The organism is Vibrio sp. Vb2131 (assembly GCF_033338535.1).
GTDB lineage: Bacteria > Pseudomonadota > Gammaproteobacteria > Enterobacterales > Vibrionaceae > Vibrio > Vibrio alginolyticus.
On sequence record NZ_JAWOSW010000003.1, the window covers coordinates 255,905 to 313,575 of the forward strand.

Annotated in this window: 53 protein-coding genes (2 of these 53 running past the window's edge); 31 read left to right on the forward strand and 22 right to left on the reverse strand. The window is 45.0% G+C overall.

The window, feature by feature from the left end; genetic code table 11:
• Window positions 1-646: the start of a DUF3413 domain-containing protein gene (locus R7E38_RS05195; RefSeq protein ID WP_042521370.1), read on the reverse strand. Its footprint begins 1,178 nt before the window's first position; the window shows 646 of its 1,824 coding nt (coding positions 1-646); it begins with the start codon at window positions 644-646; its stop codon lies off the left edge, out of view.
• Window positions 647-898: 252 nt separating this feature from the next.
• Here R7E38_RS05195 and recC point away from each other — a divergent pair, with 252 nt between their 5' ends.
• The 5 genes from recC (at window position 899) to R7E38_RS05220 (ending at window position 11,468) form a co-directional block, all read left to right on the forward strand.
• A complete protein-coding gene (gene recC / locus R7E38_RS05200; RefSeq protein ID WP_226083489.1) occupies window positions 899-4,390 on the forward strand; it encodes an exodeoxyribonuclease V subunit gamma in 3,492 nt (1,163 codons plus the stop codon).
• A 327-nt stretch (window positions 4,391-4,717) separates the two neighbouring features.
• A complete protein-coding gene (gene recB / locus R7E38_RS05205; protein WP_226083545.1) occupies window positions 4,718-8,392 on the forward strand; it encodes an exodeoxyribonuclease V subunit beta in 3,675 nt (1,224 codons plus the stop codon).
• Window positions 8,392-10,539 carry an exodeoxyribonuclease V subunit alpha gene (gene recD, locus R7E38_RS05210; RefSeq protein ID WP_213908242.1) on the forward strand — a complete coding sequence of 716 codons (2,148 nt, stop codon included), beginning with the start codon at window positions 8,392-8,394 and terminating at the stop codon, window positions 10,537-10,539. Before recB ends, recD begins: the two co-directional genes overlap by 1 nt.
• Window positions 10,540-10,695: 156 nt before the next feature.
• On the forward strand, window positions 10,696-11,070 hold the full coding sequence (locus R7E38_RS05215; RefSeq protein WP_170890496.1) for a hypothetical protein: 375 nt from the start codon (window positions 10,696-10,698) through the stop codon (window positions 11,068-11,070).
• A gap of 26 nt (window positions 11,071-11,096) precedes the next feature.
• Window positions 11,097-11,468 carry a hypothetical protein gene (locus R7E38_RS05220; RefSeq protein ID WP_031780957.1) on the forward strand — a complete coding sequence of 124 codons (372 nt, stop codon included), beginning with the start codon at window positions 11,097-11,099 and terminating at the stop codon, window positions 11,466-11,468.
• Window positions 11,469-11,516: 48 nt separating this feature from the next.
• Here R7E38_RS05220 and R7E38_RS05225 read toward each other — a convergent pair whose 3' ends face one another.
• Together R7E38_RS05225 and argA are read right to left on the reverse strand one after the other, a co-directional pair.
• Window positions 11,517-11,705 (reverse strand): hypothetical protein, encoded by a 189-nt coding sequence (locus R7E38_RS05225; RefSeq protein WP_005380230.1) that lies wholly within the window; start codon window positions 11,703-11,705, stop codon window positions 11,517-11,519.
• A 416-nt stretch (window positions 11,706-12,121) separates the two neighbouring features.
• A complete protein-coding gene (gene argA / locus R7E38_RS05230; protein WP_136976875.1) occupies window positions 12,122-13,459 on the reverse strand; it encodes an amino-acid N-acetyltransferase in 1,338 nt (445 codons plus the stop codon).
• A gap of 162 nt (window positions 13,460-13,621) precedes the next feature.
• On the opposite strand from argA, the gene R7E38_RS05235 reads away from it, so the two are divergent.
• From R7E38_RS05235 to R7E38_RS05255, 5 genes are all read left to right on the forward strand, one after another.
• Window positions 13,622-14,077, forward strand: a complete 456-nt coding sequence (locus tag R7E38_RS05235) for a DUF2850 domain-containing protein (protein WP_213908243.1) — start codon at window positions 13,622-13,624, stop codon at window positions 14,075-14,077.
• Window positions 14,078-14,350: 273 nt separating this feature from the next.
• Window positions 14,351-15,454, forward strand: a complete 1,104-nt coding sequence (gene mltA / locus R7E38_RS05240) for a murein transglycosylase A (protein WP_012841480.1) — start codon at window positions 14,351-14,353, stop codon at window positions 15,452-15,454.
• Between the two features lie 99 nt (window positions 15,455-15,553).
• Complete coding sequence (tcdA, locus tag R7E38_RS05245) at window positions 15,554-16,363, forward strand: tRNA cyclic N6-threonylcarbamoyladenosine(37) synthase TcdA (protein WP_005380241.1); 810 nt, start codon at window positions 15,554-15,556, stop codon at window positions 16,361-16,363.
• 19 nt (window positions 16,364-16,382) lie between these two features.
• On the forward strand, window positions 16,383-16,811 hold the full coding sequence (csdE, locus tag R7E38_RS05250) for a cysteine desulfurase sulfur acceptor subunit CsdE (RefSeq protein WP_213898557.1): 429 nt from the start codon (window positions 16,383-16,385) through the stop codon (window positions 16,809-16,811).
• A 309-nt stretch (window positions 16,812-17,120) separates the two neighbouring features.
• A complete protein-coding gene (locus tag R7E38_RS05255) occupies window positions 17,121-18,041 on the forward strand; it encodes a GGDEF domain-containing protein (RefSeq protein ID WP_046874992.1) in 921 nt (306 codons plus the stop codon).
• A gap of 33 nt (window positions 18,042-18,074) precedes the next feature.
• Here R7E38_RS05255 and csdA read toward each other — a convergent pair whose 3' ends face one another.
• From csdA to R7E38_RS05275, 4 genes are all read right to left on the reverse strand, one after another.
• Window positions 18,075-19,286 carry a cysteine desulfurase CsdA gene (csdA, locus tag R7E38_RS05260; RefSeq protein WP_213906524.1) on the reverse strand — a complete coding sequence of 404 codons (1,212 nt, stop codon included), beginning with the start codon at window positions 19,284-19,286 and terminating at the stop codon, window positions 18,075-18,077.
• On the reverse strand, window positions 19,286-19,885 hold the full coding sequence (locus tag R7E38_RS05265; RefSeq protein WP_170890494.1) for a DJ-1 family glyoxalase III: 600 nt from the start codon (window positions 19,883-19,885) through the stop codon (window positions 19,286-19,288). The genes csdA and R7E38_RS05265 overlap by 1 nt, the downstream gene beginning before the upstream one ends.
• Entirely contained in the window at window positions 19,882-20,772 is an 891-nt protein-coding gene (panE, locus tag R7E38_RS05270) for a 2-dehydropantoate 2-reductase (protein WP_054865702.1), read from the reverse strand. Before panE ends, R7E38_RS05265 begins: the two co-directional genes overlap by 4 nt.
• Before the next feature lie 108 nt (window positions 20,773-20,880).
• The gene (locus R7E38_RS05275; RefSeq protein ID WP_005391741.1) at window positions 20,881-21,726 is read right to left on the reverse strand and encodes an outer membrane protein OmpK; all 846 of its coding nucleotides are present in this window, start codon (window positions 21,724-21,726) and stop codon (window positions 20,881-20,883) included.
• Between the two features lie 323 nt (window positions 21,727-22,049).
• On the opposite strand from R7E38_RS05275, the gene R7E38_RS05280 reads away from it, so the two are divergent.
• Genes R7E38_RS05280 through R7E38_RS05295 form a run of 4 tightly spaced genes read left to right on the forward strand, consistent with a single transcriptional unit; the run spans window position 22,050 to window position 25,286 of the window.
• Complete coding sequence (locus tag R7E38_RS05280) at window positions 22,050-22,646, forward strand: LON peptidase substrate-binding domain-containing protein (protein ID WP_017636020.1); 597 nt, start codon at window positions 22,050-22,052, stop codon at window positions 22,644-22,646.
• Window positions 22,643-24,001: a DUF4397 domain-containing protein gene (locus R7E38_RS05285; RefSeq protein WP_213905848.1), complete on the forward strand. Its 1,359-nt coding sequence runs from the start codon at window positions 22,643-22,645 to the stop codon at window positions 23,999-24,001. The genes R7E38_RS05280 and R7E38_RS05285 overlap by 4 nt, the downstream gene beginning before the upstream one ends.
• Window positions 24,002-24,045: 44 nt before the next feature.
• Complete coding sequence (locus R7E38_RS05290; protein WP_017636022.1) at window positions 24,046-24,630, forward strand: RNA polymerase sigma factor; 585 nt, start codon at window positions 24,046-24,048, stop codon at window positions 24,628-24,630.
• Window positions 24,627-25,286 (forward strand): ChrR family anti-sigma-E factor, encoded by a 660-nt coding sequence (locus tag R7E38_RS05295; protein WP_005380256.1) that lies wholly within the window; start codon window positions 24,627-24,629, stop codon window positions 25,284-25,286. The genes R7E38_RS05290 and R7E38_RS05295 overlap by 4 nt, the downstream gene beginning before the upstream one ends.
• A 63-nt stretch (window positions 25,287-25,349) precedes the next feature.
• On the opposite strand, the gene R7E38_RS05300 is transcribed toward R7E38_RS05295, so the two are convergent.
• The 4 genes from R7E38_RS05300 to R7E38_RS05315 form a co-directional block, all read right to left on the reverse strand.
• Window positions 25,350-26,702, reverse strand: a complete 1,353-nt coding sequence (locus R7E38_RS05300) for an AmpG family muropeptide MFS transporter (RefSeq protein ID WP_005380257.1) — start codon at window positions 26,700-26,702, stop codon at window positions 25,350-25,352.
• Between the two features lie 71 nt (window positions 26,703-26,773).
• Window positions 26,774-27,319: a peptidylprolyl isomerase gene (locus R7E38_RS05305; RefSeq protein ID WP_005380258.1), complete on the reverse strand. Its 546-nt coding sequence runs from the start codon at window positions 27,317-27,319 to the stop codon at window positions 26,774-26,776.
• A complete protein-coding gene (locus tag R7E38_RS05310; RefSeq protein WP_005380259.1) occupies window positions 27,319-27,888 on the reverse strand; it encodes a YajG family lipoprotein in 570 nt (189 codons plus the stop codon). Before R7E38_RS05310 ends, R7E38_RS05305 begins: the two co-directional genes overlap by 1 nt.
• Before the next feature lie 32 nt (window positions 27,889-27,920).
• Window positions 27,921-29,075 (reverse strand): methyltransferase, encoded by a 1,155-nt coding sequence (locus tag R7E38_RS05315; protein ID WP_005385302.1) that lies wholly within the window; start codon window positions 29,073-29,075, stop codon window positions 27,921-27,923.
• A gap of 243 nt (window positions 29,076-29,318) precedes the next feature.
• On the opposite strand from R7E38_RS05315, the gene bolA reads away from it, so the two are divergent.
• The 9 genes from bolA to nqrM all read left to right on the forward strand — a co-directional run bounded on the left by bolA (window position 29,319) and on the right by nqrM (window position 37,361).
• A complete protein-coding gene (gene bolA / locus R7E38_RS05320) occupies window positions 29,319-29,627 on the forward strand; it encodes a transcriptional regulator BolA (RefSeq protein WP_005380262.1) in 309 nt (102 codons plus the stop codon).
• A gap of 474 nt (window positions 29,628-30,101) precedes the next feature.
• On the forward strand, window positions 30,102-31,442 hold the full coding sequence (locus tag R7E38_RS05325) for a Na(+)-translocating NADH-quinone reductase subunit A (protein ID WP_005380264.1): 1,341 nt from the start codon (window positions 30,102-30,104) through the stop codon (window positions 31,440-31,442).
• A 5-nt stretch (window positions 31,443-31,447) separates the two neighbouring features.
• Window positions 31,448-32,692, forward strand: a complete 1,245-nt coding sequence (locus R7E38_RS05330; RefSeq protein ID WP_005380265.1) for an NADH:ubiquinone reductase (Na(+)-transporting) subunit B — start codon at window positions 31,448-31,450, stop codon at window positions 32,690-32,692.
• Window positions 32,682-33,452, forward strand: coding sequence for a Na(+)-translocating NADH-quinone reductase subunit C (locus R7E38_RS05335; RefSeq protein ID WP_005380267.1), 771 nt, complete (start codon window positions 32,682-32,684; stop codon window positions 33,450-33,452). The genes R7E38_RS05330 and R7E38_RS05335 overlap by 11 nt, the downstream gene beginning before the upstream one ends.
• Window positions 33,452-34,084: an NADH:ubiquinone reductase (Na(+)-transporting) subunit D gene (locus R7E38_RS05340; protein ID WP_005380269.1), complete on the forward strand. Its 633-nt coding sequence runs from the start codon at window positions 33,452-33,454 to the stop codon at window positions 34,082-34,084. The genes R7E38_RS05335 and R7E38_RS05340 overlap by 1 nt, the downstream gene beginning before the upstream one ends.
• 7 nt (window positions 34,085-34,091) lie before the next feature.
• Window positions 34,092-34,688, forward strand: coding sequence for an NADH:ubiquinone reductase (Na(+)-transporting) subunit E (gene nqrE / locus R7E38_RS05345; protein ID WP_005380270.1), 597 nt, complete (start codon window positions 34,092-34,094; stop codon window positions 34,686-34,688).
• Between the two features lie 33 nt (window positions 34,689-34,721).
• Window positions 34,722-35,945 carry an NADH:ubiquinone reductase (Na(+)-transporting) subunit F gene (gene nqrF, locus R7E38_RS05350; RefSeq protein ID WP_005380271.1) on the forward strand — a complete coding sequence of 408 codons (1,224 nt, stop codon included), beginning with the start codon at window positions 34,722-34,724 and terminating at the stop codon, window positions 35,943-35,945.
• A 155-nt stretch (window positions 35,946-36,100) separates the two neighbouring features.
• Complete coding sequence (locus R7E38_RS05355; RefSeq protein ID WP_005380272.1) at window positions 36,101-37,105, forward strand: FAD:protein FMN transferase; 1,005 nt, start codon at window positions 36,101-36,103, stop codon at window positions 37,103-37,105.
• 22 nt (window positions 37,106-37,127) lie between these two features.
• Window positions 37,128-37,361, forward strand: a complete 234-nt coding sequence (gene nqrM / locus R7E38_RS05360; protein WP_005380273.1) for a (Na+)-NQR maturation NqrM — start codon at window positions 37,128-37,130, stop codon at window positions 37,359-37,361.
• Between the two features lie 158 nt (window positions 37,362-37,519).
• On the opposite strand, the gene R7E38_RS05365 is transcribed toward nqrM, so the two are convergent.
• Window positions 37,520-38,737, reverse strand: a complete 1,218-nt coding sequence (locus R7E38_RS05365) for a response regulator (protein WP_226083485.1) — start codon at window positions 38,735-38,737, stop codon at window positions 37,520-37,522.
• Window positions 38,738-38,924: 187 nt separating this feature from the next.
• On the opposite strand from R7E38_RS05365, the gene R7E38_RS05370 reads away from it, so the two are divergent.
• Both R7E38_RS05370 and dinB read left to right on the forward strand, forming a co-directional pair.
• Window positions 38,925-39,158 (forward strand): DUF2789 domain-containing protein, encoded by a 234-nt coding sequence (locus R7E38_RS05370; RefSeq protein WP_005380277.1) that lies wholly within the window; start codon window positions 38,925-38,927, stop codon window positions 39,156-39,158.
• Window positions 39,159-39,234: 76 nt separating this feature from the next.
• Window positions 39,235-40,299 (forward strand): DNA polymerase IV, encoded by a 1,065-nt coding sequence (gene dinB, locus R7E38_RS05375; protein WP_025998728.1) that lies wholly within the window; start codon window positions 39,235-39,237, stop codon window positions 40,297-40,299.
• On the opposite strand, the gene R7E38_RS05380 is transcribed toward dinB, so the two are convergent.
• The gene (locus R7E38_RS05380) at window positions 40,296-42,221 is read right to left on the reverse strand and encodes an ATP-dependent DNA helicase RecQ (RefSeq protein ID WP_226083484.1); all 1,926 of its coding nucleotides are present in this window, start codon (window positions 42,219-42,221) and stop codon (window positions 40,296-40,298) included. The genes dinB and R7E38_RS05380 overlap by 4 nt on opposite strands.
• A gap of 76 nt (window positions 42,222-42,297) precedes the next feature.
• Between R7E38_RS05380 and R7E38_RS05385 the strand changes: the two genes are divergently transcribed.
• Complete coding sequence (locus R7E38_RS05385) at window positions 42,298-42,777, forward strand: GreA/GreB family elongation factor (RefSeq protein ID WP_005380280.1); 480 nt, start codon at window positions 42,298-42,300, stop codon at window positions 42,775-42,777.
• A 61-nt stretch (window positions 42,778-42,838) separates the two neighbouring features.
• Window positions 42,839-43,582: a YggN family protein gene (locus R7E38_RS05390; protein ID WP_213898546.1), complete on the forward strand. Its 744-nt coding sequence runs from the start codon at window positions 42,839-42,841 to the stop codon at window positions 43,580-43,582.
• A 137-nt stretch (window positions 43,583-43,719) separates the two neighbouring features.
• Here R7E38_RS05390 and R7E38_RS05395 read toward each other — a convergent pair whose 3' ends face one another.
• On the reverse strand, window positions 43,720-46,266 hold the full coding sequence (locus tag R7E38_RS05395; protein ID WP_226083483.1) for an Ig-like domain-containing protein: 2,547 nt from the start codon (window positions 46,264-46,266) through the stop codon (window positions 43,720-43,722).
• Between the two features lie 378 nt (window positions 46,267-46,644).
• On the opposite strand from R7E38_RS05395, the gene R7E38_RS05400 reads away from it, so the two are divergent.
• Window positions 46,645-48,009: a sodium-dependent transporter gene (locus R7E38_RS05400; protein ID WP_033905531.1), complete on the forward strand. Its 1,365-nt coding sequence runs from the start codon at window positions 46,645-46,647 to the stop codon at window positions 48,007-48,009.
• A gap of 104 nt (window positions 48,010-48,113) precedes the next feature.
• Here the strand turns inward: R7E38_RS05400 and R7E38_RS05405 are convergent, their stop codons facing one another.
• From R7E38_RS05405 to tsaA, 5 genes are all read right to left on the reverse strand, one after another.
• Window positions 48,114-48,305 (reverse strand): DUF4250 domain-containing protein, encoded by a 192-nt coding sequence (locus tag R7E38_RS05405; protein ID WP_005380289.1) that lies wholly within the window; start codon window positions 48,303-48,305, stop codon window positions 48,114-48,116.
• On the reverse strand, window positions 48,305-48,511 hold the full coding sequence (locus R7E38_RS05410) for a YaeP family protein (RefSeq protein ID WP_005391765.1): 207 nt from the start codon (window positions 48,509-48,511) through the stop codon (window positions 48,305-48,307). Before R7E38_RS05410 ends, R7E38_RS05405 begins: the two co-directional genes overlap by 1 nt.
• Window positions 48,512-48,622: 111 nt before the next feature.
• Window positions 48,623-49,291, reverse strand: a complete 669-nt coding sequence (locus R7E38_RS05415) for a tellurite resistance TerB family protein (protein WP_017820764.1) — start codon at window positions 49,289-49,291, stop codon at window positions 48,623-48,625.
• A gap of 178 nt (window positions 49,292-49,469) precedes the next feature.
• Window positions 49,470-51,185 carry a proline--tRNA ligase gene (locus R7E38_RS05420; protein WP_017820763.1) on the reverse strand — a complete coding sequence of 572 codons (1,716 nt, stop codon included), beginning with the start codon at window positions 51,183-51,185 and terminating at the stop codon, window positions 49,470-49,472.
• Window positions 51,186-51,296: 111 nt separating this feature from the next.
• Window positions 51,297-51,992, reverse strand: a complete 696-nt coding sequence (gene tsaA / locus R7E38_RS05425; protein WP_005380294.1) for a tRNA (N6-threonylcarbamoyladenosine(37)-N6)-methyltransferase TrmO — start codon at window positions 51,990-51,992, stop codon at window positions 51,297-51,299.
• Window positions 51,993-52,116: 124 nt separating this feature from the next.
• Between tsaA and R7E38_RS05430 the strand changes: the two genes are divergently transcribed.
• The 3 genes from R7E38_RS05430 to R7E38_RS05440 all read left to right on the forward strand — a co-directional run bounded on the left by R7E38_RS05430 (window position 52,117) and on the right by R7E38_RS05440 (window position 54,322).
• Complete coding sequence (locus R7E38_RS05430) at window positions 52,117-52,377, forward strand: type B 50S ribosomal protein L31 (protein ID WP_005380295.1); 261 nt, start codon at window positions 52,117-52,119, stop codon at window positions 52,375-52,377.
• 3 nt (window positions 52,378-52,380) lie between these two features.
• Window positions 52,381-52,506: a type B 50S ribosomal protein L36 gene (gene ykgO, locus R7E38_RS05435; RefSeq protein WP_005380299.1), complete on the forward strand. Its 126-nt coding sequence runs from the start codon at window positions 52,381-52,383 to the stop codon at window positions 52,504-52,506.
• 229 nt (window positions 52,507-52,735) lie between these two features.
• Window positions 52,736-54,322 (forward strand): AbgT family transporter, encoded by a 1,587-nt coding sequence (locus R7E38_RS05440; protein WP_005380301.1) that lies wholly within the window; start codon window positions 52,736-52,738, stop codon window positions 54,320-54,322.
• 106 nt (window positions 54,323-54,428) lie between these two features.
• On the opposite strand, the gene R7E38_RS05445 is transcribed toward R7E38_RS05440, so the two are convergent.
• The 3 genes in view from R7E38_RS05445 to R7E38_RS05455 are tightly spaced (each overlapping or abutting the next) and all read right to left on the reverse strand, a layout consistent with a single transcriptional unit that may run on beyond the window.
• Window positions 54,429-55,502 carry a hypothetical protein gene (locus tag R7E38_RS05445; RefSeq protein WP_226083475.1) on the reverse strand — a complete coding sequence of 358 codons (1,074 nt, stop codon included), beginning with the start codon at window positions 55,500-55,502 and terminating at the stop codon, window positions 54,429-54,431.
• The gene (locus tag R7E38_RS05450) at window positions 55,499-56,611 is read right to left on the reverse strand and encodes an ATP-grasp domain-containing protein (RefSeq protein ID WP_226083473.1); all 1,113 of its coding nucleotides are present in this window, start codon (window positions 56,609-56,611) and stop codon (window positions 55,499-55,501) included. The genes R7E38_RS05445 and R7E38_RS05450 overlap by 4 nt, the downstream gene beginning before the upstream one ends.
• Window positions 56,599-57,671: the 3' portion of a F390 synthetase-related protein gene (locus R7E38_RS05455; protein ID WP_411978670.1), read on the reverse strand. The gene runs 196 nt beyond the window's last position; the window shows 1,073 of its 1,269 coding nt (coding positions 197-1,269); its start codon lies beyond the right edge, outside the window; its stop codon occupies window positions 56,599-56,601. Before R7E38_RS05455 ends, R7E38_RS05450 begins: the two co-directional genes overlap by 13 nt.

The following is a 57,671-nucleotide window of genomic DNA, read 5'->3' on the forward strand; positions in this document are numbered from 1 at the left end:
CATCCACTAGGTCGTGTTTGTAAATAAATTTACGAGCCGTCAGCGGGTAGTAAAGTGGCCAGTTATTCGAAAACTGACTGACTTCATCGTCGTAAAGTGCGTTTTTGTACGCATGAATCATCTGCGTGCTAAGCAATACAGCAAACCAGACGCTGATCAAAACGAACTTAGCTCGGCTTTGTGCCAGTTGATTACTTACCCAAACGGTACAAGCGAGCCCGATCACCAGAACGGAAATTTCACTGATGAAGATTAGCCAACTCATCCACGAAATATCGAAGACATCACCGCCACCTTCGAAAAACATACGGATTAATAGGGCGTTGATGTGAAGTTTGTATTGCTGAAAAACGAGGATATCGACTTTAAACATGATCAATAGACAGATCGCGATAGCGATCACGATACCTTTGAATGCTCGAGTCGGTAGAAAAGAGAGCAATAAACTCAACAACATAAATGGAAGAGCGATCAAGCCCAGCCAGCCATATTGAGTCGAAACCAAATAGTAACCTTGCAACAAGGTTAGCGGTTCATTCTGATTGTTAGACAACACAAAAGGATAACAAGCGATCGACAGGTACACTGCAAAGCAAGCAAAAAAAGCAATCAGCCAAGCGCTGTTGGAAGACAGTTTGCGAAACATACTTTTTGTTTGTTTATAAATTATGGGTAGAGGGAGTATAAAACAGTGTTTTTTATTATGGAATAGTTGCGACGAATGTCACATTTTGTATGGAAGTGTCAGACTTGATTGACATGTGAAAATTCAGAAGATTCATACTCTATTTGAGTGATATATAACCTTTTGTTTTTTCCGAACGCGAGATCACTGCGGGTTTAAATGGGGCTGTGCTAAGCTAGCTAACAGTTTCAATCGGCGCTCGGTATTCCCAATTTGTTTACTGTTTATCACTCCAACCAAGTTGACGTTCTTAAATCACTCCTTGTCGAACTGATTCGAATCAGTCCGCTGGAAAACCCGTTCGAAAAAGAACAAATTCTGGTTCAAAGTCCGGGCATGTCCCAGTGGCTAAAAATGGAATTGGCCAAAGAGTTTGGTGTTGCCGCGAACATTGATTTTCCGCTCCCTGCTACTTTCATTTGGGAAATGTTTACGCAGGTGTTGCCAGACGTGCCAAAACGCAGTGCGTTTAACAAAGAAGCGATGACGTGGAAGTTGATGCATCTGCTGCCGGGGCTTCTCAACCAAGAGGTGTTTTCGCCGTTAGCGCAGTACCTCAAAGATGACATTGACCACTCTAAGCTGTATCAGCTGGCTGAGAAAATTGCCGATATTTTCGATGGTTACTTGGTGTATCGTCCGGAATGGATCGCAAGTTGGGAAGCTGGGCAGAGTGTGCCAGAGCTGGAAGATGAGCATCCGTGGCAGCCGATCTTATGGCAAGCGTTGTATGATCACACTGTGTCATTAGGGCAGTCTCCTTATCACCGTGCCAACCTTTATGAGCACTTTATCGACACGTTAGAGAGTTTTAACTGCAATTTTGACCATTTACCCAAGCGTTTGTTTGTTTTTGGCATTTCTTCGTTGCCGCCTCGCTATATGGATGCGCTAAAAGCAATTGGTGAACACATCGACGTGCATCTGATGTTCACTAACCCTTGTCGTTATTATTGGGGTGAAGTTCGAGATCGCAAATATCTGGCTCGTTTGGCGGCGAAACATCGTCAGCACGTTGTGTGGCAGGACGATCACTCGGAAGTGCAAGGTGAAACTGAGCAACTGAAAGGTTCATTGGAAGATAATGTGATCGATGAGCTGCACACCGATGTGGTCGGAAACAGTCTGTTGGCATCCATGGGTAAACTCGGGCGCGACAATATGTATCTGTTGTCTCAGCTGGAATCTCATGAAATCGAAGCCTTTGTTGATGTTGAGCGCGACAGTCTGCTCCATCAATTGCAAGCGGATATTCTCAATCTTGAAGAACATCAAGATGATCAACAGATTGAAAACAGTCATCACAAACAAGTGGTTAGCTTGGGTGATAAATCACTGAGCCTACACGCTTGTCACAGCCCGATGCGCGAAGTTGAAGTGCTGCATGATCAACTGTTGGCGATGTTCGATGCTGACCCAACGTTAAAACCGCGCGATATTATCGTGATGGTCGCGGACATCAACGCTTACAGCCCTGCGATTCAGGCGGTCTTTGGTAACGCGCCGGGTGAGCGTTTTATTCCATATTCGATTTCTGACCGAACCGCCGATCAAGAGAGCCCAATTCTGGCTGCATTTATGCAGTTGGTGAACTTACCCAATACGCGCTGTTTGGCATCAGAACTACTCGAACTTCTGGAAACTCCAGCGATATTAAAGCGTTTTGAACTCAGCGAAGATGATTTCTTACAAGCCAAACAATGGGTTGAGGAATCGGGAATTCGCTGGGGGTTGGATGCCAATACCGGACGCGAATTTGAACTGCCGGAAACTCGTCAAAACACATGGCAATTTGGTATTCAACGCATGTTGCTTGGCTACGCGATGCCAGAATCCGCTGGTTTGTTTGAAACCGAGCAAGGCAGTTTGTCTCCGTACAACGAAGTGCAAGGCATGGGCGCAGAGCTGGCGGGCAAGTTGGCACACTTTATCCAACAAATTAGCACTTATCGAAGCAAACTTTCTCATGTTCAGACTATTGATGGTTGGCGAGAGACTTTAGTTTTACTGCTGGATGACTTCTTCTCAGTTGAGTTAGAAGGCGAAATGGCGCTCAAATCCATTCGCGATACGCTCAGCCAACTCAAAGAGCAATTAGCTGATGCCGCATTTGATGATGCGTTATCGCCGTCGATCATCAGCCAATACCTTCAAAACAAATTATCTGGCACACGAGTCAGCCAGCGCTTCCTGGCTGGTCAAGTGAACTTTTGTACCCTGATGCCGATGCGCTCTATTCCGTTTAGAACCGTTTGTCTACTGGGGATGAATGACGGCGTGTACCCACGCTCCATGCCGCCAGAAGGCTTTGACTTGATGACCGGAAGAACCAAACCGGGCGACCGTTCGCGTCGAGATGATGACCGTTACCTATTCCTCGAAGCAATGCTATCGGCACAGCAAACGCTCTACATCAGTTATGTTGGCCGTTCAATCCAAGACAATACCGAGCGAGTACCTTCGGTTCTGGTTTCTGAGCTGATGGAATACTGCCACCAAAACTATTGTTTAAGTGGTGATGAAGCGTTGCCCGTTGATGAGTCTGGCGACAACTTATTAAATGCGTTGGTGAATACCCACGCCATGGTGCCGTTTAGCCCAAGTGCGTTCCAAGGCATGCACGCCAGCTACGCGAAAGAGTGGATTCCAGCGGCATTAACTCAAAGTAGTCAATCGCAAGGCTATGTTCGTCGTGATTTTAATCGGGCATTAGACGACTATCTGTTAGGAGCGACGTTCCCACTTGAGCTCGACTTAGTCGAGTTGCAACGTTTCTGGCGCTTACCTGTGCAGTATTTTTTCAATCGTCGTTTAAAAGTAATCTTTGAACCGCCACTACCGGTGATGGAGGACGACGAACCCTTTGTTTTAGGTGGTTTGGAGAGCTATCAAATGCGTGATGAGCTGTTAGAAACCTTGCTTGAAACGACATTGATGCAGCCAGAGAAAAAAACAGAGGTACTTAAACACTTTATGAGTCAACAGCGCGCGCAAGGCAAACTGCCGGTGGGGGCGTTTGGTGATATCGAATTTGAAACTAACCGAGTTCAGGCGGAAGAGCTGGTGGATAAACTGGCGTTTTTATCTGGTGCGCCTCAAGACGATTTGGAAATCGACCTGACGTTTGATTCCTTGTTTGAGCGAAATGAAGGCGAAGAGAAAAACGTTCGCCTAACAGGTTGGCTGACTCAATGCTACCAATCCGGTTTGATTCGCTATAGAAGCGGTAAGATTCGCTCGCAGGATTACCTTGCTGCGTGGATCGATCACCTTGCCATGTCGGCGTCGGGTCATGCTAAGAAAACTCACATCATTGGTTACGATCGTAAAGAAGGCGCGCTGCATTTGATCTACCCAGAAATTGCCGATGCGCAGTATGCCAAACAGCTACTGACTGAATTAGTTCGCTTATTTTTCGAAGGCATGACTAAGCCTTTGCCTTATTTCCCGAAAACGGCGTTGGCTTGTGTTGAAGCGGGCTTTAGCCGCGGTCAGTGGGTAGATTACGAAGAGAAATCTTTGAAGAAAATGGCTGACGCATTCAATGATGGCTTCATGAGCCCGGGCGAAGGCAGTAATGCGTACATCTCTCGAATTTGGCCTGCTTGGAATGATGAGTTGGCCTCAGAAGTTCGTTTGCTGACAGCATTAGTACTGCAAGGTGCGCGCTTAGCGGTTCAAGACGCTGATGATGTAAAAGCGTAATAAAGACAGCTGGATAAAGAGAAGGAAGAGTAGGGTGGCCGCCAGAAAATCATTATTTTTTGTAGGGCGTTCGCTGTACGGCCACAAGGTCAGAGGGACCATGATACTTTTGTTTAATTCATTTGAGTTGTGCCGCCAAAAAGGTTTGGCTTATCTCGTGGGGCGCATACTAACGGTACGTCTTATGGATAACCGTGAGAAAGATCTCACAAAGCTCTAAATTATCCAACTTGTTAAACATATTAATAGAATTTTTAACTATAGATCACATTTATTAGGTGATACGTCCTAGTAAATAATCCGGAGAGATTCAGCGTTATGGATCAAATGTCAGGTGCAGAGTGTCCTCTACATACGTTAGACCGCACAGAGCAACCTCAACCAACGCCACTAGAACCGATGACGTTTCCTCTGCACGGTGCGAGGTTAATCGAGGCATCAGCAGGTACAGGTAAAACCTTCACTATTGCAGGTTTATATCTGCGTCTTTTGCTTGGTCATGGCAGCGCGGAAACTCGACATCGCGTACCGCTTGCGGTCGACCAAATTCTGGTTGTAACCTTTACCGAAGCGGCAACTGCGGAATTACGCGATCGTATCAGGGCAAGAATCCATGATGCGCGAATCGCGTTTGCGCGTGGACAGAGTTCCGACCCGGTGATCCAACCTTTGCTTAATGAGTTTGACGATCACAAGCAAGCCGCAGAAATTTTATTGCAGGCAGAGCGTCAGATGGACGAGGCGGCGGTCTACACCATTCACGGTTTTTGCCAACGTATGCTAACGCAAAATGCGTTTGAATCTGGCAGCCGATTTAATAACGAGTTTGTGACCGATGAAAGTCACCTAAAAGCGCAAGTTGTAGCCGATTACTGGCGCCGCAATTTCTACCCGTTGCCATTTACCTTGGCTGGAGAAATTCGCCAGCTATGGGGCTCTCCATCTGCGTTGTTGTCTGACATCAGCAATTACTTAACTGGTGCGCCGTTAAGCCTTTCTGTTCCAGCAATGAAAGGCAGTTTGGCTGATCTTCATACTGAAAATTTGAAAAAAATTGATGAATTAAAAGCACAGTGGCGAGAAAGCCAAGATGACTTCTTAACGCTGATTTCGTCTTCAGATGTAAATCCGAGAAGTTACAACAAAAAGTCTCTGCCGACGTGGTTGGAGGCGGTAAGCGCTTGGGCTGCAACGGAAACTACAGGTTACGATTATCCAGACAAGCTGGAGAAATTCGCGCAAAACGTCTTGTTGGAAAAAACACCGAAAGGCAGTGCGCCGCAGCATGCGGTATTTGAAGCCATTGAAACATTTCTTGCCAATCCAATCAGCTTAAAAGCGCCACTGCTTGCTCATGCGATTGAGCATTGTCGTGCAATGCTGGCCAACGCGAAAAATCAAAAACAGTGGCTCTCTTTCGATGATTTGCTGACGCAACTTTCTGCTTCTATCGATACGGACGAAAGCGAGCTTTTAGCGGCGCGTATTCGTACTTTGTATCCCGTCGCAATGATTGACGAGTTCCAAGATACCGACCCGCTTCAATACAGTATTTTCAGCCGTATTTATCTGAATAATCCGGAATGTGGTTTGTTTATGATCGGTGATCCCAAGCAGGCGATTTATGGCTTTCGTGGCGCAGACATTTTCACTTATATCAAAGCGCGTAACCAAGTAAGTGCCCACTATACGTTAGGAACCAACTGGCGTTCTAGCGCAGATATGGTGCAGGCGGTAAACCAAGTATTTGCTTTGCCAGACAGTCCATTTATCTATGATTCAGATATTCCGTTCTTACCCGTTAAGTACAGTCCCAATGCCGAAAAACGCATTTGGACTATGGGTGGCCAAAAGCAACCGGCGCTGACTTATTGGTTGCAAGAAGCGGACGATAAACCGCTACCAAAAGGCGAGTATTTGACTCGAATGGCAGAGGCGACTGCAAGCCAAATCCAAACTATTTTGACGCAGGCTCAACAGGGGCAAGCGTGTCTGGTGAATGGCGAAAAACAGAAAGCGGTTCAAGCGGGCGATATCGCGGTGTTGGTTCGAACAGGTAGTGAAGGTCGAATGATCAAACAAGCGCTGGCTGAACAAGGCATTGCCAGCGTGTACCTGTCTAACCGAGACAGTGTGTTTACCAGTTCAGTGGCGCAGGATCTACAGCGTTTGCTGCAAGCGGTGCTGACTCCAGAAAATGACCGTGCGCTGCGTGCAAGTCTTGCCTCTGAGCTGTTTGCCCTTGATGCAGCAAGTTTGGATGCACTTAATAACGATGAAATTGTGTGGGAAAACGCCGTAAACGAATTCAAAGAATATCGCAAACTTTGGGTTCAGCGTGGTGTGCTGCCGATGCTGCGGGCGGTGATCAGCAAACGCCATATTGCCGAGCGATTACTAGAAGAAGGCGCGAGTTCACAGGGTGAAAATGGTGAGCGAGTGCTTACCGATTTAATGCACATCGGTGAACTGCTTCAACAAGCCAGTAATGAACTGGACAGCGATCACGGTCTACTGCGTTGGCTCGCTCAGTCTATCAGTGATGCGGAAAACGGTTTGGGTGGCAGTGATGACCAAATCCAACGTTTAGAATCGGAACGTAACTTAGTGCAGATCGTAACTATTCACAAATCAAAAGGCTTGGAGTATGACCTCGTATTTCTGCCGTTTGTGTTCAGCTATCGAGAAGCCAGTGAAGCCAAATATTACGATGCAGCCAATGACCGCACGGTACTGGATATTACTGGCAACGATGCGTCCATGAAGCAAGCGGATAAAGAGCGTTTGGCGGAAGACTTACGCTTGATATACGTAGCACTAACGCGAGCTGTGTATGCGTGTTTTATCGGTGCCTCACCTTTGCGCAATGGCCGTTCGACCAAAGAGCCAACTGGTGTACACCGCAGTGCGATTGGCTATTTGATTCAAAATGGTCAAGAAGGTGGCATTAACGATTTGCAACAAGGTTTAACAAAGCAACAAGACGAGCTTGATTGTGTCGTTGTGGCCGATCCGCCGCAGCAACTCGAAGAGAAGTACGTAGCGCCACAAGAAGAAATACACGATCTTAGCGCGAAAGAGCTGCAAAACCCTATCGATAGAAACTGGCGCATCACCAGTTATTCTGGCTTGGTCAAGCAAGGCTCTCATCACGCCGAGCATGATGCCACGATTGAGATTACGGGTTTTGATATCGACTCATCTGAAGAGCAAGACGAAGCGGATTTGGTGGAGCCAGAGCGCTCTATTTTTACCTTCCCTCGTGGTGCGCGTCCGGGTACGTTCCTGCACAGCTTGTTTGAGGAAGTTGAATTTACTCAGCCAGCCACTACGGAAGAGAATACACAAATCATCCTTGGCTTGATGGAAAGCGAACAGCTCGATGAAGAGTGGCTACCTATTTTACAGCAATTGATTGATACCGTACTCGCAACGCCGTTGGATGGTAAGTCTTTGCTGCTGAATCAAAAAGCACCGTCGCAACGTTTGGTGGAGATGGAATTTTTGCTGCCGATTGAAGTTTTGTCTGCACCGGCGTTAAACCGAGTCATTCAACGTCACGATCCGTTGTCGGCGAAAGCGGGGGATTTAGGTTTCCAAACCGTGCAAGGCATGCTCAAAGGTTTTATCGACTTGGTGTTTGAACATCAAGGTAAATACTACGTGCTTGACTGGAAATCGAATCATCTTGGCGACGATGTGACGCACTATCATGGTGAGGCTCTGAAATCGGCGATGGCAGATCACCGCTACGATTTGCAGTACCAGATTTATGCGTTAGCCCTGCATCGTTTCCTACGCAGCCGATTGGCCAATTATGATTATGAACAGCACTTTGGTGGCGTGTATTACTTGTTCTTGCGCGGCATGGATGGGCAGAGTGACCACGGCATTTTTGCCGCGAAACCAACTTTCGAGTTCTTACAAGAGATGGATCGTTTGATTGATGGTCAAGTACTTGAAACGCGCTCAACTCAAGCCGGGCAGATGGAGCTACTTTAATGACGACAAATCACAATCTTCATTCTGACCAAGATAGCCTATTGGTAGTGTTGGAACGCTTGGCGCACAAAGGTGCTATTCGTCAGCTCGACTACCAATTCGCCTGTTTTATTGATTCTCAAACGCATGATGAACAGTCGGACAGCCAAGCACTGGCGTTTATCGCTGGTGTTGTCAGTAGTGAGCTTGGTAAAGGACATATCTGTCTGTCTCTGTGCGATGCACAAGGGCAAACTACGGATTTAGCCAGTAAGCTAGGGCTGTTTGGTGAGTCGGCATTGGCGCTTAACACACAGTTGCAAGGCATAGACTGGATTCAAGTATTACAAAATTCCAGCGTGGTCGGCGCGCAAGGAGAAGCCTTGCCTTTAATGTTCGATGGTGAGCGTCTGTATCTGCATCGCTATTGGCATTATGAAGTGACACTGGCGGAAAAGCTCAATCAGCTGGGCGCCGCAGTTAACTTGCAACCACAAGAGTTTGCGCGATTATCGGAGTTGCTCAACCATCTGTTCGCACGCCAATACCATTTTCTGTTTAACGCGTTGGGCAAAGCAGTAGAAGCGGGAAGCAGCAACCAAGTGTTGCGTCAGCAATTGGTGTGTGACCACCTTGATGTGGTCGCAAGCGAATCGTTGGATTGGCACGCCATTGATTCCGTGCTTAGCAATGCGCGCAAGGTTCAAGATTTGCAAATACTGGATGAACTCGTGCCACTCTCAGCTTGTGTGAACTGGCAAAAAGTCGCGGCGGCGGTTGCGTTAACTCGTCGATTTGCTGTGATTTCTGGTGGCCCTGGTACGGGTAAAACGACGACAGTAACCAAATTGCTTGCTGCTTTGATTGAACAGGCGACGCAAGAGAAAAATCTAACCATCAAGCTGGTGGCCCCGACGGGGAAAGCGGCGGCGCGATTAACCGAGTCCATTGGTAAAGCGGTGCAAGAGCTGCCAGTTTCTCCGGAGCTAAAAGCCAAAATTCCGACTGAATCGAGTACCTTACATCGGTTGCTGGGTGCGATTCCTAATAGCGCAGAATTTCGTCACAACAAGCAAAATCCACTGCATTTGGATATTTTGGTTATCGACGAAGCGTCGATGGTCGATTTACCAATGATGTATAAAGTGGTCGATGCCTTACCGAAACATGCGCGGCTGATTTTGCTAGGTGATAAAGATCAACTTGCCTCAGTTGAAGCAGGGGCAGTGTTGGGTGATATCTGTTCGTTCCATGCGTTGGGTTATGGCAAAGAGCAGGCGTCAGCCATCGCAAAACTGACGGGCTTCGATACTTTAGCCCATACGGGTAACAGTGCATCTAGCATTGCCGATAGTTTATGTATGCTGCAAAAGAGTTACCGATTTGACGCTCGCTCAGGCATTGGTCAGTTGGCAAAAGCGGTTAACTCAGGTTCTGCTGCGAGCGTAGATAACGTCTGGGCGCGTGACTTTTCTGACATCGAACATTTCGCGCTAAGTAGTCAACATTACAACCAACTGATGCAGACGTTGGTGCAGGAATACGGTCGTTACCTCAAACGCATTGGACAACAGGAAACTGATCCTAAAACCGGAGAGCCAGAGTCGCTAACGCACAAAGCCAAAGCGGTGTTAGATACCTTCAACCAATGCCGATTGCTGTGCGCGATCCGTGAAGGTGACTTCGGTGTGGCTGGGCTAAACCAACGCATCGAGAAAGCGCTCGCGGCGCGCAAGTTCATTCAAGTTCAGGATGAAATTTGGTATCACGGCAGACCCGTCATGGTTACGCGTAATGATCACGGTTTAGGTTTGTATAACGGTGATATTGGTATTTGCATGCGAGATGACACTGAAGAAGAACCGCGTTTGAAAGTCTTTTTTGAGTTACCTGACGGCAGTGTGAAATCGGTCTTACCGAGCCGAGTACCTGAACATGAAACGGCTTACGCCATGACCATCCATAAATCGCAAGGCAGTGAATTTGATTACACCCTGATGATTTTGCCACCAGACTTTAGCCCGATATTAACCCGTGAGTTGATTTACACAGGCATTACCCGCGCGAAAAAGCGTTTAGCTCTTTACGCCGAACTTAATGTTCTGAAGCGAGGCATTAAGGTGAAAACCACTCGTGCGAGTGGGTTAGTAAAGCGGCTTACGAATTAATTTTTACTTGTGATTGTGACATTTTCGAAGATGATTCTTTGTGGCGGGTCTTATATTTGCCATTTCGTTTTCATGCAAAATGGATTGTTATTGAGTAAGGCTCTTTCTTAGCGATATATTTCTCCTTTCTCATTCACATATCAAAGGCAGCTGAATATGGGATTGCTCGACTCGTCTTTTCTAACCTTCTTTATCGCCGGAGGAGGTACGTTTTTATGGTTCGTTATTATCGGAGCAATTTTTATATTTTTTATACCACTAAAGGTGAAGCGGTTTGCTTTTTATCCGAAACATTATTCAGAAGTAGAGTTAGCTTTAGTCTCGGGTTTTCACTTTGGTGCTTTAGTACATGGTGTAGGCTTAGTTGCGGCGGTCGCTTTACCAACTTTAGCGAGGAGAAGGGGCTTTGCTGATATTCATCAAGTTTGCTCCGGTCTATTCATCGGAATTTGCCGTATTTATATAAGCGTTTTATTGCTTCTAGCTATGATCACTTTAGGCTCAATGGTGGTTTGGATGTCTATTACTTGAGAGCTGGAATAGAAGGTCGGTGAAGTTTGCAGTTATTAGAAGTTTCTTTTATTACATTTTTTGTTGCAGGTGCTTTGTTAGTTTTTTGGTACCTGATAGTAGGTATTTTGCTTATTGTTATCACGCCGCAAAAAGTAAAGCACTATGCGTATACTAGTGAGCACTATACAGATATTGAGCTTGCTTTAGTTTCTGGATTTCACTTTGGGGCCTTAATACATGGATTAGCTCTTGTTGCCGCAGTTGCATTTCCTAAGTTGGCCAAAAAAAGAAAGCTAACAGATATTCGTAGAGTTTGCCCAAAGTGGTTCATAAGTATTGGGCTAGTGTACTGGACTATTTTAATCTTTATCGTAGTCACTATTTTTGCATCTTTGTTAGCTATGATTTTGTTTTGAATTAATTACGTACGTAAAAGAAGACCGAGCTTATGGCTCGGTCTTCTTTTATGCATGTTTTGCAAACGCATTGGTAAAAGACACGCTGCGTATTTTGTATTGCTGTTGATAAGCAAGAATAAAATCTCGGATAGCGTCATTTACGGGGAAAACACAGTGGACGTCTAGGCCTTCTAAAAACTGATTGTCAGCCATATCCCAGAAGCTTTGAAGCGAATTACAAATGATTGTTCTCATAACAGTGCTCGTCTCGGCTTATTTAAAGTCAGATTAACAACTGTCCTTGGTGTGCAATACGGAGCTAACTAGTTTTTCAATTGCCCAGTATTTTAGGGTGAAGGCTACATTACATCACCTAGATCCATTTCGTATTGGTTAAAAACCAATCACTAGCGAGCAGAGTATAGCCAACCAAATGTATATTTAAAAGATAAAATTGGAACAAAAATCAAGCAATGGTTTGCGCATTTCTAAGTTGGGTTTACATGATGACCCGCTAGTCCGGAGTAGGGTTTATGTGTGGCCTTATTCCTCAACAAACTCGTTCCTAAACAAGCTCGATGTGCAGGGTTGAGCGTGAATGAACTGAATCCCGCACCTTGAGGTTTTGGTATAGCGGAACGTTAAGTTTCGCTCCCTGATTTAAGGTTAAGCTATAAATCTAACGCTAAGATTTTTGACTTACGCTGGAAGTTATATAACCCTTGTTTGGCTCCAGGCAAATAGTCGACACTGACTTCGTAAAAACCTTGCTCTCTAAACCAATGCAAACTGTGTGTCGTGAGGACAAAAATCTGATCAATGGTTTCGGATTTAGAACGATGTTTCATGTAGTTGAGCAGTAACAAACCTCGGTTTCCATCACGATAGTCAGGGTGAATCGCTACGCAAGCCATCTCAGCTTTACGCTCTTCTGGGTATGGATAAAGGGCAGCACAGCCAATAATCAAGCCGTCTTTTTCGATGATGGTAAATTTTCCAATCTCTTGCTCTAGCTGTTCTCGAGAGCGCCTAACCAGTACACCTTGTTCTTCTAACGGGCGAATGAGGTCTAAGATACCGCCAATATCGTCAATATTAGCTTGCCTCACTTGTTCAGCACTCGCCATAACAACTTGGGTACCGATACCGTCGAAAGAGAACAACTCCTGAATTAAGGCGCCATCTACTTTATAACTGATCAAGTGGCTACGAGGTACTCCGGCACGGCAAGCGGCAATAGAGCCTTTAAGAAAGCGCAGTGTTCCAGTGTTGTAATCTAGGTCAGGAGACGTATTTTCAGAGAGCGTTTTGATGACATGCTCCGCCTCAATTGGTAGTAACTCGGCGACAGCATTGCCGTTGTCATCAATGACACCTTGTTCGGAGCAAAAACCAATCAGCTTATCCGCACCCAGCTTTATCGCTAGTTGGGTGGCGACTTCTTCCGATAATAAATTGAAGCACTCGCCAGTCACAGAGCTAGCAATGGGACCTAGCAGAACAATTGAACCTTGATCAAGAGTGCGGTTGATAGCATCGGTGTCAATGCGGCGAATGCGTCCACTATGGCAATAGTCCACACCATCATCAACGCCGAGTGGCTGAGCAATGATGTAGTTTCCGCTAACGACATTGAGCTGGGTGCCTGCCATCGGAGTGTTGTTGAGGCTCATTGATAGGCGCGCAGTAATCGCAAGTTGAAGTTGTCCGGCAGCTTGCATAACAAAAGATAAAGCCGATTCATCCGTAATGCGGATATTTTTGTGGTAAGGCGTAGTGAGGTCTTGTTTTTCTAGCAGCTGATTAATTTGAGGACGTGCACCATACACCACCACGACTTTGATTCCGAGGCTGTGCATGAGTGCGATATCATTAATAATATTGCCAAAATTTTTGTGTGCGACGGCTTCTCCGCCCAGCATGATCACCATGGTTTTTCCGCGGTGAGCATTGACATAAGGTGTTGATTGACGGAATCCTTTTACGAGAGCAGTACTACGAATTTTCACTACAGCCATTCCTTTGTTTAATTATGTTAAAATGATGCCTTTTTATTCACTCGGTGGCAAGGTGAAATTTTGGAATAAAGCACAAACATATTGAGGTAGGTTCTTGGTCCCGTTAAGAGGGAAGGTTACAATGGTGGCGTCTTTCCTCAATACGTGAACCTCATGTCTTCTGCTGTTAATAAGAATGCTGCGATCACTGCTTCAAATCTGTCAAAAACGTCATCTAAATCAATGCTTCGTAAGTGGCTAGAGCGTTCTCTCATGCTTATAGCGATAGTTGGAACCGTTGTCGTGTGCATGCTGTATAGTGATTTGATTACTCGAACCATTAATCCGCCCATTCCCAAATCGACAATTTATGGTCGCTGGGTTGAGCAAGATGTTGCGCCTTATGCTCGTGAAGAATTTGTGTTGAGTGAGCGCGGTGTTACCGTAAATGGTTCTACAGTGGCGACCAGTTTTGAATTCGATGGGGATTCGTTTTCGTATCGAGTGGGTTCAAATGAGCGGAACTTCAATTTTGTGGGTAAGCAGCATGCAGAAATGAAGCTGGATGCCAATGCACATTATCTACCTGTATTCCGTTTAGAGGGGCGTGCAAGGATTGCGGTAAGATAGTCGTTTTTATCTTTGTCTGTTAAGCAGAGATCTCTTGCGTCTGTGAGTCACATGGATGATCACAATTTCATCTCTCAATCAGTAAATCTTACTTTCAAACATAATCCGGACAATTCCGTAATTCTTCCGCTGCTATCATGTTGTATTAACTGAATGAATTCACAACGAGTAAACGGATTGGCTTAGCGTTGAAACATTTTGTCGTTGCTTTTCAATTGCACCGTATGCATTTGTTTGCCATCCTTTTGCTATTCTCTTTTACGGAAAAGACACGTGTTAAAAAAACTCCTTCCTATTATCTCTTTGAGCCTACTCTTTGGCTGTGCTCAACAAAATGATCGTGCTCAGCAATATCTTGATGGTGAGTTTCCTCAGATCCTCAATCAAGTGGATGTGGTTGAGTCTAACAAACCACGCGATTTTACTGAATTTAACAAGCAAGCTGAGCAAGTGGTGATAAAGTCACCATCCATGGCGAAGATGTACCAACCGCTATATCAACGATTAAGTGAGTGGGCGCAACAGAGCGGAGATACCAGTGCGTTGAGTGCGTTTGGCATTCAAGCCGCGCAATTGGGTGGTGGTGATAAAAAAGGTAATGTGTTGTTTACCGGATACTTCTCTCCCGTGATGGAACTGCGTCATACACCAAACGACATTTTTAAGTACCCAGTTTATGGCAAGCCAAACTGCTCATCAGATTGTCCGACTCGCGCGGAGATCTACAATGGAGCACTAGATGGACAAGGTTTAGTGCTAGGTTATGCGCCTAATCGTATTGACCCGTTTATGATGGAAGTGCAGGGCAGTGGCTATGTGCATTTTGAAGATGATGATACGTTGGAGTACTTCGCGTACGCAGGGAAAAATAATAAAGCTTACGTTAGTATTGGCCGCATTTTGATTGAACGTGGTGAAGTGCCGCGTGAAAAAATGTCTCTCAAAGCGATTAAAGAGTGGGTGATGGACAACGACGACGCAACAGTACGCGAGTTGTTGGAGCAAAACCCTTCTTACGTTTTCTTTGCGCCAAAAGCGGAAGCGCCAGTAACGGGATCGGCTGGTATTCCTTTGTTGCCAATGGCCGCGGTCGCGGGTGACCGTTCTATCTTACCAATGGGCACACCAATCTTGGCGGAAGTACCATTGCTGAATGCGGATGGTACGTGGAGCGGTGCGCATCAACTGCGAATGCTGATCGTTTTAGACACTGGTGGTGCGGTAAAACAGAACCATTTGGATCTGTATCATGGTATTGGTGCGAGAGCGGGAACGGAAGCAGGGCACTACAAGCATTTTGGTCGAGTGTGGAAACTTGGGCTGGAAAACTCACCAACTCAAGCGCCTTGGGCTTTACCGCCAGAAAAGCTACAATAGCGACCCAAGAAAGAGGAACCGCCTCTTATCTAGACATTTCATCAAAGAGTGCGTATAAATCGCACTCTTTGTTTTTCTATCGATCATCTGGACTTCAATATGCGTGAACTCGATACCCCAGCATCTGACAGCTACAATCAACGCTTTGGCGGCACTCGTCGTCTTTATGGCAACAGTGAAGTGGACATTCTTCGCGCTGCACACGTTTGTGTTATTGGTATTGGTGGCGTGGGTTCATGGGCGGTCGAAGCGCTGGCCCGTACCGGGATCGGTGAGCTGACTCTGATTGATATGGACGATGTTTGTGTCACGAATATTAACCGCCAAATTCATGCGATGACGGGCACCGTTGGCCAAAGCAAAATTGAAGTGATGGCCGAGCGTGTCAAATTGATCAACCCAGAGTGTAAAGTCAATCTGATTGATGATTTCATCACGCCAGACAATCAACATGAGTACTTAAGCAAAGAGTTTGATTACGTGCTAGATGCGATTGACAGCGTAAAAGCGAAGGCGTCTTTGTTGGCGTATTGCCGCAGCAACAAGATCAAAGTGATCACTACGGGGGGCGCTGGTGGTCAGGTTGACCCAACGCAGATCATGGTCGCTGACTTAACGAAAACGATCCAAGATCCTCTAGCGAAGAAAATCAAAGACACCTTGCGTCGTCATCATAACTTCCCTAAGAATCCGGCTCGTAAGTTTGGTATTGATTGCGTGTTTTCAACCGAGCAGCTGAAGTATCCTCAAGCAGACGGTTCAGTGTGTGGTGTGAAGTCGACAGCGGAAGGCCCAAAACGTATGGATTGCGCTAGCGGTTTTGGTGCGGCGACTGTCGTAACTGCAACGTTTGGCTTTGTCGCGGTATCGCGAATCGTTGAGAAGTTGATTTCAAAATATAAGAAGTAAACTAGAAGAAGAGCGCGTCATGACAGATTTTCCCGTTTCTCCATTTGGTACAGATATCACCAGCGAAGACATTGTAGCGACTATGCAGCAATTTCAAGGCTGGGAAGATCGCTACCGTCAGGTTATTCAGTGGGGTAAAAAGCTGCCACAAATGCCAGAAGAGCTGAAATCAGAACAAGTTACCGTTTCGGGTTGTGAAAGCTTGGTGTGGTTAGTGAGCCAAGAGCAAGATGGCGTTTGGCATTTTTGTGGGGACTCCGATGCGCGTATCGTCCGTGGATTGATTGCCTTGGTAATGGCAGCTTATGACGGTAAAACGGCCGATCAAATTCAAGCATTTGATATTGATGCTTATTTTGATCAACTGGGGCTTGTCTCCCATTTAAGCCCGTCACGTGGTAATGGCTTGAAAGCTATTGTAGAGCAGATTAAGCAAACCGCCGTGTAACGAGTCATTTTCCCAATTCTTAAAAAACGCCGAATAGCCTAGCTGTTTGGCGTTTTTTGTATCTGAGTTGAGATATTTTTTGCAAATGGATAAAAAATATGCAAATGGTCGACTATTTTAGCGTTAATTAACCATTCTATTGATCCTGGTTCATTATATTGCCCACTTGGTTTTTATAAACTCAATTGTATTTAAAATTTGTCTATATTAGATAATAGACATATGCCCCACTCGCTCCTATTCCCCAATGTGGAAACACACTTGGAAGCGATTGGGTTACTTAGATACAAATGCTAGGAACCTCCCTATATGCAATTCACCTTGGAACATGCGCAAGACGTGTTATCCGGAATGCCAGACCCCACTTTTATTCTGAGTGAAGATGGTATCTATATTGATGTTTTTGGAGGAACAGATAAAAAAGCCTATCACGATGGAAGTAATTTGATAGGTGAGACGCTGCACAGCGTACTTGAGAAAGATAAAGCTGACTGGTTTATCGAACAGATAAATCGTTCACTGAAACAAGACAGTATTGTGACGATCGAGTACAAGATGTGCGCCGACAGCATTCAGGGAATAGATGCTAACAGTGGGCCAAGAGGCGACCTATACTACGAAGGCAAGATCTGCCCACTCGCTATAAAATACCGAGGTCGTCGCGTTGTCCTTATTCTTACACGCAACATCTCCAATCGCCACCGAGTTGAAACCCTTCTTCGCCATCAAAGCCAAATTGATGCTCTTACCAACATCTACAACCGACGTGTCTTTTTCGAAAAGCTCACAGAAGAAGTTATTAAATCCCAAGCTCCGGATTATCACTCCGCGTTGTTATTATTTGATTTGGATTTTTTTAAAGTCATCAATGATAAACGTGGTCATGATGCGGGGGATTATGTCTTAGAGACGTTAGCTGATTTGGTTTCTCACTTACTCGTCAAAGACGAAATTTTTGCAAGAGTCGGAGGGGAGGAGTTTGCGATTATTTTGCCAGAAACTTCTCTGTCGGCGGCGAAAGAGGTAGGAGAGGAAGTACGTTCCCACATTCAAAATTGTCAGTTCGAATTTGAAAAGATTGAAATTCCGGTCACGGTGAGTGTAGGCGTGGTGGAAATAGGCAGAAATGAAACCACCAAACGTTTGTATGCGCATGCAGATAAAGCGCTTTATGCTGCGAAAAGAAATGGCAGAAATTGCGTGGCGACTCTGGATAGGCAGATGGAGTAACCTTGTTGGTTACTCCAAATCAAACCGTTGGCGTTATAGCATGTCGACGGCTTTTTCTACGGCGGCGATGAGTCTTTCCACATCGTTCGTCGTGTTATAAATACCAAAAGAGACGCGTACCGTGCCTTTCACATTTAGCGCATCCATCAATGGGTGAGCGCAGTGGTGTCCTGCTCGTATCGCAATGCCTTGTTGATCGAGCAGCGTCGCAATATCTTGGTGATGAACGCCGTCCATGACGAACGTCAGTACAGAGGCATTCGGTTGATAGCCTAGAATATGAATGTCATCCAAAGCGCTTAGTGCTTGGTAGGCCTTATCCTGAAGCGCATGGAGATGAGTCTCTACTTCGTGATGGTCAAAACCTTGGTACCACTCAATGGCTTTCGCTAGAGCAATCGCGCCCGCAACGTTTGGTGTGCCCGCTTCAAATTTTCCAGGAAGTGCAGAAAACGTCGTTTTTTCGAAAGAAACGCGTTCAACCATTTTACCGCCGCCGTGCCATGGTGGCATGGCTTCCAAAAGTTCAAGCTTGCCGTATAAAACCCCAATGCCTGCTGGTGCATAAAGTTTGTGACCTGAGAAAACGTAGAAATCGATATCTGATGTCGATAAATCAAGTTGCTCATGTACGATGCCTTGCGCGCCATCAACTACAACAACCGCGCCAACGTTGTGCGCCAGTTCAGTGATTTTTTCGATAGGTTGGTGTGTGCCTGTTACGTTGGTTATTTGTGCGCAAGCAACAATTTTACAGCGGTCAGACAGAAGCGCCTCAAATGCACTGATGTCGAACTGGCAATCTGATGTCATCGGAACTTTAATGACTTTAGCACCCGTTTGTTCTGCCACGATTTGCCAGGGCACGATGTTGGCGTGGTGCTCCATCTCGCTAATCAAGATCTCATCACCTGGTTGTAACGTGCTACGGGCGTAGGTTTGAGCAATTAAGTTCAGTGCTTCGGTTGCGCCCCGTGTCCAAATGATCTCTTTAGAGCTGTTTGCACCAATAAAGCTTGCCACTCGTTCTCGTGCCGCTTCAAATTGGCTGGTGGCATTAGCCGTTAAACTGTGGCTGCCACGGTGAACATTGGCATTTTGCGCACTGTAGTAATGACTGATGACATCAATCACACATTGCGGTTTTTGCGTTGTCGCTGCGCTATCTAGATACACTAAGGGCGTATCGTTGACGGATTGATTTAGAGCGGGAAATTGCTCACGTACAGCATTTACGTCAAACATTATTCTTCACCAAGCTTGTGGTAGTGCAGAGTAGGCAGAGGGATCATTGGTTCAGCAACTGACCATGCGTGTTTTTTACCTGAGAGTTGAATGATTACTTCCATCGCGAACTCTAAAGCTGTACCCGGACCTTGACTAGTGATCAGGTTGTGGTTGATATCAAAGGTCACGCGTTTGCTGCGCCACTTCTCTTCCGGGATATGTGACTGAAAGCTCGGGTGACAGGTCATCAGTGATTGTGGGAAAAGATCATGGTGTTGCAATACCAACGCTGGTGCTGCGCAGATAGCAGCGACCAATTTTCCCTCGTAGATGTGCTGCTTAAGGATTTCTATCATCACCGTGCTATCACGAAAAATTTCTGCACCACCAACACCACCAGAAAGCGCTATGGCGTCAAACTCATTATCAGCGATATCGACCAGTTTACAATCGGCTGTTAGTGTGACTCCGCGAGAAGCTTTCATCGTCAATGAGCCATCAAAAGCAGCACTCGCTACCGTAACGTCATAACCCGCGCGAACCATCATGTCGATAACGGTGACGGCTTCCATTTCTTCGGTGCCCGGAGCGATTGGCACTAAGATTTTCTTACTCATTGTTCTGTCCAGCTTTGTTCTATTTGTTTGATGCGTTGGTAAAGTTTTAAATTCTCAGGCGTATTGATGCGATGTTTCTCGGCAGCCTTTAACAAGTATCCGGTTATAAAATCAATTTCCGTTCGACGCTGATGGAATACGTCTTGTCTCATTGAAGAATAGTTCTCAGCTGTGGCGTTCACCACTTGCAGTACCGTATCGAAAAGAGAGCGAAACTCGATAGCAATACCTTCTTTACTCATTACTTCAACCAGTTCTTGAGTGATGCTTTCGAGTTGTATCTTAAACTCGGGCTTCGCAAGTTCACCATTCTTACACTGCTGAATCGCAGTCAGTGGGTTAATCGCGCAGTTAATTGCTAACTTAGTCCATAACGCAGATTGGATGTGTGGATTCCAAATGGCCTCTGGAAGAGCATGATGCATAACATCTTGCAGAAAAGCGCACTGCATTCCTTTGTCATTATAACCACCCACTTGCGTTGTTCCGTGACCGGTATGCAGTACGTGTTGGTTATCTGGTTTGTATGCGCCGTGCGTCGTTGTGGCGAGCACGATAGGATTGTTTGGCAGAGCCTTCTCCACGCCAGAGGCGGTACCCATACCATTGTGCATCAGCATGATAATCGTGTCTGCGTTGGTATGAGGCAGTAAAGGCTGAATGGCGTCTTCCATTTGCCAAGCTTTTACCGTGATCAAAATTAGATCTGCTTTATTTACGGAGGAAATATCTTGATTACTGAATACGATTGCGGGTGTGTCATCCAACTGAAGTGATTGTTGTCTCTCTGAACTTCTTCCCCACAATGAAACATTGTGCCCGGCAAGCTTAAATTTTGTTGCCCAGAGTGAGCCCACCGCACCTGGACCGAGGATAAGGATATTCACCAAACGCTCTCATTAAAAAGGTTTGCTGCAAGGATAATGAGGGAAAAAAGGAAAGCAAATAAAAATGGCGCCGAAAGGCGCCATTTTTGAGCAAACTTAGTGGTTCAATTAGAACTTGTAAGTTACAGCTAGGTAGTGGCTTACACCAGTCGATTCTAGCTCAACACCTGGAGCAACTTGTAGACCGTCTTTTACGCCATATACTTCTTTGTATGCTTTCAGGCCGTAACCAACCGCGAAGCGATCTGAGTGCCAGTAAATGCCGTTGAACATTGCACCACCGTTTGACGCGGTAGTACCAAATTTGTTACCAGCATCATCATCCATACCGAATTGGTAATCAATGTAACCTTGGTAAGAAATGAATGAACCATTGTCGAAGAAGTAGAATGGTTTGAACCAGTTAGTCGAGATTTGGAAACCGTTCCAACCTTTGTTGTTGCCATCGTAAGTGCTGTACAGGTTTAGGCCGATTTTACCTAACCAAGGAACCATTACATCAGAACCTAAACCGATTTTCTGGTTGTTTACACCACCGTTGTTACCGCCCCATTCCATTAGAGATGCAATGTATAGCTCTTGAACTGGACCGAAAGATAGGTCTTTACCAGTTACGGCATCTAGAGACATACGTGGTGCAAATTTCATGAACATCTTGTCAGGAGCGCCGTTCTCAATTGACTTATCTTGGTTATCTTTAGTCGCTAGGTTAAATACGTCTACGTAACCGTATAGGTCGAAAATACCAGAGCGACCGCCAAATTCCATTTCTAGGTAATCGTGAGCGTTGTCGTCAGCGCCTTTAACTCGTGGCATTTCATCAATTGAGTACATGTAGTTGAACTGCATCCACTTGTAATCGTTTTTGTGGATATCGCCGTCAGAGTAATCTGCCGCCATAACTGGAGCTGAAGTAGCCGCTAGAAGGCTAAGAGCTAAAAGTGATTTACGCATAAGGGGACTCTCTATGTTTGTAATGATTCAGAACACGCAATCTATGCTGCGCTTTCCAATTGGCGGGAATAATAGCGATAAAAATCCCAAATGAAAGTGATAAAGGGTGCAAAACTGAACGTTTTTGGTGAGTTGTGTCACGAAATTATCTTTATTTACGGAACTTTTTGTTTGTTGCATTTGATTGCAATAAATGTGTGATTTGGATCGTTTGCGTAAGCGATTTTATGACTTTTTAAGCCAGTCGATTAACCAACATAAATCGTTAGTGATCGGAGTGATAAGGGATTCGTATGTATCCGTGAATCAAAGAGGACGTTTGAATGAAAGAAGTCATGTTATTCCCACTCACTTCAGTTGTACTCCCTGAGGGTAAAATGAATCTGCGCATTTTTGAGCCACGATATAAGCGAATGGTAAAGGAATGCAGCCTACAAAATGTGGGCTTTGGAGTTTGCCTGGTAGGAAGTGAAGGTGACCCTAAAGACGTGGGTAACGTTTCATCTATCGGAACTTTGGTCAGGATCGTTGATTTTGAAACACTCAGTGATGGCCTTCTTGGTATTACAGTTGCTGGTGAGCAACGCTTTGTTGTCAAACGCGTCCGTGCAGATGCGGATGGCTTACGTCATGCAGAGGTTGAATGGTTAGACAATTGGCAACATCTAGACAACTCACCAGATTTCTTCTTTTTAAGCCAGCAGTTATCCCATGTTTATGAAGAGTTTCCTCAACTTGGAAGCCTCTACCAGCATCGTTTTTACGATGACTCTGCTTGGGTTACTCAGCGTTGGCTTGAGTTACTACCCCTAGACTGCAATCTGTTCGAACAGCTAGTCGGCGCAGAGGACTGTATTCCTGCGTTGCAATTTCTGACAGAAGCCATAGAAGCCCCGACTAACAAAGAGGCAAGGATATGAAAGGATTTAATAAAGCTGCGCTAACTATTGTTGCGACATTAGGACTGGCGGCGTGTGGCTCCGACAGTGACACTATCGAGTATTCCAATTTACAAGCAGTGCACGCTTCTTCTGATGCGCCGCTTGCAAATGTGTGGATCAACGATAAACCATCATTAACGAATGTTGATTATGGTGTGGGATCTGGCTACGTTAAATTGCGAGAGGGGATGAATTCGATTCAGGTCGATGTTCAGCTCCCAGGTAATCAAACCGCGACCGTAATACCTAAAACAGAACTAGATCTTGATTCCGACCTCAATTATAACGTGTTCGTTGTTGGCGATGCCGATGGTTCGCCAAACCCAGTTGAGCCTTTAGTTGTGACTCGCAGCTCCGATTCAATGGCTGATGCCAATAGTCTAGATGTTCAAGTTGTTCATGCAGCTTCAGGCGTTCCTGCTGTTGATCTTTATGTCACTGAGCCAGGTGCTGCTCTTGCTAGCGCGACTCCAATAACTAACCTTGCTTACAAAGCTTCTACCGACGTATTGAACATCCCAGCTGGTGAGTATCAAGTTCGACTTGCCGTAGGAGACAGCGTTGCTTTTGACTCGGGCACAGTATCTCTTGCGGCTAACTCCAACTTGACGATTGCCGCTATCGGCACAGGAGATTCGAATAGCACGTCACCTGTCAAACTCTTGGTGTTGGACGGTTCTGGCTCTTCTATAATTGAAGATATGGGCAGCCAAGCTGAAGTAAGAGTCGGACACCTTGTCGATGGAGCGCCAGTCGTCGATGTTAACGTTAACGGGGCGGCCTTCGCTCCTCTTGCCGACTTAGCGTTCAAAGAGATTCGTGGTTATTTGGATCTTGCTGCTGGCGCTTACGATATTGACGTTTACGTGGATGGCACAACAACCAATCCGATCATAGATGTTGACGGGTTAATGGTTGCAGGTGGAATGGATTACAGTGTTTATGCAGTCGGTGTTGTTAGCCCAGCGATTGATATCGAAGCTCTGGTTGTTGAAGATATGAGACGCGCTGTGGCGACTAGCGCGACATTGAATGTGACACACGCGGCGGCTAATCCTATAGCGGAAATGGTGGATATTTACCTCACTACGAGTGCAGGAATAGATGGAAGTGATCCAACTATTGCTAATTTTGCGTATAAAAATAGCGTACAAGGATTATATGTCGCTGAAGGTACCTATTATGTAACGGTAACAGTGGCTGGTAACCCAAGTATTGTTGCGGTTGACTCAGCACCAGTCAATGTAATGAACGGTGTTGTGTACCAAGTCGTTGCCATTGATGATGGGAACAACGGTGGTTTCAACTTGTTGGTCGATGACGTGACCGATTAGGACGAATGGGAGGAGGAGACTCCTCCCACAAATTAAGGCCGATTATGATGAGTGATAGCCCGAAAAAACTGGGGCGCAGTGATTGGAACGATTACATGGATAAAGTGAAGGATCGAGACAAAGATGCGTTCGCTTTTGTATTCCGTTTTTACGCACCCAAGCTGAAGCAATTCGCTTACAAACATGTTGGTAATGAGCAAGTTGCTATGGAGATGGTGCAAGAGACCATGGCGACAGTTTGGCAGAAAGCGCACCTCTATGATGGTGAAAAGAGCGCGTTATCGACTTGGATATATACCATAATCCGAAACCTTTGTTTTGATCTGCTGAGAAAACAGAAAGGTAAGGAATTACACATTCATTCTGATGACATTTGGCCGTCAGAGTATTATCCACCAGATCTTGTTGATCACTATTCACCAGAACAAGATATGTTGAAAGAACAGGTGGTTAAGTTTTTAGATATATTACCGAAAAACCAGAGAGATGTTTTACAAGCGGTATATCTTGAAGAGTTACCTCATCAACAGGTCGCGGAATTATTTGATATACCCCTCGGTACCGTAAAATCCAGGCTGAGGCTTGCAGTAGAAAAGCTAAGGCATTCAATGCATACGGAGCAACTATGAACAAACACCCAGATAACAGCTTGTTAGAAGCATACGCTTCGGGAAGCATTGATGCAGTTTCTGGTCTTGTGGTCGCAACCCATTTAGAAACATGCACCAAGTGCCGAGCTTATGTGAACCAAGTCGAAGCAAGTCAAGCGAACATCGTAAGTGACATACCTTCTGAGTATGTTTCTGAATTTGACGACATGTTCAATGACATCATCAACGCGGAGCCAGCGACTGATAACATCGTGATCCGCGACTCTGCTGCTGTTAATGTGGCAGGAAAAAGCTTCGCTCTTCCTAAAACCTTAGCGCGTTTCTCTGACCTCGTAGGGTCATGGAGAAGTTACGGAGGCAAGGTTTTCAGTGCTCAGATTGACCTAGGGGAAGACGCTCGTGTCAGCTTAATGTACATCGGGGAAGATGTGCAAATTCCTCAACATACGCACAAAGGCCTGGAGTCTACATTGATCCTGCATGGCGGATTTAGTGACGAGGATGGCCAATATGAAGAGGGCGATTTGATGATTAGAGACGCATCAGTGAAGCACAGCCCTTACACTAAGGCCGGAGAAGACTGCTTGTGTTTAACCGTATTGACTGAGCCGATGATCTTTACTCAAGGCGTGGCACGTATATTTAATATGTTTGGTAAAGGGTTATACCCATAGACCTCTTATCTTATATCTCGCAAAACAAAAACCACCGAATTCGGTGGTTTTTTATATGTTTCGTTAATGCTTGTGACGTGCTTTTTCCAATAGAGCATCAAAGTAATGTCGTAGCGAGTACAACATAATCAAGCTTGGCACGACCATGACAGCGGTAAGCACGAAGAATGTACTCCAATCATTAAGATAATCCACTAGCTCGCCACTGAAAGAAGCAAGAGTCGTCCGTCCGAAGTTTCCTAGAGAAGCAAGCAACGCATACTGAGTTGCCGAAAATGCTTGTCCGGTTAGAATCGTCAAAAATGAAACAAAAGCGACAGTTGAGAAAGCAGTCGTAAAGTTATCGACAATAATCGTGGCTAAGTACAAGTGCTCGTTTGGGCCTACCGAAGCAATCCAAGCAAACATCAAGTTACTGGCAGACATAGCAATACCACCGATCATTAATCCACGTACAATACCAAACCTAACGTTGAACATGCTTCCGACAAAAGTAAAGAAGATGGTGGCTCCCCAACCAATCAGTTTGGAGTAATAGCCAATTTGTTCATTGCTAAAACCAATATCTTTGTAGAACGCGATCGACATCCTGCCCAAAAACGCTTCGCCAATTTTAAATAGGAAAACGAACAGCAACAGAGTAATCGCGACACGGACACCATTGCGATTAAAGAAATCAAGGAAAGGTTCCACAACAGTCACGGTAAACCAAGCTACGACTTTCGAACCAACCACTTCTTTGTGGCGTTGTTCAGCGGCAGACTGAAGTTGTTCGCGTTGAGTCTTAGGTTCACCGACTAAAATCGTAAAGACCATTAGAATGCCGACTATCACCGCCATCCCGTAATACACACCATTCCAACCGACACTGTCAGCATTAACAAACGCTAAATAACCCGGTAGTGAATAACCTGTCCACCAGCCAATGACCGCCATTGCAGAAGCTTGAGGCAGTTTAGACTCTTCTGACTTTGGGAAAGTATCAATACGAAAAGCATCAATTGCGATGTCTTGTGTCGCTGAAGCCGTTGCAATACACAAGGCGAGTAGTGACGCAAACACCAAGTTTTCCGCTGGATTAACACCGGCAATAAATAGGGTAGCGACGAGTACGATACTTTGACAAAAGAAAATCCAGCTACGTCTTTGCCCCAGCAGTCTAAAGAGGACTGGCAGCTTCACGCGGTCAACCAGAGGTGCCCACAGAAAGTTGATCGCATAGACCGCAAAAACGCTACCAAAATAGCCAATTGCGGAGAGGGTCAAGCCGGCATCTTTTAGCCAACCTGACATGTTTGAACCGATAAGAACCCACGGAAAGCCGCTAGAGCAGCCCAGCATGAAAACCCACATGAGTCGTTTATCGAGGTAACTTTTTACCGTTTCCAACCAAGTGATGGAAGGTAATGAAGACATAAATCAATCCAATAAAATGAAGCCGTTGAAAGAGAAAGCCCTTCGATTATTCAAAGGGCTTATCGTTTTGGCTATTTAAGTAGTGTAGCTTTGGTGATGACGATTTGCGTCTCTGGTACATCACGCATTCGGCCTACCGTCGTGGTCGGCTGCTGAGCCATTTTCTGGATAACGTCGAACCCCTCAGTAACCTCACCAAATACAGCATAACCTGGTGGTCGAGCGCCATAGTTGAGAAAGTCATTGTCGACTAAGTTGACGAAAAACTGACGAGTTGCAGAGTTTGGTGCATTGGTTCGTGCCATGGCGATGGTAGCACGGTCATTGTTTAGACCATTATTTCCTTCGTTTTTGATTGGCGCGTATGTTTTCACCATCTGCATATCTTGGTTAAAGCCGCCACCTTGTGCCATGAAGCCTGGGATAATACGATGAAAAATAGTACCCTCGTAGCTCCCATCTTCTACATATTTTAGAAAATTAGCGACAGTGATAGGTGCTTTCTCTTCGTTTAACTCAACCGTAAATGAACCAAGTGTCGTTTCAAACGCTACTTTTGGTCCAGCCCAAACGCTGCAGCTGAGTAGTGCTAAGGACAGAATCGCTTTGCGTAACATTAGAAACGCTCCTGCATGTATTGACGAAGCTCAGGGTCATTGGCAATCTCTTTAAGCGTCAATGTCACCACATCATTCAATGTCTCTTCAATATCGGCATCAGAAGCACTCAATGTGCCAGATCGCTTTGCTGTACCTGTATAAGTTTTGACTAGCTTGCCCTCAGGTGTCTCTGCTGTGATTTCCAGCACAACTTTAGCATCCATCTCATTTTCCATCACCGAATGCTTCACGTTGACCAACGCTTCTTGAACGCTCAATTCAATCGCGTTGTTGCTGTTTAGATCCGCATGGAAACCTTGAGATGAGAATTGCTTCTCTAATGCTTCTTCTAACGCAATACGTAAATTCTGTTTAGCATGAAGAGGAAGAATGTTCGAACGGCCGTTATCCACCAACGCCACGTACTGCGCTGCACGTACATCTTTGCTGGTCAAACTGTAAGTCTTGCCTTGAACAATTGGATTGGTGCTCAATGTGCTTTCTGGCATCAGGTTCAGCTGAGGTTGTTGAGGGGCTGAACACGCAGCAAGCAACGCAACCGAAGCCGCAAGTACCAATTTTCTCATTTTATTATTCCTTTTAACTATTTTGCTAAAGCTTATTTTGCGCTTAATTTAGCAGGATTTTTTGTAGCCTGTAAAATCACAAACTTATTGTTGGAAGCGATAAGTTTCACATTTTTATCGCCAAACAGACGCTTGAGTTTTGCGTCGTACCCGAGGTGACGATTTCCGATAACCAGTAAACGGCCATTTTCACTTAATACTTGTTTAGCATCGCAGAACATTTGCCAAGCAATATGATCGGTGATTGCCTGTTGTTGATGAAACGGTGGATTACACATAACCATAGAGCTGCTGCTGTGTTTAAAACCGTCCAAGCAATTGTTCGCTATGCACTGTATGTCTCTATTTTCACCAAGGTTGTCGCGTAGGTTCTGTTTTGCTGATTCAAGCGCCATAAAACTTTCATCAACACATGTTAGCCGAGCATTTGGATTCAACTGACCAAATTTAACAGACAGAACACCATTGCCGCAGCCGAGGTCGATGACATTGTCTATCGAAGGGTCTTGAGGCAGGTGCTGCAGCATAAAGCGTGCACCTAAATCTAAACTTTCTCCTGAATAGACATTTGGCATGTTCTTGAGTTCGATATCTTCGCCATCAACGCGCCAAGTCGTGAAAGGCATTACTTCAATCGGAGGCTCAACTGTTGCTTGAGAAAACACCAATCTGTGCTTTTTCCAGGCCAAAGATGTTTTTGTTTCGCCTAAGTATTTTTCAAACAGTTTTAGCGTCGAAGTATGAATGTCTTTCGCTTTATTGACTGCAATGACGGGGCAGGAAGCCGGTAGCGCCTTTCTTAATTGGCTTAGTATCCACACTAGATGGCGGTTACTTTTGGGCAGTTGCAGCAAGACGAGATCAATATTGGCAGGAACGAGGTCCATCGTGGTGGCAAACGCTACTTTATTGCACTGGTTTTGCTCGAGATTTTGCTGTGCACCTTTATGTGAGATGAATGAATCACTCATTAGCGTTACATGGTGCTTTTCCGAAAACCAGCAGGAGAGGGCACCAAAGCTGTCATTAATCACGAGGATGTTTTGATTGTCTGGCAAAGCAAGCTCTTCAACATGATTAATAAGATACTCATCACCGGCATCCCACGCTTGTAGCGTTTCGTTACTACGTTTTGGGAAACGATGAAGTGTTAAGCTTCGCTCGTGAAGGTTCAGTTCGGTTTTCATAGCTAAATGTAAGTTGATTTAGAAATTAAGTGTTATTGTCGCAAATGATGACGTGTCGAGATACAAAAAGCTGTCAAATTTTACGAGTTCAGTGATGGCTGCTCTCTAGGCATGTTCATGGAGTCGAGCGCCTTGAGACAATATGTCTACAAAGTGCGTCAATAATGAGAGTGACGTTTGAGTGATGCATGTCTGCTTTACTTAGGTATATACTTATGGAATTCGCATCAATGAGGAACGAATATGATCCAAGAAATCATAGAGAAGAAACTACACAGTGAGCTGCAACCCAGCTATCTCAAAGTCATTAATGAGAGCTACATGCATAATGTGCCACCAGGCTCAGAGAGTCATTTCAAAGTGATTGTTGTGAGTGATTCGTTCGCGGGACAGCGTTTGATTGGGCGCCATCGTCAAGTTCATCAAATTTTGGCAGATGAACTGGACAACCACATTCATGCATTAGCTATTCATACATACACTGATGAAGAGTGGAAGCGTGAACAAGATGGCGCCCCTGATAGCCCGATGTGTATGGGTGGTGGTCACTAAAAACGCAAGATATAAAGGTGCAGAGAAAAGGTGGCTTAAGGCCATCTTTTTTCGTTTTACATTCTTAAGGGACGTTAACGTGGAACAAATTCTGGTTAAAAAATGTGTTAACAGTGTTTCAACAAATGAATGGAAATTGCAGAATATTTCAGGCGATGAATATCACTTTTCCATAAGATATGTATGGAATATGGCATTTGTGCGATGGGTCAAAGTTATGACTATTCTTTGACCTTTTAGACCTGATTCTACCGAAATAACCCCTCTATTCTAATGATTGATCATGGCATCAAGTTCCTAAAAAATGCTAGACTACGGCACCTGATAAATCTCGCGTATTCCTTGTGATGAGATTTTTAATAGGATGTTGCGATTTTGATGTTTAAAACAACATCAAAACCGGACACTGATGTCGTGTCTAAAAGTTACGCAATCAAAAGAATCTTTTTCCCGATAAAAGTAGTGCAAGTGCGTATGATTACAATAAAGAAGGGCTTGGATCTTCCTATCGCAGGAACTCCATCCCAGGTGATTAATGATGGTAAGACCATCAAAAAAGTCGCCTTGCTTGGCGAAGAGTACGTTGGCATGCGACCTACCATGCATGTCCGCGTTGGTGATGAAGTGAAAAAAGCGCAAGTTCTTTTTGAAGATAAAAAGAACCCAGGCGTGAAATTTACTGCACCAGCAGCCGGTAAAGTGATCGAAGTTAACCGTGGCGCTAAACGTGTCCTTCAATCTGTAGTGATTGAAGTGGCAGGTGAAGAGCAGGTGACATTTGATAAGTTCGAAGCCGCTCAACTTTCAGGTCTAGATCGTGAAGTGATCAAGACTCAGTTGGTTGACTCTGGCTTATGGACCGCTTTACGTACTCGTCCGTTCAGCAAGGTTCCTGCAATCGAGTCTTCTACTAAGGCTATTTTCGTAACTGCAATGGATACTAATCCACTAGCAGCTAAGCCTGAGTTGATCATTAATGAGCAACAAGAAGCATTCATTGCTGGTCTAGACATTCTTTCAGCCCTGACAGAAGGCAAGGTTTACGTATGTAAATCTGGCACTAGCTTGCCACGCTCTTCACAGTCTAACGTAGAAGAACACGTCTTCGATGGCCCTCACCCAGCAGGTCTTGCTGGCACCCACATGCATTTCCTATACCCAGTAAATGCAGAGAATGTGGCATGGAGCATCAACTACCAAGACGTTATCGCGTTCGGTAAGCTGTTCCTAACTGGTGAGCTATGCACAGATCGTGTTGTGTCTCTAGCTGGCCCAGTTGTGAATAACCCTCGTCTAGTTCGTACCGTAATGGGTGCAAGCTTAGATGACCTAACAGATAACGAGCTGATGCCTGGCGAAGTTCGTGTGATCTCTGGTTCAGTACTAACAGGTACACATGCAACTGGTCCACACGCATACCTTGGCCGTTACCATCAACAGGTTTCTGTATTACGTGAAGGCCGTGAAAAAGAACTATTTGGCTGGGCAATGCCTGGTAAGAATAAGTTCTCGGTAACTCGCTCTTTCCTTGGTCACGTATTCAAAGGTCAGTTGTTCAATATGACAACGACGACCAATGGTAGTGATCGTTCAATGGTTCCAATTGGCAACTACGAACGCGTAATGCCTCTAGATATGGAGCCTACTTTGCTGCTTCGTGATCTATGTGCCGGCGACACAGACAGTGCTCAAGCACTGGGTGCGCTTGAACTGGATGAAGAAGATCTAGCATTGTGTACCTTTGTATGTCCAGGTAAGTACGAGTACGGTACGTTACTTCGTGAATGCCTAGATACTATCGAGAAGGAAGGGTAATTTTCATGGCTCTTAAAAAGTTTCTTGAAGACATCGAGCATCATTTTGAGCCTGGTGGCAAACACGAAAAATGGTTTGCCCTGTACGAAGCTGTAGCAACAGTTTTTTACACCCCAGGTATTGTAACAAATAAAAGCTCGCACGTTCGTGATAGCGTTGACCTAAAACGTATCATGATCATGGTTTGGTTTGCGGTATTCCCAGCAATGTTCTGGGGTATGTACAACGCAGGTGGCCAAGCTATTGCAGCACTTAACCACATGTACGCTGGTGACCAACTAGCGACAGTTATCGCAGGTAACTGGCACTACTGGCTAACAGAAATGCTTGGCGGCACTATCGGTGCGGAAGCGGGTGTTGGCAGTAAGATGCTACTAGGTGCGACTTACTTCCTGCCAATCTACGCAACAGTATTTATTGTTGGTGGCTTCTGGGAAGTGTTGTTCTGTATGGTGCGTAAACACGAAGTTAACGAAGGTTTCTTTGTAACTTCTATCTTATTCGCACTTATCGTTCCACCAACGCTACCTCTATGGCAAGCGGCACTAGGTATCACATTTGGTGTTGTTGTAGCAAAAGAGATCTTCGGTGGTACAGGTCGTAACTTCCTTAACCCTGCACTTGCAGGTCGTGCATTTCTATTCTTCGCTTACCCAGCACAAATTTCGGGTGACGTAGTATGGACTGCAGCTGACGGCTTCTCTGGTGCAACTGCTCTTAGCCAATGGGCTCAAGGTGGTAACGGTGCTCTAGTTAACACAGTAACTGGCGCTCCTATCACTTGGATGGACGCGTTCATCGGTAACATCCCTGGCTCTATTGGTGAAGTATCGACTCTAGCTCTAATGATCGGTGCAGCGATGATCGTTTACATGCGAATCGCTTCATGGCGCATCATTGCGGGTGTGATGATCGGTATGATCGCAGTATCGACTCTGTTTAACGTGATCGGTTCTGACACTAATCCAATGTTTAATATGCCATGGCACTGGCACCTAGTTCTAGGTGGTTTTGCATTCGGTATGTTCTTCATGGCAACGGACCCAGTATCAGCGTCATTTACTAGCAAAGGTAAATGGTGGTACGGCATCCTGATTGGTGCAATGTGTGTGATGATCCGTGTAGTTAACCCAGCGTACCCAGAAGGTATGATGCTGGCGATTCTATTCGCGAACCTATTCGCACCTCTGTTCGACCATGTAGTGATTGAGAAGAACATCAAGCGGAGACTAGCACGCTATGGCAAGTAATAACGACAGCATTAAAAAGACGCTTGGTGTTGTTATCGGGTTGAGCCTTGTTTGTTCAATCATCGTATCAACAGCAGCAGTAGGTCTGCGTGATAAGCAAAAAGCTAACGCTGTCCTAGATAAGCAATCAAAGATCGTTGAAGTTGCAGGCATTGACGCAAACGGTAAGAAAGTACCAGAGCTATTTGCTGAGTACATCGAACCTCGTCTAGTAGACCTTGAAACAGGTAACTTTACTGAGGGTAATGCATCTACGTACGATCAACGTGAAGCATCAAAAGATGCAGAACGTTCAATCGCATTGACACCAGAAGAAGACGTAGCTGATATCCGTCGTCGCGCGAATACAGCAGTGGTGTACCTTGTAAAAGATCAAGATGAAGTCCAAAAAGTTATCCTGCCTATGCACGGTAAAGGACTATGGTCGATGATGTATGCCTTTGTAGCCGTTGAAACTGATGGTAACACTGTGTCTGCTATTACTTACTACGAGCAAGGTGAAACTCCTGGACTTGGTGGTGAAGTAGAGAACCCTTCATGGCGCGATCAATTCATTGGCAAGAAATTGTACAATGAAGATCACCAGCCAGCGATTAAGGTCGTGAAAGGCGGCGCACCGCAAGGTTCTGAGCACGGTGTTGATGGCCTATCAGGAGCGACGCTCACTAGTAATGGTGTTCAACACACATTTGACTTCTGGTTAGGTGATATGGGCTTTGGTCCTTTCCTAGCAAAAGTTCGTGACGGAGAACTTAACTAATGTCTAGTGCACAAAACGTTAAAAAGAGCATTCTAGCGCCAGTATTGGATAACAACCCAATCGCGCTACAAGTTCTTGGTGTATGTTCTGCTCTTGCAGTAACAACTAAACTAGAAACAGCTTTTGTAATGACACTAGCGGTAACATTTGTAACTGCGTTGTCTAACTTCTCTGTTTCATTGATCCGTAACCACATTCCTAACAGTGTGCGTATCATCGTTCAGATGGCAATCATCGCATCGTTAGTAATCGTGGTAGACCAAGTGCTAAAAGCTTACCTATACGATATCTCTAAACAGCTATCTGTATTCGTTGGTCTGATTATCACTAACTGTATCGTAATGGGTCGTGCTGAAGCATTCGCAATGAAGTCTGCGCCAGTACCATCTCTTATTGACGGTATTGGTAACGGTCTAGGTTACGGCTTCGTTCTTATCACTGTAGGTTTCTTCCGTGAGCTATTTGGCTCAGGCAAACTATTTGGTCTAGAAGTTCTACCTCTAGTGAGCAACGGTGGTTGGTACCAGCCTAACGGCCTAATGCTACTAGCACCATCAGCATTCTTCCTAATCGGCTTCCTTATCTGGGTAATCCGTATTCTGAAACCAGAACAAGTAGAAGCGAAGGAGTAAGGACGTCATGGAACATTACATTAGTCTGTTAGTTAAATCGATTTTCATCGAAAACATGGCTCTGTCTTTCTTCCTAGGTATGTGTACTTTCCTTGCCGTATCTAAGAAGGTTAAGACCTCTTTCGGCCTAGGTGTTGCAGTTGTGGTAGTACTGACTATCGCTGTTCCTGTGAATAACCTGGTATACAACCTAGTTCTGAGAGAGAACGCGTTAGTTGAGGGCGTGGACCTTAGCTTCCTAAACTTCATCACCTTTATCGGTGTAATTGCAGCACTTGTACAGATTCTAGAGATGGTCCTAGACCGTTTCTTCCCACCTTTGTACAACGCGCTAGGCATCTTCCTACCGCTGATCACAGTAAACTGTGCAATCTTCGGTGGTGTATCTTTCATGGTACAACGTGACTACAACTTTGCTGAATCGATCGTTTACGGTTTCGGCTCTGGTGTGGGCTGGATGCTAGCAATCGTTGCTCTTGCAGGTATCCGTGAGAAGATGAAGTACTCTGACGTACCTCCAGGTCTACGTGGTCTTGGTATCACATTTATCACTGTAGGTCTTATGGCGTTAGGCTTTATGTCTTTCTCTGGTGTTCAACTGTAAGTCGGGTAAACCGCAACAATTAAGGAATAGTCAATGGACATTATTCTTGGTGTAGTGATGTTTACTCTGATCGTACTTGCACTAGTACTAGTGATTCTTTTCGCTAAGTCTAAGCTTGTACCAACAGGTGACATTACAATTTCTGTGAACGATGACCCTTCTCTGGCGATCGTTACACAACCAGGTGGTAAGCTACTGAGTGCTCTAGCAGGTGCTGGCGTATTCGTATCTTCTGCTTGTGGTGGCGGTGGCTCATGTGGTCAGTGTCGCGTAAAAGTTAAATCAGGTGGTGGCGACATCCTACCAACCGAGCTTGACCATATTACTAAAGGTGAAGCGCGTGAAGGTGAGCGTCTAGCGTGTCAGGTTGCAATGAAAACTGACATGGATATCGAGCTTCCTGAAGAAATCTTCGGCGTTAAGAAGTGGGAATGTACTGTTATCTCTAACGATAACAAAGCGACATTCATCAAAGAGCTTAAGCTACAAATTCCAGATGGCGAATCAGTACCTTTCCGTGCTGGTGGTTACATCCAGATTGAAGCTCCTGCTCACCACGTGAAATACGCAGACTACGATATTCCTGAGGAATACCGTGAAGACTGGGAGAAGTTCAACCTTTTCCGTTACGAGTCTAAAGTTAATGAAGAGACCATTCGTGCATACTCTATGGCTAACTACCCAGAAGAGCACGGTATCATCATGCTTAACGTTCGTATCGCAACTCCGCCGCCGAACAACCCAGACGTACCACCAGGCATCATGTCTTCGTACATCTGGTCTCTAAAAGAAGGCGACAAGTGTACTATTTCTGGTCCATTTGGTGAGTTCTTTGCGAAAGATACAGATGCAGAAATGGTATTCGTTGGTGGTGGTGCTGGTATGGCTCCAATGCGCTCACACATCTTCGACCAACTTAAGCGTCTGCACTCTAAGCGTAAGATGTCTTTCTGGTACGGCGCACGTTCTAAGCGTGAAATGTTCTACGTAGAAGATTTCGATATGCTACAAGCTGAGAATGACAACTTCGTATGGCACTGTGCACTGTCTGATCCACTTCCAGAAGATAACTGGGATGGTTACACTGGCTTTATTCACAACGTTCTTTACGAGAACTACCTACGTGATCACGAAGCGCCAGAAGACTGTGAATACTACATGTGTGGTCCACCTATGATGAACGCTGCTGTAATCGGCATGCTGAAAGATCTAGGTGTAGAGGATGAAAACATCCTACTAGATGACTTCGGTGGTTAATTCCTCCAAGTGATTGAATCTATGGCTAGCTCTCCAAGAGCTAGCCATTATTTTTTATAGACATAAAACTGATATTCAACAGTTGATATAGGTAATCGGATTGAAATGATTGGTCCTATTTCCCATATCAATTCAACAACATTGGGAGTTAACAAGTGAAAAAGTGGCTTGTTGCATTCGCTTCTCTATTGATTTTGGCTGGCTGTGAGCAGCCTGCAGATCAAATTCATTTAAGTGGCCCTACCATGGGGACTTCTTACAACATCAAGTATATCGAGCAAGATGGTATTCCAACGCCAAAAGCGATGCAGACAGAAATTGATCGCTTATTGGAAGAGGTTAATGACCAAATGTCGACCTATCGTGACGACTCAGAGTTAAGTCGTTTTAATCAGCATCAAACGAGCGAGCCATTTACAGTTTCGACACAAACTGCGACGGTAGTGAAAGAAGCAATTCGCCTTAACGGTCTTACTTTAGGTGCATTGGATGTGACGGTCGGCCCTCTAGTTAACCTGTGGGGGTTTGGTCCAGAAGCTCGTCCAGATGTAGTTCCAACCGATGAAGAACTCGCTGCTCGCAAAGCAAATACCGGTATTCACCACCTATCTGTTGATGGTAATACACTGTCCAAAGATCTTCCTAACTTGTACGTCGACCTATCGACGATTGCGAAAGGTTGGGGGGTTGACGTGGTTGCTGACTACCTTCAATCTGAAGGGGTACAGAACTTTATGGTCGAAGTTGGCGGTGAAATGCGTCTCAAAGGTGTCAATCGTGAAGGTGTGCCTTGGCGTATCGCAATTGAAAAACCGACCGTTGATGAACGTTCAATTCAAGAAATTATTGAACCAGGCGACATGGCAATTGCAACAAGTGGTGACTATCGTAATTACTTTGAGAGTAATGGTGTGAGATACTCTCATATTATTAATCCACGAACAGGCAAACCAATTCATCATAAAGTGGTGTCTGTAACGGTATTAGATAAATCGTCGATGACTGCTGATGGTCTTGCAACTGGTCTTATGGTGCTAGGTGAAGACAAAGGCATGGCAATTGCGAACGAAAATAATATTCCTGTTTTCATGATTGTGAAAACGGAAGATGGTTTTAAAGAGTTGGCTTCGGAAGCATACAAGCCATTCATGAAGAAATAACAACAGAAGTGAGCATGTTTTTATGAATACATTTCTAATTACCTTTGCTGTGTTTGTCGCGGTAATCACTGCAATGGCTGTCGGATACATTTTCCAAAAGAAAGTCGTGAAAGGTAGCTGCGGTGGCCTAGGGGCAGTTGGCATCGAAAAAGTGTGTAATTGTCCAGAACCCTGCGATGCGCGTAAAAAACGTGAAGCGCGCGAGGCTGCGCGTGCTGAGAAATTGGCGGCGTGGGAAAAAGATAGAATTGCTTAGTATTGGTTAATCGTACTAAGAAAGTGATAAAGCTCAGCGTTCTGCTGAGCTTTATTTTTAGGCAGCTAACCAAAACTCAGATATCCGAGAAAGAGCCTAATACCGTGTTTTGTTGTTTCTTTCTCTCATGTTATAGAGCAAGACTACATCGATAATCATTAGGACGAAGCAATGATTTGGTTACGTCCGTTCTCTTTGGCCATGTAAAGTCGCTCATCCGCCGCTTTTATTTGTTGTTCTAGCTCCCCCACGATGTTGCTTACACCAATACTCGCGGTCACAAGAATGTTTTTGTCCAAATAAGTTATTGGCGTTTTTTCTATGCGCTGTCGCATTTGTTCTAAGCGTGTTAGAAAGCCGTCATAGTCGCCACTGGCTTGAATACAAAACTCCTCGCCACCAAGCCTAGCGACAATATCATTTGGAAAATAGATTTTTAGAATATTCGCTATCATGACTAGCACTGCATCGCCGCCCTCATGTCCGTGTGTATCATTTACTTGCTTAAAGAAATCGATATCAAGCATCGCGATGTTTCTTTGAGCGTTTTCTACATGGGGCTGCTCAAACAGAAAGCGGCGGTTCCATAAGCCCGTTAGCGCATCTTGATTTGCCATTTTAAACAGTTCAGATGTTGCGTCTTTGATATCTAACAGTTGGTGAATACGGCAAAAAAATTCTTCTTGATTAAATGGCTTGTATAAAAAGTCATTGGCCCCTGCTTTTAGAAACCTAGCCGTCATGGTCTTAGAGTTACTACCCGACAAGCCGAGAATGGCTAATTGATTTTTATCCCACTTCCGACGTAATTCACGCACCATAGTAATGCCATCTTTAACGGGCATGTCATGGTCGGTTAAAACGAGAGTGATATCTGGATTTTGCTCGACAAGCTCTAGGGCTTTTTGCCCATTGTCAGCTTCCAACGTTTGAATATATTGATGTTCCAAAAGTTGGGCGATGTGTCTTCTTACGGTGTGAGAATCATCAACGACTAAGCATTTGTGTTGTTGATTGTTGGTTAGTCGCTTGAGGAGTGGTAATAGATAGGAAACGGACGCCATGTTGTCTTTCAAAATATAGTCGAGGACACCTTTTGCAAGCATCTTTTCGCGAGTGTCTTCTTGAAATCGAGCCGTTAAAACAATGACACGATGACCATGTTCCAAAACGAGATCAATAATCTCGCCATCTTGAGCATCCGGTAAACAATAGTCTAAAACCGCACAGAAGAGGTCCTGTGCTGAAGATAACAAGTTCTTTGCCTCCGCGTAGCTTTCCGCTGCGATGACCTCATAACCAGCTTGGCTTATTGTTTGGCAAAGAAAGTTTTTAAATGCACGACTATCTTCAACAACCAGAATCTTATTACTCAAGCGCAGTCCCCAAAATTAATTGTTTAAAATCAATGATAACTAAAATTAAACTTATCGCCATCAAAAAACACATGTCAACCAAAAGTAGAACAACTACTCAAATGTTTGACACGCATCCGTTAACATCACATCATTATTCCTGTCTTAGTTATATAATTATGTTTAGCTAACGTAGGGAGAAAGTAGTATGGAAATGCATCAACATGGTATGGCTGAGCTATTTCAACAACTGGGCCTCGGTAGCTCTCCTCAAGAAATGAAAGATTTTATTAATCAACATCGACACAAAAGAGATTCTGCGCCTTTACATGAAGCTAGCTTTTGGACGATGTCACAGGCGAACTTTCTAAAACAAGCCATCGAAGAAGATGCAGATTGGGCCGAATTGGTCGATCAATTGGACGTAATGCTTCGAGATTGACGTTCGTTTAAACACGCCCATTTCTCTTCAGGTAGATTTGATTTATACTGTTTTTTTGAACAGTACTTTGATGGCTATGTCAGATCGAATTAGAAAAATTATTCATGTCGATATGGATTGTTTTTATGCTGCCGTAGAGATGAGAGATAACCCCAGTTACCGTGGCATTGCACTCGCTGTTGGCGGACATGAAAAGCAGCGTGGAGTGATTAGCACCTGTAATTATGATGCGCGTAAATATGGTGTTCGCAGTGCAATGTCAACGGCGCGCGCGCTGCAACTCTGTCCTCATTTGTTGGTTGTGCCCGGTAGAATGCATGTATATAAGCAAGTCTCTCAGCAGATTCGTGCTATTTTTGAGCGTTATACGCCTATCATTGAACCTCTCTCATTGGATGAAGCATACCTCGATGTCACGGACTCGACAGCTTGCCGTGGCTCCGCAACGTTGATCGCAGAGTCAATTCGCCGTGATATCTGGAGTGAACTTGGGTTGACGGCATCGGCGGGCATTGCTCCGATTAAGTTTCTTGCCAAGGTCGCGTCAGACATGAACAAGCCCAACGGTCAGTTTGTGATTCCGCCAGAGAAAGTCCAAGAGGTTATCGATAGTCTTCCGTTAGAGAATATTCCTGGCGTGGGGAAGGTGAGTCTTGAGAAGCTCCACCAAGCCGGTTTTTATCGATGTGAGGACATTAAAAACAGTGACTATCGAGAGTTGTTGAGGCAGTTTGGTCGTCAGGGTGCCTCCTTATGGCAGCGAAGCCATGGAATTGATAATCGAGAAGTCGTTGTTGAGCGCGAGAGAAAGTCCGTCGGTGTGGAAAGGACATTCAGCCAGAACATCGCAACCTATGGTGAATGTTGGCAAGTGATTGAGGAGAAACTTTATCCTGAACTCGAGAAACGTTTAGAGCGTGCAAGCCCAGATAAGTCGATTATTAAACAAGGTATTAAAGTCAAATTTGCCGATTTTCAACTGACAACAATTGAGCACATCCATCCGCAATTAGAGCTTGAGGACTTCAAGATCTTGCTAAGAGATATTCTTAAACGCCAAAATGGACGGGAAATTCGCCTTTTAGGCTTAAACGTGATGCTCAAGCCCGAAGACCAAGCGCGTCAATTGAGCTTTTTTTAGGCCCTTACCGTTTCTACCTGCGTTAATACCTGCTCAAAACTTACGTTTGCCATTGCACCATAACCTGCTAGCTTTGAGGCTTTTAGCTGGCTAATCAAAGGAGTGCTGATTCCGCACAAGAAGCGAGCAACGGCATCATTACTGATGGCCGATGGGGAAAGCTGAATAAACTCCTGCGCCCATATCGATACTTGAGATTGTTCAATATCTTCAGGTTCTGGTGCTGTGAATGTGGCGACGTGACCACGACACACGGAGCAGTGACCACATTGCTTTGGTGCATCGTGATCCGCAAAGTAGTTCGCCAATTGTGAGCTCAAACAGTGCTCGGACTGGAACAAGTGCAGCATGGTGTGGATTCTTTCGATATCTTTGCTTTCTTTGGATTGGAACAGTTCAGACAGTTGTTGGATTAAAACATCCGAGCTCTGTTTGGTTGGCATAACTGAGTACACGTCCGTCAGTTGTTTGCTCTCTAGTTCTATCCAGCCGTTCTGGTGAAAATAGTCGAGCGCTGCGACAACTCGGCTGCGTTCCGATTGATAGTTCATCCATAGCGCTTCTAGATCAACGTGGCACCACACTTTGGCTTTTTGTGAGCAGGAAAAAATAGCCTCCACAAATTGACGTCGCTCGCCTTGAAATTGATTCACAATAAATTGCTGATCGTGCAAAAACTTAAACCGATATTCTGCAAAGTAACTGTACTTTGCTTCAATGACGTTATGTAGCTCCAAATAAACCAACAAGGTTTTGAGTGGCAATTGGCGGATATTACTTTCACGCGACAAACGCAGTGGCACTACCTCCCATTGTGGAGCATGTTCTTTCGCTTGCTCGACTACATAGTTAATTGACGCAAATTCTGGTGTGTCACCATAGACAAAATTCTCCAACACCGTTAAGCCGGACGTATTGCCTAGCAGAATGCACTCAGAGCGTTGCCCGTCCCTGCCTGCACGTCCAATCTCTTGTGCGTAGTTCTCGATTGATTTGGGTAAGTCGAAGTGAATGACGCGTCGAATATCAGATTTATCGACCCCCATACCAAATGCAATCGTTGCAACAATACAGTCAATTTGGCCATCCATGAACTGCTGTTGGATTTGTGCACGAACGTCGCTTTTCATGCCAGCGTGGTATGCGTGAGCGTTAATGCCAATATGGATTAATGACTTTGCTACTCGTTCTGCTGTTTGCTGTTGCGTCACGTATATGATGGTCGGAAGCTTAGGTGAAGAGGCGATGATCTCACTGAGCTGTTCTTGTTTCTTTGTTTCCTCACACGGGATCACCGATATATCCAGATTGGGGCGGTAGAAGCCTGTAACGGTAATATGTTCACTGGCAATATCGAACTTTTTTTGCATGTCTTCAATAACTGCAGGCGTTGCCGTTGCGGTGAGAAGTAAAGACTGTGGGATGTTCAGTTCACGTTGATATTGCGGTAGTTTGAGATAATCTGGACGAAAGTTATGCCCCCATTCGGAAATACAGTGCGCTTCATCAATGACCATCAAAGAAATCGGTACTTGGCGAATGAATTCACGAAAACGCTCATTTTTTAGTCGCTCAACAGAAATCATCAAGATTTTGATTTGTCCATTCTTCACGCCAGCCATGACCTGTTGTGCTTCTTCTCTACTTTGACTGCTATCGATAGAAGCGGCCGCGATTCCTTTACTTTGTAAAAAGCTCAGTTGATCCTTCATTAACGCCAACAACGGAGAGATCACCAACGTAAGGTTGGGTAATATGGTTGCAGGTAGTTGATAACAGAGTGACTTCCCCGAGCCTGTAGGAAAGATTGCCGCAGCAGAGTAACCATTCATAACGGCTTCAATAACGGGTTGCTGACCTTGGCGTAATGAGTCAAAACCAAATACAGATTGAAGTGTTTGATGCAGCGAGTCACTTTGCATAATAGGGAAACCTTTCTTTGATGGTAAACTTGGCTACATTAACACACCCCGAATACTAAACGCGCGTCCTAAAAGTATGAACAAAGCTGACTTAGTCCAAATTATCATCCAACATCTGGAAGAAAAACTTCAAGTTGCCCATTCATCGGCTCAGCGAGCTATCGATGCCGCCACAGATGAAGAAACTGTTCCCGAGCACAAGTACGATACATTGGCACTTGAAGCCGCGTATCTTGCTCATGGACAAGCCATGCGAATTCAAGATAGTGAAGAGGAGTTGCGTCAATATCGTTCTTTAGTGACTCGTAACTTTAAGAATGCGCCTGTTGGTGTTGGTGCTTACGTTGTTCTCGCAGATGAGAATTTGATCGAAAAGCACTTCTTTGTAGGCCCTTGCTCTGGTGGTTTGACTGTTCAATATCAGACTCTGGAAGTCTTTGTCTTAACAGCCAAATCTCCTCTGGGTCGAGCGTTGTTCGGGAAAGAAGAGGGTGATGAGGTTGACGTGAAAATAGGAGATAAAACAACTTGTTACGAAGTCGTGACGATTTGCTGACATCTCATGTATCACTCAGTGTTATGTTTAACACGAGTAATGTTAAATAAAAGAGAATGACATGAAAAAGCTTTTTACACTCTCATTGCTGATGGTCAGTGCTACTGGTTATGCAGCGCAGTGTCGTGTGGACATCAATAATGAAGTCCGTATGGATGGGCAAAGCTTGGAAATTCGCCAAACGACAGGTGATAAAGCTGTCGTGGATGAGGATAACAACCTCTTCATCAAAGGTGAGCTAATTGAACTCAATGCCGACCAAAAAGCGGCAATTGAAGACTATCGCGAAAAAATGAACGCGTATATTCCACAAGCAAAGCAATTGGCGAGTGATGGTTTAGCGCTTGCGAATGATATTATTGATGATGTTGCGGAAAGCCTCGATGCACCTGGTGCGTTTGATAATGTAAAAGTCGCAGTAAAGGACTTTTTCGCTGATGTTGAATCACGTTACTACAAAGATGGTGATTTCATCCTGCCTGCGGAGAGTTTTGAGTCTATGACACAAGGGTGGACTGAAGACTTTGCAAAAGCACAAGAGATCTTCAATAAAGAGTTTTTAGCCAGTTCGTTGGATGCTTTATCGAAAAAAATGAAGGAAGAGGGAGGAATAAACCTCACTGCATTATCAGAGAGTATGGCTGAGCTCAGCGCGAAAGTAGAAGAGCGTTTAGCCGAGCATTCGAAAGAGGTAGAACAACAAGCAGAAGACTTGTGCGATTCGCTGGATGACATGGCAGGGCAAGAAGACGATCTGTTGAAGAAAATCCCTGAGCTAAAAGATTACCGAGTATTTACGATTTAATTACTCATTAAAAAGTAAAAAAACTCAATGAGATAAAGAAAGAGAGCACGATTGTGCTCTCTTTTCGTTTTTACATACTTGAATAAGTAATGGAAACAAGACGATATTTGCGTTTTACTCGCTTGTTCTTTGATAGCTTATTGCGTATTCATCTCGGTGAGTTTATCGCCGACAGGTTTTGAGAAGTTAAAGCCATCATGCTGATCCCAGTTGATAGACCATGTCATTACCCCTGCATAATTCGGGTAATGGTACGCTGGTTTAACGGTGCCACATGAAGTGCCTTTGGTTAAACAATCTAGTGCGTTGATAATATTCTGTGTTGGAGCCTGCCCTGAATTTGCCGAGCTAGGACCTGAAGGTAAACCGATTGCGACTTGATCATCGCGCAATGGTGCAAATTGAGTGCCGTCGGCCAACTCAAAACCTTCGATAAGCATTTTAGATTGCGCTACCATCATATCCACAGAGCCTTCTGGTGCACTGCCTGGCAGGTATGGGTTTGGCAAACCGCCGTTGTTATATAACTGGACGTGAAGCAAGTCGAGCGTGCTGCGTGTCTCGTTTATCACAGGAATGTAAGCTCCCCAAATACCGCTGTAAGCTACATAGCCGCCTTGAACATAAGGGTGCTCAGGCGCCATGGTTAGGTACATATCGCCACCCATGTTTTGCTCTATTTGAAGCAAAGCACGACCAAGGCGAGCTTGAATTTGCGAGCCATGAACTAAGTTAGAACCACTCTCTAAATCCACATCTAGACCATCAAAGCCCCAATCAGCGATAAGACCTGTTAGGCTAGAGACAAAGTTTGCTTCATCTTGGTCGGTATTCAGCGTAATCGTGCCTTCTGCGCCGCCAAGAGAGAGAACAAACTTCTTACCTTTAGCTTGAAGCGCTGCCATGTCCTGCTTGAATTGTGTTGGATCGAGTGCTGGACAATCGCTGTAAATATCGCCTGAATATAGATTAAAGTGCACAGTGCCATCACTGTTGCGATCATTTTCAGCAAAGGCAATATCAATCACATCCCAAGCATCTGCCATATCTGCTAGACGAATTGGACAGCCCGCACCATTTACAAAATTGTGCCAGTAACCGATGAGTTTATGGCGTTTCTCTACTTGCTCAACCACCGTTATTGCAGCGGCGTCAGACAATGCATTGCTTCCTGACAAATCCACAGCTTGGGCGCTAACTGTAAAGTTACCAAGTGCAGTTGGTGTCCAGTTGGCTGTGTAAGGTGCCGTGGTATCGGTTGCAACAATAGAGCCGTTGATCATGAAATCAACGTGTTTAATGCTTGAAGTTAAAGACGTTGCATCGGCGCTTAATGCGAGGCTTTTGCCTAATCTGGTGGTCTGACCGCTGCTTGGTGAAGTCAGAGAGACGACCAAATCTTTATCGCTGACTTCCACACCAACCAGGGACTCTGACGTGTTGTTATCATTATCGGTTGCGACGGCTTTAAGCTGGTTAGCGCCAATAAGTGTGGCGTTCCAAGTAACGGAATATGGCGCTTGAGTGGTGACCCCTAAGCTGGTGTTGTTCGCAAAAAACTCAACTTGCGTGACTGTGCCATCAGCATCGCTTGCGTTTGCCGTGATTTCGTTATTGCTGCCAGCGAGCACGACTTGTCCATCCGTTGGTGCCGTAATGGTAACTTGCGGTGGTGTCGAACAAGCACCTAGGCCACTCCAAGCATCTTGCCAGTATAGCCCTTCACCAGGCTCGTAAGCCCATGTCGCATCCGAGGAGCACCAACCAGCAACATCACAACGATATTTTTGGTTGAAGTGAGAAACCAGGTCGCCAGCTTGATAACTTGTGCCTGCCACATAAGGTACTGCATCTGCACATCCGCCCGTTCCGGTTTCTGAATTACTAATAACCAGCGCTACTTCTTGGCTCATCGTTGCGAGGTTTGTATCATCAGTCGCTTGTGCTTTGAACGAGTATGTACCTGGACTAGCGGTCCATTGATATTCGTAAGGTGCGCTAGTATCAATGGCGACAGATTGATTGTTTACGAAGAACTCAACTTGTGTGACCACACCATCAATATCGTCAGCTTGAGCGGCTACGGTTAGGTTATCGCCTACATTAAGCACTTCTGTGCCTACTGGGCTTGTCAATGAAATGCTTGGTGGCGGTAATTCGACTTGTGGTTGAACTTGGATAGAAATCGTCGTGGTGCTAACAGCTCCCTCATTATCTGTCGCAATTGCGGTCAATTGCGAGATCCCTTCAATAGCTGTCCAAGAAGCTTCGAATGGTGCTTGAGTTACCACAGCAACGGTTTGGTTGCCTGCAACAAACTCAATTTGTGTGATTTGGCCATCTTCGTCAGCTGCGTTGGCTAACAAAGTGATCGCACTGCCTTCGGGAATTTGTGCGTTGTTTATTGGAGAGGAGAACGACACCGTTGGTGATAAATTGTTGCTTCCACCATCACATTGCCCTAACGCTTTCCATGCTTCCCAAGATCCTGAGTTGGTCACGGGATCATTGCCTTGCGTCCAATATGCAGCCTCATAAGCGGCTCCTTGCGTTTTTACTAAAGCGCCCGATGTATAAGTCGCAGTGCTGTCCCAGTCGGGTAGACTTTGACAGTTATAGGCTTGAGCTTGGTAGCTGGCGCTGAGTGCTACAATCATCGCTCCGTGAAGTAGGGTGACCTTCATTTTCCTCTCCTTGAATCATGGGTATAAATGAGAACAGAGTAATAACTAGCTGATAAATAGACATTAGGGGGAAAAAGCGAAGCACAATATTCTGCTTTTCGACACAGTATCACGAGGAACAGTTCGTTCCTTGCACCAGAGCTCATTATTTTTCGGCTCACTTCACGGCAGAAGGATTCGTAAAATTTAGTCATGTGAAACGAGCAACAGTCACGAGGATTTTGAGCGATGAATATGAGATGTACGTTAAAATTTACAAGCTGAATGACTATAAATTGTTTCAACTGTCGAGGATTTAACCGAGGTGCTCTTGTTGAATAGTGAATATTGCTATAGTGTACTAGTTAGCTAGTTCAATGATATTTTTGTGTGAGTAGTATGACACAGCAAACCTCTTCTCAGCCTCGCGAGCATTTTGGCTCTCGTCTCGGGTTCATCTTAGCTGCCGCAGGCGCCGCAGTTGGCCTTGGTAATATTTGGGGCTTCCCAACTCAAGCAGCCAGTAATGGTGGCGGTGCTTTCCTGTTAGTTTATTTGGTGATGATTCTTATCGTCGCATTTCCGATGCTGGTGGTTGAAATGGCGATTGGTCGCCATGGTCAAGCCAACCCTGTAGACAGTATGCGTGCAATCACAGATAACCCTACCGGTAAAAAGCTCGGCGGCATTGTGGGTTGGATTGGTTTAAGCGTACCAAGCGCTGTCTTAGCGTTTTATTCAATTGTTGGTGGTTGGTTGATCTGCTTTTTACTGGGTGCAATCACAGATCTAATGGGGTTAGAAGCTGCAACTCAATGGCTAAAGGGCTTTAGTGTTGAACGTAACTTGTTCGGAACCATTACTTTTTATGTACTGACGATTCTCATCGTACAAGGTGGCGTAAAACAAGGTATTGAGAAGTGGTCCACACGTTTGATGCCAGCATTGTTTGTTCTGTTTGCTCTGCTATTTGCTTACATCATGACGCAAAACGGTGCGATGGAAGGTCTGAAACATTACCTAGTGCCGGATTTTGAAAAGGTATGGGACCGCAAGTTGATTCTTGCTGCAATGGGACAGGGCTTCTTCTCGCTTACGATCGGTGGCTGCTCAATGTTGATTTACGGATCTTACTTGAGTAAGAAAGAAAACCTACCAAAGATGGCGATGAACGTGACCATGGTAGATACTGCCGTTGCTTTCATTGCAGGGTTAGTGGTGATGCCAGCGATGTTTGTAGCAATGCAAAAGGGCGTTCAAATCTATGCAGAAGATGGCTCTCTCTTAAGCTCAGATACGTTAGTGTTTACGGTATTGCCACTAATGTTTGATAGTTTAGGTTTGCTTGGTCAATTATTCTCTATTGTGTTCTTCTTATTGTTGACGATTGCGGCGCTAACGTCTTCCATTTCAATGTTAGAGTGTCCAGTGGCTTTAGTGAGTGAGCGCTTCAATACTAAGCGCAGCGCAACGAGCTGGGTTTTAGGTGGTCTCATTGCTTTGTTCAGTGTGGTGATTGTTTATAATTTTGGTGCTCTATTTGGTATGGTCGCGACGGTTGCTACTCAGTATCTACAACCAACCGCTGCGCTCTTATTCTGCTTATTTGGTGGTTGGGTATGGAATCGCAACTCAAAAATCAAAGAGCTTGAGCAAGGTTGCCCGGAGTTTACGCAAGGTTGGTTTGGTAAGTTATGGCCTGCGTATGTGAAGTTTGTATGTCCAATTCTTGTGGCGACAGTCATCTGGGCTTCATTTGGCTAACCGAGACGTCTATCGAATAAAAGAAAAGGGCTTGATGGTAACTCATCAAGCCCTTTTTGATATTGGTTATTCTCGTTTCGGTTATCCGCCAAGAATGGTGTTGATTAACGGAATTGTCCTGCTTCTGGAAGAAAGTCAAAACCAGCAGAAGCCAGTTTTGTCTCCAGTGCTGTGCGTTCGATATCGAAGAAAGCCACCAGTTTATCTAAGTCACCACCGAAGTCGTCGCGTAGCTTCATATTCACAATGCTCATCAGCATGACAGGATCCATGGATTCAAAGTTCGCTAGATTCATTACTTATCCTCAAAATCTGAAATCAGTAGGTTTGCCGCAGCAAATGCCGCTTTTTCACGCACTTCTTTTGGTAGCGATTCATCCGCTGCAACATCGTTCAGTGCTTTAACTGCACATGAAATTGCTTGGGGAATATAAGCTTGATCGCCACTACCAATCTGAGCATAAAGCTCACGAACCAGTTCACAACAGCCGTATACTTGCATGTTTTCTTTCCACTAAATGATAACTTATCTCAATATACACACAGCGGATTTGAAACTCAAAGTACAGAGTTGTTTTGGCTCAAGTTAAAGGTTTGCTTGAGCGAGATTTAATCACTGCATTTGTGCTTCTAACTGCTGAGTGACTTCTGGTGAAAGTTGAAGTTGTTTTGCTAGTTCTTGCAGATACGCTTTTTCCATAAAGTTTTGTTCATCAGCGACGATCAAAGACGCTAGGTAAATTTCTGACGCTTGTTGAGGAGAGGTCGCCTGATTAGCAATTTCAGCAGGATCAAGCGGTTTGTTTAACTCTTGCTGAACGAGGTGACGAACGTGCTCATCTGCGCCCATATCCGCGAGAGCTTGTTCAATGCGCGCCATTTCCTCTTCATCAACGTGACCATCAGCTTTTGCAGCTCCAATCATTGCTTTTAAAATTAAGACACTGTGTTTACTGTCATCGGGGTCAAAGGTTTCTTGAACACCTTGACCGGATTGCTTGGCTTGCCAGTCGTTATACACTTTGTAGGCCAAGGCTCCAAGCGCAGCTGCGCCACCGACTTTTAATGCGCTTGACCCTACTTTTTTAGTCATTTTTTTACTTTTCTTTGAGCCCATCAGCATACCGATGAGGCCTCCGCCTACAGCACCTGCTCCTAGCGTTTTTAGGCTACTTGAATTTGATGAGGATTTGATGTTGTTGGTTTGTTTGCCCAATGCATCTGCACCTTGCTTAAGTAAGTCTGATTTGAGTGCTTGGTTTAGAAGACTTTTTAAATCCATAACTGACCTCCTTTAGATGATGAAATCAGTCTAATAGCAAGAAGCTGAACCAAAGATTAACAAAGTGAATAGTTCGAAAAAGGTGGAGGGAGGATGTTGAGCTGTAATAAAAAGGGCTGACCGAAGCCAACCCTTTTTAACTATTTGAAACTACTTCAAATGCGAACTCGTCGAGTGCTTACTTTAGTTGAGCTTTTACGTGCTCAACAATGTCAGTCATTGCGACTGCTGTTTTCTCACCAGTAGCACGGTTCTTGTATTCGAAGTTGCCTTCTTTCATTGAGCGGTCACCGATAATAATTGTATGCGGTACACCAATAAGCTCCATGTCAGAGAACATTACGCCTGGGCGTTCTTTACGGTCGTCAAATAGCACTTCGATGCCCATTGCCGTTAGCTCAGCGTACAATTTCTCAGCGGCTTCTTTTACTTCTTCTGACTTGTGCATGTTCATTGGAACGATCGCAACCTGGAATGGTGCGATTGCATCTGGCCAGATGATGCCGTATTTGTCATGGTTTTGCTCAATAGCAGCCGCTACTACGCGAGTGATACCGATACCGTAACAACCCATTTCTAGGATGACGTTCTTACCATCAGGACCCAGTACACCACAGTTCATCGCTGCGGAGTAAGCGTTACCTAGTTGGAAGATATGGCCAACTTCGATACCACGCTTAAGCTGGATAATGCCCTTGCCACATGGGCTTGGGTCACCTTCCACAACGTTACGTAGGTCTTCAACTTGACCAAGCTCTACATCACGACCCCAGTTAATACCGAAGTAGTGTTTGCCATCGATGTTCGCGCCCGCACCGAAGTCGCTCATTACCGCAACGCTGCGGTCAACAATGAACGGCAGTTTAAGGCCAACAGGGCCTAGTGAACCAGGGCCTGCACCGATAAGCTCACGAATTTCTTCTTCAGATGCCATTTCCAATGGAGCTGCAACCTGAGGAAGGTTTTCTGCTTTCACTTCGTTCAGTTCATGATCACCACGAATAATAAGCGCGATGATTGGCGTATCAACTTCGTCAGATGCTTTCACAAACAGTGTTTTCACTGTTTTTTCAATTGGTAGTTCGAACTGCTCAACCAATTCAGCGATTGTTTTCGCGTTTGGCGTATCAACCAACGTCATTTCTTGTGTTGGTGCCGCAGCCTCAGAGGCTGGAGCTAGTGCTTCTGCTTTTTCAATGTTTGCCGCGTAATCTGACTCGCTAGAAAATGCGATGATATCTTCGCCGCTTTCAGCCAGTACGTGGAACTCTTGAGAGCCGCTACCACCGATAGCACCGCTATCTGCAAGTACAGGACGGTAATCCAGACCCATGCGATCGAATGCTTTACAGTAAGCATCATGCATTGCGTCGTATGACTTTTGTAGGCCGTCTTTATCAATGTCAAAGCTGTACGCATCCATCATTGAGAATTCACGTGAACGCATTACACCGAAGCGTGGACGACGTTCGTCACGAAATTTAGTTTGGATTTGGTACAGGTTTAGCGGAAGCTGTTTGTAAGAGCTCACTTCATTGCGAACAAGGCTAGTGATCACTTCTTCAGCGGTTGGGCTAAGTACAAACGGACGAACATGACGGTCAGTAAAGCGAAGTAGCTCAGGACCCATCTTTTCGCTGCGGCCTGTCTCTTCCCATAGTTCAAACGGCTGAACAACGGGCATCAAAGTTTCGACTGCGCCTGCATTGTCGATTTCTTGACGAACGATGTTTTCGACTTTACGCAGTACACGTAGACCAGTAGGTAGCCAGGTGTATAAACCTGAAGCCAGCTTACGGATCATACCTGCACGTAGCATGAGCTGGTGGCTCACTACTTCTGCGTCGTTTGGAGTCTCCTTCAGAGTAGAAAGAAGATAATTACTGGTACGCATTAAATTTATCCGTTTATTTAAGTTAGATACTCAAGCTTGAATAAGCAGGAGTATGGGAGTTCCCTAAAGGGAAATTTGTTAGCCGTCTATAATATCAGCCAATTGCGTTTGTCAAAAGCTTTCAATAGCGGTAACCGTTATTAAGTTGCTTGTTGCTGTGAACTTTACGTTCAAGTCGAACAAATTTACCGCATATTCTTTGTCGTCCGGCTTGTTTTTCTTATATGCAGGGCGAGGATCTTGTGCCAGAACTTGTTCAATGACTGATCTTACATAGTCAGTATCGGATCGATTTTCTATCGTTGCTAATGCTTGAGCAGAAAAGGTGACTTGTGACTTTTCTGGTTCTTGGTCTGCGTATCCGCCTTGTGCTTCCGAAATAGAATCCGAATAGGGAATATAAGGCTTAATATCCACAATCGGTGTCCCATCCACGAGATCTACACTGCCTAAATCAAGATAGATTTGATCGCCTTGCTTAGTGACTCCTTTCACTTCAACGGCTGACATTCCGATTCCGTTTGGACGGAAAGTCGAGCGCGAGGCAAAGACACCAATTCGTTCATTGCCGCCTAATCGTGGCGGACGTACAGTTGGTTTCCAACCAGCTTCCAGGTTCTGATCAAATAGAAACAACAACCAAACGTGAGAAAACTGTTCTAGCCCACGCACTGCTTCAGGGCTATTTGCTGCACCTAACAGTTTTACGCGTGCTTTAGCCTCTGGTACTAAGCGTGGTTGGCGCGGAACTGCAAACTTTTCTTTGTACGGTGTCTCAATGACGCCGATGGGTTCGATGGAATACATGGTGGACATCTTTAAGAATTCATTGAGATGAAAAGTATCACAAATTTCTCTTGCTTTTCTTGTTGATAATGATTATTAATTAAAATGTTATAACATAACAATTTAATTGAAAGGAAAAAGTATTATGAAACCAGGAATCCACCCTGAATATCGTCCTGTGGTGTTCCACGACACCAGTGTAGATAAGTACTTTGTCGTTGGTTCTACGTTGAAAACGGAGAGAACCATCGAATGGAAAGATGGCAAAACTTACCCTTACTTTACGTTAGATGTGTCGTCAGCTTCTCACCCGTACTACACCGGTAAACAGCGCGTTGTACAAACCGAAGGTCGAATTGCGAACTTCAACCGTCGTTTTGGTCAATTTAAGAGCGAAAAGGAATAAATCATGAAGGTAGTAAAATCATTAAAAAGTGCAAAAAGTCGTCATCCGGATTGTCAGATTGTAAAACGGAGAGGGCGTCTTTATGTCATTTGTAAAACGAACCCGAGATTCAAAGCTGTGCAAAAGTAATCAGCCAGCATATATCTAACTTATGGTTTTGTTTAATTGATAATGTTGAGTTAATTATCTTACATGGATGAAATATCTACATTTTTATTCAATGTTGGTTATAAATGCCTCTGTTCGTCACAGTTTGTAACATTTAGGGCTTTTATTTGACCTTCTACTCAAGTACCCTTCGCACGCTTTTTGACATTTTTGTCACATTTGCATAGGAATAAAAACAAGGAGGGAACAGATGAGTTCATCTGATTCAATTAAACAAAACTCGCCTAAGAAGCCGCTGTTTACGCGCTTTTTGGATACTGTCGAATATTTGGGGAACTTATTACCCCACCCGATCACACTATTTGCCATTTTCTGTTTAGCCATTCTGGTGATGTCGGGTATTGCAGGATACTTCGAAGTTTCCGTAGTTGATCCTCGTCCTGAGGGTGCAAAAGGTCGTGCCGCGGATGGCATGATTCATGTCGTTAGCTTGCTTAACGCTGATGGCCTTGAACTAATCGTTACCAATCTAGTGAAAAACTTTGTCGGCTTTGCACCTTTGGGTACGGTATTGGTTGCGATGTTGGGTGTTGCTATTGCTGAATACTCAGGCTTGCTATCTGCAGCAATGCGTGGCTTAGTAATGGGTGCATCTCAACGCATGGTAACAGTGACGGTCGTTTTCGCGGGTATCATTTCAAATACGGCATCAGAGCTTGGCTATGTGGTACTTATTCCACTGGCTGCAATGCTGTTCCATTCTTTAGGTCGTCATCCACTTGCCGGTCTTGCTGCGGCGTTCGCTGGTGTATCTGGTGGTTACTCAGCAAACCTACTTATTGGTACGGTTGACCCGCTGTTGTCAGGCATTACTGAAACGGCGGCGCAAATGATTGACCCAACTTACACTGTTGGTCCAGAAGTTAACTGGTACTTCATGTTTGTGTCGACATTCTTCATTGCAATCACAGGTGCGTTTGTTACTGAAAAAATTGTTGAGCCAAAGCTTGGCAAATACAGTGAAGAAGAAGCCTCAGAAGATTTGTCGAACGACAAAATGGGTGGCTTAACAGACATTGAGAAGAAAGGCCTAAAACTAGCAGGTGTTGCTGTACTGGTTGTTTCAGCGCTGCTTGCTTGGACGGTTGTTCCAGAAGACGGCATTCTACGTTCTGATGCAGGTACAATTGCAGGTTCACCATTCCTGAAAAGTATCGTGGCATTCATCTTTGTGTTCTTTGCTATTCCAGGCTTTGTGTTTGGTAAAGTTGTTGGCACGATGAAGACGGATCGCGATGTAATTGATGCAATGGCGAAATCTATGTCTTCTATGGGCATGTACATTGTATTAGTTTTCTTTGCGGCTCAGTTCGTTGCTTTCTTTAAATGGACTAACTTCGGTCAGGTATTCGCGGTTGCTGGCGCTAGCTTCCTGCAAGAAATTGGCTTAACTGGCCCAATGTTGTTCTTTGCCTTCATCCTGATGTGTGGATTTATCAACCTAATGATTGGTTCGGCATCGGCGCAGTGGGCAGTAACGGCTCCGATTTTTGTTCCAATGTTGATGCTTGTTGGTTATGCACCGGAAACGATTCAGGCTGCTTACCGAATTGGTGACTCGACGACAAACATCATTACTCCAATGATGAGCTACTTTGGTTTGATTCTTGCCGTAGCGACTCGTTACATGAAGAACTTAGGTATCGGTACGCTGATCGCGACCATGCTACCTTACTCAATCTGCTTCATTGTAGGTTGGAGTGTGCTGTTCTACCTATGGGTATTCGTATTTGGTTTACCAGTAGGCCCTGGCGCAGCAACATACTACACACCGTAGAAAACGGTTTCCTCACACAGCTCCATTATAAAAAGCCTGCGAACGTCGCAGGCTTTTTTGTCGATTGAGACTGTGTACGCAGGCTTACCTGATTATAGATGTCGGTTTATAGCTGAAAACGCATCAACAAAGGGCGATAAAAGTGCTGAGTGAGCCAGCATAAGCTTTTCCAAATTATGCGTTTGTACCAAGGTAAGTGCGCAATATAAACATAGCTAAATTCAATTTCTGGCCGGGCTTTTCTGTTGCGTTTAAAAGCCGGAGCACCTGAGCTCATATTAAAGCGACGCTGGAATATCATTGCGTGGCGGATGGTATAGGCCGATATTCGACGATACAATGCGAGGCGTTGTGGCTTATTGGTATCGTAGCCAAAAATTGGGCAAGTCATATCATTATCAATTTCTACAATGCCTAACGTAGCCAGCATCTCTTCTTGATAAAACAGTCCCACTAACTTTACTAATTTGTTCTGGCTCGCCTGTTTTAAATATTGGTTTGAAAACTGGATGTTATTGATGCTGTATTTATCAAGGTAAAGCATGTCATATAACTCTTTGGCACGCTGAAACTCTTCATCAGTGGTCAGTGGCCTAAACTGCCAATCTTTATCATTAAGCAGTTTGAAGTCTTTCGTTAAATCTCGGTTGAAGCTGAACGCTTGCCAATCATCAAGTAAATACACTTGTCGTGTTACCAAGCTTTGCCATTGCTGCTGCTCTAATCGCTGAATAAAGCGTGATTGTTGACGTTGGTTAATGGAGCGAAGTACCAAGGGAAAGGTGGGATATTTATCGAGTGCGACGCGACGCAGTTCATCGAGATTTAAGGCTGCCCATTGTTCGCTATACATATTGGTGGACAAGCACTGATTGTTGAGCGTTTGGACTTGATCCAATCCAGCCAATGATAAGATTGGTTTAGTCATATTAATAAGTAACTTACATACCCATCGAACAGCCACATTTTTGACTTTGTGAAGCTCTTCTTCGGCGTAGCCACTAAGCAGTGTCATAGGGGAGACTGCATAACAGTTGTTTGGTATTTTTGGTGTTACGGAGTAAGGAATGGCAACATCATCGATATAGTAGCAACCAAAGCTTGCTGTGCATTCATCAATAGGATTTGACTGCATAAGAGTGATAAAGGTTTGATGCCATTCTTGAGAGGAAAGTGTCATGAGTTCAATGCCTCTCCATTCCACTCAATATCAACGGTAGAAGCGTCGCTCCACTTCGTCTTGTTCTGCCTAGCTAACCGGAGTAATTCAAACATACTCCGGATTTGGCTCCCGACCGGTAAGTTATGCTGTTGCATCACATTCACTCCAGACCACCAATCTTGCCAAGTTCGAGCCTTGAACAGGGATAACCCGCCTTCAGCGATGAGTGTTATTGGACCTAAATGATGCAATCGCTGCTTGGAAGGACTGGTAAACTCCATATTAGGAAGCAGTTGGTTGCATCGAGACGAGAGTAGGTGCAAACCACTGGTGGCTCTTGGGTTACATTCAATCACGTAGAGTTCATCTTGTGATTTGATGAAGTCAAACGACACTTGCCCATGATAAGTATGACGTTTACCAAAAGCTGCGATAAATGTATCTAGTCGTTCGCACGAGATCGGCTGAAAAGCACTGGCGGCCGAGCCGTTTACACAGTATTTCGGCACATAAGCTTGGTGTGCTTTAAGGTCACCATGTTCAAAAATGGCATAGTTACACACCGGAGTCCCATGGATTTTTTGTTGCTGAACCCAAGGGTAAAGGGGCGATATCGTGGCGGCAGAAATAGACTGAGTTGTCACATCTCTTATGACTTGCCCGCCAAACCGAGAGTAAACGGGCTTTAGAATGGTTCTCTTATTAATTTCAATCTCACTTTTATCAGCGACCAAACGAGTTTTTGGAAGTGTGATTTCTGGCAAACTTTGAAGCTGTTCAAAGACGGTCAACTTGTTGTGCAGGGCATTGAGTAGTCCCACATTGGGCAGAAAAAAATCTACTTCTGGGCATTGTTTGGCAACATGAGCCAAGTAATACACTTCTTCACAAGTGGGTATCACCATATCAATACGCATCTGAGTAATGATTTTTAGGATCTGCTGTTGATAGGTGGGAAACGCAAATCGAGGCGAAGCGGTGGGGATATAAGACTCGATGCCTCGCAAAAACGATCCTAGAGGTTTTTTTAGCGAATCGGTGAGAGTTACGTCATGTCCATGATGCATACACATGGTTGCCCACTCTAGTGCAACTGGTGCTCGTGCTCCGGTGATTAAGACCCGCATATGTTCACCACACGTCGTTGTTTATTCATTGGCGTCCAAATAGGCGCAGGGCGGTAACTAAATCTGACAGGATCAAGCCGCAATTGGTCAAACAACTTTATCAAGGCTTGATGTATAACCCGATGGTGGTGAACATCCGCTTCAATTTGAATGGCTTGTGACCTTGTTTGGGTGATTCGGTAATCCACGCGGCCTTGGGCGGATAGTGTTATAGCGCGGTAGATGAGATCTGGTAACACCGTCACTGGGACGTGGTTTGCGTTTAGCGTGAGGCGATCACCACATCGTCCGGCAATCGCGCCAAGAGGTTCAAATACGCCATTATCCTGTTTATTCTCAATAATATCGTCGAGCTGATAACGAATAATGGGCTGAGTTTTACGACGAAAATCGGTGATAATTGGGCTGTAATGAGTACGTTCGGTATTCAGCCAATGTTTTTCGATGTAAACAACATCTTGATTCCAGCGCATTTGTCCATGCTGATCAGTACATGCAAGAAAACCTTCGGTACATTGATAGACTTCATGGAGTTCGCTGTCGAACCGTTGAGAAATAAAGTGACGGTCACTCTCAGTTAGGACTTCTGCACCAGAAATGATCCGCTGTGGTTGAATTGCGGGTTGACCAAATTGACCGCTGAACTGGGCGCAGAGCTGAAGAGCTTGCGCACTACCAACCAAAAGCGTGGGTTGGAACTCATCCAACTCTTTTATCCATTCTTGGTAAGGTTTAGTTAAATCCGCATAAAAGAATGTGACAGGGCCTTTCGCGACGGATTTATACAGTGGGCTGTTGGCGCGCAAGGCTAGCGCAATTCGGTGCTTTTGCCATAGGTTGGGCAACAGGCGAGCCAATATATTGCCAGCCCATAGTTGCGTTTCCTGTTTGTCAGCAAGAAACAACCCGCGCATGCCTGATGTGCCCGAGGAAAGCCCAACAGTAACATCGCCAACTTTCGAAGCGGCGAAGTTGCGTGACTGTTCTGCGTCGAGTGCTTGTTGCATTAGCTGTTCAGCATCTAAGCCTTTCGTATTCAACTCCGAGAGGTTCTCCATCA

What these genes read in the sequence shown, in the direction of transcription:
- recB (WP_226083545.1), top strand. Translation starts at nt 4,718, where the DNA reads ATGTCAGGTGCAGAGTGTCCTCTACATACGTTAGACCGCACAGAGCAA.
- recD (WP_213908242.1), top strand. Translation starts at nt 8,392, where the DNA reads ATGACGACAAATCACAATCTTCATTCTGACCAAGATAGCCTATTGGTA.
- R7E38_RS05215 (WP_170890496.1), top strand. Translation starts at nt 10,696, where the DNA reads ATGGGATTGCTCGACTCGTCTTTTCTAACCTTCTTTATCGCCGGAGGA.
- R7E38_RS05225 (WP_005380230.1), bottom strand. Translation starts at nt 11,705, where the DNA reads ATGAGAACAATCATTTGTAATTCGCTTCAAAGCTTCTGGGATATGGCT.
- R7E38_RS05235 (WP_213908243.1), top strand. Translation starts at nt 13,622, where the DNA reads ATGTCTTCTGCTGTTAATAAGAATGCTGCGATCACTGCTTCAAATCTG.
- tcdA (WP_005380241.1), top strand. Translation starts at nt 15,554, where the DNA reads ATGCGTGAACTCGATACCCCAGCATCTGACAGCTACAATCAACGCTTT.
- csdE (WP_213898557.1), top strand. Translation starts at nt 16,383, where the DNA reads ATGACAGATTTTCCCGTTTCTCCATTTGGTACAGATATCACCAGCGAA.
- R7E38_RS05255 (WP_046874992.1), top strand. Translation starts at nt 17,121, where the DNA reads ATGCAATTCACCTTGGAACATGCGCAAGACGTGTTATCCGGAATGCCA.
- csdA (WP_213906524.1), bottom strand. Translation starts at nt 19,286, where the DNA reads ATGTTTGACGTAAATGCTGTACGTGAGCAATTTCCCGCTCTAAATCAA.
- R7E38_RS05265 (WP_170890494.1), bottom strand. Translation starts at nt 19,885, where the DNA reads ATGAGTAAGAAAATCTTAGTGCCAATCGCTCCGGGCACCGAAGAAATG.
- R7E38_RS05275 (WP_005391741.1), bottom strand. Translation starts at nt 21,726, where the DNA reads ATGCGTAAATCACTTTTAGCTCTTAGCCTTCTAGCGGCTACTTCAGCT.
- R7E38_RS05280 (WP_017636020.1), top strand. Translation starts at nt 22,050, where the DNA reads ATGAAAGAAGTCATGTTATTCCCACTCACTTCAGTTGTACTCCCTGAG.
- R7E38_RS05285 (WP_213905848.1), top strand. Translation starts at nt 22,643, where the DNA reads ATGAAAGGATTTAATAAAGCTGCGCTAACTATTGTTGCGACATTAGGA.
- R7E38_RS05290 (WP_017636022.1), top strand. Translation starts at nt 24,046, where the DNA reads ATGATGAGTGATAGCCCGAAAAAACTGGGGCGCAGTGATTGGAACGAT.
- R7E38_RS05295 (WP_005380256.1), top strand. Translation starts at nt 24,627, where the DNA reads ATGAACAAACACCCAGATAACAGCTTGTTAGAAGCATACGCTTCGGGA.
- R7E38_RS05300 (WP_005380257.1), bottom strand. Translation starts at nt 26,702, where the DNA reads ATGTCTTCATTACCTTCCATCACTTGGTTGGAAACGGTAAAAAGTTAC.
- R7E38_RS05305 (WP_005380258.1), bottom strand. Translation starts at nt 27,319, where the DNA reads ATGTTACGCAAAGCGATTCTGTCCTTAGCACTACTCAGCTGCAGCGTT.
- R7E38_RS05310 (WP_005380259.1), bottom strand. Translation starts at nt 27,888, where the DNA reads ATGAGAAAATTGGTACTTGCGGCTTCGGTTGCGTTGCTTGCTGCGTGT.
- R7E38_RS05315 (WP_005385302.1), bottom strand. Translation starts at nt 29,075, where the DNA reads ATGAAAACCGAACTGAACCTTCACGAGCGAAGCTTAACACTTCATCGT.
- bolA (WP_005380262.1), top strand. Translation starts at nt 29,319, where the DNA reads ATGATCCAAGAAATCATAGAGAAGAAACTACACAGTGAGCTGCAACCC.
- R7E38_RS05325 (WP_005380264.1), top strand. Translation starts at nt 30,102, where the DNA reads ATGATTACAATAAAGAAGGGCTTGGATCTTCCTATCGCAGGAACTCCA.
- R7E38_RS05330 (WP_005380265.1), top strand. Translation starts at nt 31,448, where the DNA reads ATGGCTCTTAAAAAGTTTCTTGAAGACATCGAGCATCATTTTGAGCCT.
- R7E38_RS05335 (WP_005380267.1), top strand. Translation starts at nt 32,682, where the DNA reads ATGGCAAGTAATAACGACAGCATTAAAAAGACGCTTGGTGTTGTTATC.
- R7E38_RS05340 (WP_005380269.1), top strand. Translation starts at nt 33,452, where the DNA reads ATGTCTAGTGCACAAAACGTTAAAAAGAGCATTCTAGCGCCAGTATTG.
- nqrE (WP_005380270.1), top strand. Translation starts at nt 34,092, where the DNA reads ATGGAACATTACATTAGTCTGTTAGTTAAATCGATTTTCATCGAAAAC.
- nqrF (WP_005380271.1), top strand. Translation starts at nt 34,722, where the DNA reads ATGGACATTATTCTTGGTGTAGTGATGTTTACTCTGATCGTACTTGCA.
- nqrM (WP_005380273.1), top strand. Translation starts at nt 37,128, where the DNA reads ATGAATACATTTCTAATTACCTTTGCTGTGTTTGTCGCGGTAATCACT.
- R7E38_RS05370 (WP_005380277.1), top strand. Translation starts at nt 38,925, where the DNA reads ATGGAAATGCATCAACATGGTATGGCTGAGCTATTTCAACAACTGGGC.
- dinB (WP_025998728.1), top strand. Translation starts at nt 39,235, where the DNA reads ATGTCAGATCGAATTAGAAAAATTATTCATGTCGATATGGATTGTTTT.
- R7E38_RS05380 (WP_226083484.1), bottom strand. Translation starts at nt 42,221, where the DNA reads ATGCAAAGTGACTCGCTGCATCAAACACTTCAATCTGTATTTGGTTTT.
- R7E38_RS05385 (WP_005380280.1), top strand. Translation starts at nt 42,298, where the DNA reads ATGAACAAAGCTGACTTAGTCCAAATTATCATCCAACATCTGGAAGAA.
- R7E38_RS05390 (WP_213898546.1), top strand. Translation starts at nt 42,839, where the DNA reads ATGAAAAAGCTTTTTACACTCTCATTGCTGATGGTCAGTGCTACTGGT.
- R7E38_RS05395 (WP_226083483.1), bottom strand. Translation starts at nt 46,266, where the DNA reads ATGAAGGTCACCCTACTTCACGGAGCGATGATTGTAGCACTCAGCGCC.
- R7E38_RS05400 (WP_033905531.1), top strand. Translation starts at nt 46,645, where the DNA reads ATGACACAGCAAACCTCTTCTCAGCCTCGCGAGCATTTTGGCTCTCGT.
- R7E38_RS05405 (WP_005380289.1), bottom strand. Translation starts at nt 48,305, where the DNA reads ATGAATCTAGCGAACTTTGAATCCATGGATCCTGTCATGCTGATGAGC.
- R7E38_RS05410 (WP_005391765.1), bottom strand. Translation starts at nt 48,511, where the DNA reads ATGCAAGTATACGGCTGTTGTGAACTGGTTCGTGAGCTTTATGCTCAG.
- R7E38_RS05415 (WP_017820764.1), bottom strand. Translation starts at nt 49,291, where the DNA reads ATGGATTTAAAAAGTCTTCTAAACCAAGCACTCAAATCAGACTTACTT.
- R7E38_RS05420 (WP_017820763.1), bottom strand. Translation starts at nt 51,185, where the DNA reads ATGCGTACCAGTAATTATCTTCTTTCTACTCTGAAGGAGACTCCAAAC.
- tsaA (WP_005380294.1), bottom strand. Translation starts at nt 51,992, where the DNA reads ATGTATTCCATCGAACCCATCGGCGTCATTGAGACACCGTACAAAGAA.
- R7E38_RS05430 (WP_005380295.1), top strand. Translation starts at nt 52,117, where the DNA reads ATGAAACCAGGAATCCACCCTGAATATCGTCCTGTGGTGTTCCACGAC.
- ykgO (WP_005380299.1), top strand. Translation starts at nt 52,381, where the DNA reads ATGAAGGTAGTAAAATCATTAAAAAGTGCAAAAAGTCGTCATCCGGAT.
- R7E38_RS05440 (WP_005380301.1), top strand. Translation starts at nt 52,736, where the DNA reads ATGAGTTCATCTGATTCAATTAAACAAAACTCGCCTAAGAAGCCGCTG.
- R7E38_RS05445 (WP_226083475.1), bottom strand. Translation starts at nt 55,502, where the DNA reads ATGACACTTTCCTCTCAAGAATGGCATCAAACCTTTATCACTCTTATG.
- R7E38_RS05450 (WP_226083473.1), bottom strand. Translation starts at nt 56,611, where the DNA reads ATGCGGGTCTTAATCACCGGAGCACGAGCACCAGTTGCACTAGAGTGG.